The following is a 52309-nucleotide window of genomic DNA, read 5'->3' on the forward strand; positions in this document are numbered from 1 at the left end:
CATCTGCTCGATCAGCACCTTCATGTCCACGCCGATGCGCGTGAGCTCCAGGGCCGCCGACTTGGAGCCCAGGGTGTTGGCCTCGCGGTGCAGTTCCTGGATCAGGAAGTCCAGGCGCTTGCCGATCTCGCCGCCCTTCTTGAGCAGCCGCTCGATCTCGTCCAGGTGCGAATTCAGCCGGGTGAGCTCTTCGGCCACGTCGATGCGGATTGCGAAGGCGGTGGCTTCGGTCAGCGCGCGGTCCTGGGCGGCTTCGGGCAGCGTGCCGCCCGTGCCGGCGGTCAGGCCCATGGCCTCCTGCCAGCGCTCCAGGAAGCGGTTGCGCTGCTGTTCGACCAGCTGGGGCACCAGCGGCCCGGCCTGCTGCACCAGGATGCGCAGCTGGGCCAGGTGCGCCTCGAGCATCTTGGCGAGCCGGGCGCCTTCGCGCTGGCGGGCCGACATCAGCGCCTCGAGCGCCTTGCCACTCACCTCGATGAGGTCGGGGCCCCAGTCGCCGCGGGTGGCGCCGTCGCCGCCGGCCAGGCGGATCACGTCCGCCACGCTCAGTTCGCGCGCCCCGGGCAGCCAGGCCTTGATGCCGTCCTGCACCCCGTTGAGCCGCTGAAGCAGCTTCACGGAAGGCTCGACGACGCCCGCCTGGGCGGTGTTCTCGATGGCCGCGCGCACCTCGACCTTGCCGCGCTTGAGCTTGCCCGTGAGCAGCTCGCGCAGCGCCGTCTCATGCTGGCGCAGCTCCTCGGGCAACTTGAAGGTGAGGTCGAGGAAACGGCTGTTGACCGAGCGGATTTCTACCCCGAGCCGGCCTGCGGCGGAAGGCCGTGCTTCGGCTTCGGAGTGGCTGCCTGCGGACCCGTTTTGGCCGCTGGCGTAGCCGGTCATGCTGTAAACTGGCATTGCGCCTCACTGTGGTTTTGCTTGCATGCACCGAGGCGTCGGTACAGCGTTCGCTTGCCGCACCATCGCCTTCGGGCGAAACTCCCGGATTATGTCAAAGGTCAAGCCTTCGCCCCTGTTGCCCGATACGGTCATTGGCGGTTACCGCGTTGTTCGCCGGCTTTCGGCGGGTGGTTTTGGCGTTGTCTATCTCGCCATCGACCCCAGCGGACAGCAGGTGGCCATCAAGGAATACCTGCCTTCCTCGCTGGCCACCCGCGGGCCCGGCGAGCTGCATCCGCAGGTGCCGCCCGAAAAACTCTCCCTCTACCGGCTGGGGCTCAAGAGCTTCTTCGAAGAGGGCCGCTCCCTCGCGCAGATATCGCACGCCTCGGTGGTGAGCGTGCTCAATTTCTTTCGCGAGAACGAGACCGTCTACATGGTCATGAACTACCTGGAGGGCGCGACCCTGCAGGACTTCGTGGTCACCGCGCGCGACTTGAAGCGCCAGAAGGTCTTTCGCGAATCGACCATCCGCTCGCTCTTCGACGAGATCCTGCGCGGCCTTCGCATCGTGCACCAGTACAAGATGCTGCACCTGGACATCAAGCCGGCCAACATCTTCGTCACCGACGACGACCGCGCCGTGCTGATCGACTTCGGCGCCGCGCGCGAAGTGCTCAGCAAAGAGGGCATCTTCATCCGCCCCATGTACACCCCGGGCTTTGCCGCCCCCGAGATGTACCGCCGCGATTCGTCGATGGGCCCCTGGACCGACATCTACGCCATCGGCGCCTGCATCTACGCCTGCATGCAGGGCTATCCGCCCAACGACGCGCCGCGGCGCATCGAAAAAGACCGCCTGAGCCTGTCGCTCTCGCGCCTTCGCGGCGTGTATTCCGACAACCTCATCGAGGTGGTCGAGTGGTGCATGTCGCTCGATCCGCTCTCGCGCCCCCAGTCGGTCTTCGCGCTGCAGAAAGAACTCAGCCGCGAAGGCGAGCGCCGCTACACCAAGCTCACCGTCGGCGAGAAGGTGCGGCTGTCGATCGACAACATCCGCTCCTTCGACAAGAAGAGTCTGCCCCGGGCTGCGGCCCCCACCACGCGCCCCGCATGACATGAAATTCTCTGTCTTCCAGGTCAGCCGCAAAGGCGGACGTCTCAAGAACGAAGACCGCATGGGCTATTGCTACACGCGGGAATCGGGCCTCTTCGTGCTGGCCGACGGCATGGGCGGCCACCCCGAAGGCGAGGTCGCGGCCCAGCTGGCCCTGCAGACCATCGCCGCGCTCTACCAGCGCGAGGCGCGCCCCACGGTGAAGGACGTCAAGGGCTTCCTGGCCGAATCGGCCATGGCCGCGCACCAGCAGATCATGCGGTACGCAAGCCACAAGGCGATGCTCGACACGCCCCGCACCACCGTCGTCGCGGCACTGCTGCAGGGCACGACCGCCACCTGGATGCACTGCGGCGATTCGCGCCTGTACGTCGTGCGCGACGGCCGCCTGCTGACCCGCACGCGCGACCATTCGCACGCCGAGCGCCCCAAACCCCACGGCTCGGACATGCCGGTCAACCGCAACCTGCTCTTGACCTGCCTCGGCTCGCCGACCACGCCGCTGTTCGACATCGCGCCCCCGCTGCAACTGCAGCGCGGCGACCGCATCATGCTGTGCTCGGACGGCGTGTGGGGCGTGCTGGACGATGCGCTCATCGTGCACACGCTCTCCTCCGGCAAGCCCGTGTCCGACGCGGCCCCCGACCTCGCCGAGATGGCGCTGCGCAAGGGCGGCGCCCACAGCGACAACGTGACGCTCATCGCGCTGGAGTGGGAGATGTCCGAGACCCCGGGCGAAGACCGCGGCATTTCCACCGAGACCATCGACGACGGCGTGTTCGCCTCGACCATCCAGGCCGGCATGCCCTCGGACAGCGAGATCGACGACATGGACGAAGACGCCATCGAGCGCTCGATCGCCGAGATCAACGAAGCCATCCGCCGTTCAGCCGCCCGTAAAAGCTAGATGACCCCCAGTCTTCGCGCACTTCGTGTCGCTGCGCCAACCCCCTTCCAGGGGGCAGCACCTGCGGCCCGGCAAAGCCGGTTCCGCGGTGTTCCCCGAACATGCCGCTGAAGAGCGGCTGGCTTTTTTTCCTTTTCGAGTTTCCACAATGACTGCTTTCACCCGAAGCGGCGGCCGTGCCGCCGACCAGCTGCGCCCCGTTCGCATGACCCGCGGCTTCACCATCCATGCCGAGGGCTCGGTGCTCATCGAGTTCGGCCAGACCCGCGTGCTCTGCACCGCCTCGGTCGAAGAGCGCGTGCCGCCGCACAAGAAGGGCAGCGGCGAAGGCTGGGTCACGGCCGAATACGGCATGCTGCCGCGCGCCACCCACACCCGCAGCAGCCGCGAGGCGGCCAAGGGCAAGCAGACCGGCCGCACGCAGGAAATCCAGCGCCTCATCGGCCGCTCGATGCGCGCGGTGTTCGACCTGGCCGTGCTCGGCGAACGCACCATCCACCTGGACTGCGACGTGCTGCAGGCCGACGGCGGCACGCGCACCGCGGCCATCACCGGCGCCTTCGTCGCTGCGCAAGATGCCGTCAACAAGCTCCTGGCCGCCGGCACGCTGAAGGCCTCGCCGATCAAGGGCCACGTGGCCGCCATCTCGGTGGGCATCGTCGGCGGCACGCCGCTGCTGGACCTCGAATACACCGAGGACTCCAGCTGCGACACCGACATGAACGTCGTCATGACCGGCGCCGGCCACTTCGTCGAAGTGCAGGGCACGGCCGAAGGCGTGGCGTTCACGCGCGAAGAAATGAACTTGCTGCTCGGCCTGGCCGAGAAGGGCATCGGCGAGCTCGTGACGCTGCAACAGCAAGCGCTTCTCTCGAACTGAAATTCCACAGCTACTGACGCTCGCCAGCCCCGCCGGGCGTCACAGCCACTTTGATCGATCCATGAAACTGGTCCTGGCCTCCAACAACCAAGGCAAGCTCGCCGAACTCCAGCAACTGTTCGCGGCGCTGTCCGTCACCCTGGTGCCGCAATCGGCACTGGGCGTGGGCGAGGCTGAAGAACCCTTCCGCACCTTCGTCGAAAACGCGCTCACCAAGGCGCGCCACGCGAGCGCCGCCACGGGCCTCGCGGCCATCGCCGACGACGCGGGCCTGTGCGTCGATGCCTTCGGCGGCCTGCCGGGCGTCGACACCGCCTACTACGCCACGCAATTCGGCTACGCCAAGGGCGATGCCAACAACGTGAAGGCGCTGCTCGAACAGCTCGACGGCGTCGTCAACCGCCGTGCCGCGCTCGTCAGCACGCTGGTCGCGCTGCGCAGCCACGACGACCCCGAGCCGCTCATCGCCGTCGGCCGCGTGGTCGGCGAGATCGCGCCCGCGCCCATCGGCGACAACGGCTTCGGCTTCGATCCGGTGATGTACCTGCCCGCCTTCGGCAAGACCTTCGCGCAGCTCACGCCCGAGGTCAAGAACGCCAACAGCCACCGCGGCCGCGCCGCGCAGGCGATGCTCGCGCTGATGCGCGAGCGCTGGCTTTAGGCCGCAGATGGCCACTGTCTTCCCGATCCAGCCGGCGCAGTCCACAGGTGCGCCGCAGGCCAACGACGTGCTGCACTGGATGCGGCCCGGCCCGCTGCAGCTCGCGGCGCTGCCGCCACTGTCGCTCTACATCCACCTGCCGTGGTGCCTGCGCAAGTGCCCGTACTGCGACTTCAATTCGCACGAATGGCGCGCCACGAGCGCGGCCGATGCCGATGGCATCCCAGAGGCCGCGTACATCGATGCGCTCGTGGCCGACCTCGACGCGGCGCTGCCGCTGATCTGGGGCCGCACCGTCCACACCATCTTCATCGGCGGCGGCACGCCCAGCCTGTTCTCGCCGCAGGCCATCGACCGCCTGCTCGGCGACGTGCGCGCGCGCCTGAAGCTCGCGCCTGATTGCGAGATCACGCTCGAAGCCAACCCCGGCACCTTCGAGCGCAACCGCTTTCGCGCGTACCGCGCGGCGGGCGTCACGCGCCTGTCGGTGGGCGTGCAGAGCTTCAACGACGAGCACCTCACCGCGCTCGGCCGCGTGCACGACCGCGCCCAGGCCATCGCCGCGGTGGAGGAGGCCGCGAGCGCCTTCGATACCTTCAACCTCGACCTGATGTACGCGCTCCCCGGCCAGACGCTGGAGCACCTGGAGGCTGACCTCTCGCAGGCGCTGGCGCTCGCGCCGCCGCACCTCTCGGTCTATCACCTCACCATCGAGCCCAACACCTGGTTCGCGAAGTTTCCGCCGACGCTGCCCGAAGACGACATCGCCTACGCCATGCTCGACCGCATCACCGAGCGGACCGGCGAGCTCGGCATGTCGCGCTACGAGGTGTCGGCCTATGCGCGCGAGGGGCACCAGTGCGCGCACAACCTCAACTACTGGCAGTTCGGCGACTACCTGGGCATCGGCGCCGGCGCGCACAGCAAGCTGAGCTTTGCGCACCGCATCGTGCGGCAGGTGCGCTACCGCGAGCCGCGGCTGTACATGGAAAACGCGCGCGCGGGCGCGGCCGTGTCGCAGAGCGACGAGGTGTCGCTGGCCGACCTGCCGTTCGAGTTCATGCTCAATGCGCTGCGATTGAAGGCGGGCTTCACGCTGCCGCAGTTCAGCGAGCGCACGGGGCTCGCGATGACGTCGATCCAGCGCGGGCTCGAAGAGGCCGAGCGCAAAGGGCTCGTGGCACGCGACCTGTTTCGCGTGTGGCCGACAGAGCGCGGGCTGGATTTTCTGAGCGATCTGCAGACGCTGTTCCTGCCCGATGGCGATTGAGCGGATCGAGGCATCGGCCTCGGCATAAAATCGACGGTTCCGGAGAGTTGGGTGAGTGGTTTAAACCAGCAGTCTTGAAAACTGCCGACGTGAAAGCGTCCGTGAGTTCGAATCTCACACTCTCCGCATTTTGAGCGTTCCGCAATGGCCCGCTGAGTCCCGAAAATCCCCGTTTTCCCTCTGAGAAGCCCGAAACAAGCGTTCCGGGCGGTTCCGTTTCGTCCTGCCCAATGCCGTCATTTATAGTGGCATAGATAGTGGAAAGGACGATATGCCCAAAAAAGCGGCGGAGCTCGGCGCTCTGCAGGTCAGTCGGTTAACCGCGCCAGGCGCCCACGCGGTCGGCGGCGTTGCGGGTCTCAAGCTGAAGGTCAGCGACTCTGGGGCTCGTTCCTGGGTTTTGCGCGCCACGGTGGCCGGCAAGATCCGCGATATGGGGCTCGGAGGCTTCCCCGATGTGACGCTCGCGCAGGCCCGAGAGCGGGCCAGGGCTGCACGCGACAAGATCCACGCAGGGGAAGACCCCATCCAAGCCCGCCAAGCGGCCCGTAGCGCCGTCGCGGCGGCCTCGGCCAAGGCCCGGACCTTCGAGCAATGCGTCGACGCGTACCTGAAGGCCAAATCCGGCGAGTGGAAGAACGCCAAGCACCGCGCGCAGTGGAGCAGCACCCTCGACTTGTACGCCAAGCCAACCATCGGCAGGATGCTTGTGCAGGACATCGAGCTTTCCCATGTGCTCACGGTGCTGGAGAAGATCTGGACCACGAAGACCGAGACCGCCTCCCGGCTGCGCGGCCGCATCGAAACCGTGCTGGACTGGGCGACCGTGCGCGGCTACCGGAAGGGCGAGAACCCGGCCCGCTGGCGCGGCCACCTCGACCAGCTTCTCGGCCGTCCGCGGAAGATCAAGAAGGTGTCGCACCATCCGGCGCTGCAACTCGTTGACGTGGGCGCCTTCATGACGGACTTGCGCGTGGTCGAAGGCATGAGCGCGCGTGCCCTCGAGCTTGCTGTTCTAACCGCCGCCCGATCCGGTGAAGTGCGCGGGGCTCGTTGGGACGAGATCGACATGACCGCGAAGCTGTGGACTGTGCCGGCCGAGCGCATGAAGGCCAAAAAGGAGCACCGCGTGCCACTGTCAAGGCAGGCGCTCAAGCTGCTGGAGGCTGTTCCGCGCATCGAAGGCTCAGACCTTGTATTCCCAGGGCGCAAGCCCTTGCAGCCGCTCTCCGATATGTCTTTGAGTGCCTGCATGCGACGCATGGGCTACAAGGATGCGAAGGGCAGAGTGTGCGTGCCGCATGGGTGTCGCAGCACGTTTCGGGATTGGGCATCAGAGAAGACGACCTTCCCCGGCGAAATGGCAGAGATGGCACTCGCACACACGATTGATTCTGCGGTGGAGGCCGCGTATCGGCGGGGTGACATGCTCGCCAAGCGATTGAAGATGATGCAGTCGTGGGCTGATTTCTGCGATGCTGTTGCGCCAACAAAATAAGAGGAGTCATCGATGGACGAAGAGCGTAGCGGAGAGCCGAGCAAGGACTGGCTCGTACTGATGATGATTTTGGTCATCGCGGCATGGGCTCTAAGTGCAGTACTGATCTGGCCATTTTTCTCGACGGGGGCGGAACGCGGCACCTTCGGAGACATGTTTGGCGCCGTGAACGCCTTGTTCAGCGGGTTCGCGTTCGTGGGATTGATCTACACGATCCTGCTCCAAAAGCGTGAGCTGTCCTTGCAACGCAAGGAACTCGAGCTAACTCGCGGTGAGATGGCAGGTCAGCGAGCTCAAATGGAATCTCAAGCGACTACGCTAAAACTGCAGCAGTTCGAAGCCACATTTTTCCAGCTACTTAGAGTGCACGGAGACATCGTCAACGCAATAGACCTAGTCCGAACAAATGACAATCGAGAAACCAAGGGGCGAGACTGCTTCAAGGTGTTCTGCAAGCGATTCGACAGCCAGATGCTGGGAAATTTCGGTAGCAAAACCGAGGCTGAGCAAATTCGCAATGCCTATGCCGTGTTCTATGAGCACCACGAGGCTGAGGTTGGGCACTACTTCCGCCACCTCTATCACATCATTAAGTTTGTCGATTCCAGTGAGGTTGACGACAAAAGGCGATACACATCATTTGTTCGAGCTCAGATTTCCTCGTATGAGCTACAGCTGCTTTTTTACAACTGCCTTAGCGAACATGGAAATCTCTATTTCAAGCCTCTCATCGAAAAGTACGGTTTGCTGAAGCACCTTTCGACCGCCGTGATCGCCCGTCGAAGGACTTTCTATAGGTCGGAGGCATTTCAGTCGGCAGTGCCTAAAGTCGCTTAGCCCATTTGCCCATTCGCGCCAACCAAATCCCGAGGAGTGCGAACGCGCCAAGTAAGATCCACCCGCTGATGGTTTCAGGAACCAGCATCCTTAGCCACGGGGGAAGTCCCGCCAGGAAGTCCGGCGGAACGATGCCGGCGCGAGCCGAAATTCGTTCGACCTTCGCTCCGATCCGATCAAAACGTAAGCCCAAGACCGCGAGCATCCCAGCGAGGGAGAAAAGCGCTCTGCCGGTCCAATTGAATGCGGTAGGGTGGGAGAGCAGCAGGCCATAGAACCATTCGGGCATCGTGTCACCTCCATGTGGCGCAAAGCATCTCACGTTCTGGTCGGGTACAGGATGGGTCAACTAAGCTTCGATTAGGCTGGGCACATGAAGCCCAAGATTCGCCTTCCCGCATGGGCGGCGCAGCATTTCGACCCGCCTCCAGCCGACCGCACGCTGCGCTTGTGGGTGCGTGAGGGCCGGATCATCCCAGCCCCGCTCAAGATCGGACGCGCGTACTACGTTGAACAAGATGCTCAGCACATTTCGGAAGCGGTCGCATCACTGCGTTTGGTGAGTCGACTCCGGCGGACTTAGCCGGTGCGCCGACTTCGCTCTATTTGATCTTGGACCAATCGGGGCCGCGGCTATATGGCTTAGCGCCCGATTGCTGCGCGGCACCTTCAAGTGTTGAGCGCACTACGATCACTCGCTTGATGTCGTTCAGGTAGTGAGGGATACCCATCTTCGCTTGCCTCTCGCCCAGCGCTTCCCCGGCGGTCCTCCGACTCACCCGTCAGCTGGGCAACCTCGGGCGGAGTCAGAAAGAAATTACTCTTCGGCATGCTGCATCCTAGGCAAGGATCGTTCAACGCGAGGCCATAGGGTTTGTCCGTGTGAATTGGTATTCATTTTCAAGTTGATTTGGAATACTATTTCTCCATGGACTCAAAAAAATCAGTAGGCGGAGCAAGGCCCGGCGCAGGCAGAAAGCCGAAGGTGGCAGGGGCTCCCGCTACCGCACCCGTATCGATAAAGCTCTCGGATGCGCAGAAGGCAAAGCTGCAGCGCCTAGGGGGTGCTCCTTGGGTGCGGGATCGCATCGACAAGGCCAAGGAACCGAATCGTGAATGAGTTAATGACACTGTGCGACATCGCTGAAATGCATCGCTGCTCGCAGCGTCATGCACGAGATGTGCTGGTCAAGATAGCCGGCTTCCCTGATGAAGCGCCGACCTCAACGCCGCGGAATCGGCTTTGGCTGCGCTCTGAAATTTTGGCGTTCATTCACCGCCGATAGCGCGCTGGCCTGCCGCGCAAACTGCAGGCCATAAAAGGCGACGGCTACGGAGGTACGAACTCCGCAGCCGTCTAACCGCAACGTGCAACGCTCTTGGAAGGACACGCACATCATGGCTACCGAAATTATCTCCTACGACACCGAAATCGAAACCACGACCATGAGGGCCACCGGACTGGCGGACCTGGTCTTGTGGATCGAACAGGCCCGCAGCCTCATCGATCGGGTGCGATCGCTGGCAAGGCGAGACAAGGCTTTCGAGGCGATGCTCGGGAAAAGCGGCATCCGCTACTTGTCGCCAGATTGGGACGATGACACGACGAACGGGATGGTCTACCTCGTGCTGGCTCAACGAGAAATGTTGGCGGAAATCCTGGCTTCGCCTGACCGGTGGGACACGGAACTGAGGCACGTGGAAGGAGCCCGCCATGGCTGAGCTGCTTCAAATTGAGACTGTCGCCGCGCCCACTGTTGGCGTGCAACTGGTGCAGGTGAGCGCCTCCACCATTCCCGGCGAAATCGAGGCGGGCGACCTGCTGCGCATCGACTTCGACCAGCACGCGGTATCGAAGGATGGCTTCTACGTGCTGCAGTTGGGCAGCTGGACTGGCGTGCGGCGCTTCGCTGACACCCTGGAAGGCCCGAAGGTACTGGACATCGACGGATGGCGCCCGCTGCCTGGCGGCGTGCAGATCATGGGCTACGTCGACAAGGTCTACACCGCCCGCAACGCCCTTAATCGCGCGGAGGTGACGCATGGCTAAGTCATCCGTCGATCCCCGTCAGGCTTGTAGAGCGGGCATGTCGGAGGTGATTTCGGTTCTCACACTGATTCATGCCGCGTTCGATCTGCACGAAACCGAAGGCTGCCTTGCTGACGTTGATCGTTCGACTTCGGTCGACTCCCGAATCAACGCGCTATTGATCATGGCTAGGGACCGTGCAGCGGCGGCAATCGACACGCTGGACATCTGACACTCCACAATCGAATTGCCGCGCCTAGGGTAGCTCCCGAAACGCCCGTGAACCTGGCGGGCTGACGCGGCACTTTTCACAGGTGCGTGAGGGTACGCATGCGAAGATTTACTCCCAATCTGAACTGGGATGAACACAAAAAAGACCCGGACAACTGGGTAAAGATCCCGGCTTTCCACGTCATGCCGGAGACGGTGAACTACGAGAATTTCTTCGTGCCTATTCTGGGCCCGTCTGCGGATGACTTCCAATGGCGCGTGCCTGTGTATGAGGCTGTCAAGTCGCTGCGAGATGAGGCTCGACGACGGTTCGCAACGCTCGCCGCACTGCGGGCCGATCTGCTCGCCGCGCTCGAACAAACAGACGAACTTTTCCTCGATGAAGCGCCGCTCAGTTGGACGAGCCAACAAGTCTTCGCCTTTCGCTACACCGAGTTCATGTGGGACATTGAAAAGGCTGTCACGCATCACCGTAACAAGAAGGAGGACTGCATCAACGGGCTCGCGCGCGCCCTTTCGCTCCTGAGTGACATTCACAGCGAGAAGCCATTGGACCGACCTTCAGAGGCGATCAAACGGATCATGGCGGGCGCGTCAGCTGGAGGGCGGAAGAGCGCAGAAGTCCGGCAGGCAAACAAGAAGGTCCCAGCGCCTGATGTCCTGCGAGCGGAGCGAGACTCGCTGATTTCTAGTGGGGTAGCCCAACGCGGGGTTGCGGGAGTGCTCGCTAGGCGATATGGGTGCACGCCCACCCATATCCGAAACGAACTTAACCGAAACTGAACGCCCTTCATAAGCGCAACTCAACCTAGTGCGCTTTCGTTTCGATAGACAAAGTCCTCTCTATGCCCAGAGCGCATTCCAGCGCACCGGGAATCAACATAGGAGAAGGCATGCAGCCCACCAAGGTTTCGCGGTCCGTCCGGCCGCCTCAAGCCCGAGCGCTGCTCGGCAACATCGGGAACACCACGCTGTGGCGATGGGTCAAGGAGCGTCCCGACTTCCCGCGGCCGCTCAAGCTCGGACCGCGCGTCACCGTTTTCAAACTTGATGAGCTGATCGCTTGGCGCGATCAACAAGGCGCCGCAGTTGCTGGCAAAGGCCAGCCGTGACCTCTTCATTCCGCGATGCACACGGTGCGCGCCCGCTGCTGAGTGCAGGAGTGCAGAGGAGGGCGCATGCGCACGCTTGACCTCTTCGGCGACACGACGCCGCCCTACCAAGCGCACTCCGAGACGAGCCGCCGTGCGGCCGAGCGGATTGCGCCGCTGGCGCACACCATGCGCGGCCAAGTGCTCTCCTACCTGAAGGCCTGCGGCGCCGACGGCGCCACCGACGAGGAAATGCAGCTGATCATGCCTATGCCGGCGAACACGCAGCGGCCGCGACGCATCGAGCTCGTGGCCGACGGCTTCGTCCGGTCGAGCGGCAAGACCCGAGTGACGCGCTCAGGGGACCACGCTCTCGTGTGGGTAGCCGCGTGACACGAGGCGGGCTCGACCGCACCAAGCGAAGAGGCAACGGCCGAGACGGCGGTCGTTTCATCGCGTTGCCGCACGCGGTCGTGATGTCGCCGGCGTTTCGTGCACTGAGCGTCTATGCCCGATCGCTGCTGCTCGACATCGCGGTCCAGTACACCAGCGACGACAACGGGCGCCTGCTGTGCTCCACCGCCCACATGAAGCCGTTGGGCTGGACTTCGCAGAGCACGCTGCAGAAGGCCAAGGTCGAGTTGATCGCGGCCGGGTTCATCTACGAGACCGTGAAGGGCCGCAAGCCGCACAAGGCGAGCTGGTACGCGCTGACCTGGGCGCCTCTCGATCGGATCAGCGGATATGACGAAGGGGCGATCGATGGGTTTGTGCGCAGCGCCTACCTGTCCGTCGGCGTTCCCGAGATCCCGCAGTCGAAGCCCTCGCGCGAAGAGCTCTATGCCAGACATCGCAAAAACGCAGGGCCTAGTCCGCCACACGGACTAGAGACCCCCTCAATAGGTCCGCCACACGGACTAGAGCGAGCGCCGCCTAGTCCGCCACACGGACCTATTAAGGCCCAAAACGGCACTTCGTCTAGTCCGCCACGCGGAAACCCTCTAGAGAAGCCATCTCCCGTACACGAGCTAATGCATTGAAAGAGTGAAAAGACCATGAACGAACAATCAACGAAGAGCGCGGCCTCGGTGGCTGCCTTGCCTCAACTCGCCGAGCCGGCGTTCGAGATCATCGAGGGCCACGCTATGGCCTGCCTGATTGGGGGCTCGCCTGTTCGGATCGCAGACGTGTACCTGGTCGAGCCTTCTGCCAAGCATCCGGGCTTCTTCTTTCTGAGCCACCTGAGCGACGGCTGCTCTCGGGTCGACTACCTGACTCGCCCGATCTGCTCGAACTTCGTCACCCGCTGGCTGAAGGCGGAAGGGCTCCAGAACCCCGCGGGAGCCGAGTGGCGGCTCCACCCCTGCGCCGGTGTCAAAAAGGCCGGCCAAAGCCTGCATCCGGCCCTGGAGGCAGCATGAAGAAGTGGATCGCTGACCGACACATCAATCGGATTGCTCAACGCTCGTTGGCAACTTTCGAGGTTCGCAACCCGCACATCTTCGGCCTGTCCCGAAAGGCCTTCGACTCGTGGACGGACGCGCACGAGTGGCTGCTCGAATGCAGACGCCTTTCCGTGACCAAGCTTCGCCGCGACCTGAAGAACGCCGAGCGTCAGCTCGTTGCCGCACTCGCGATGAAGCCGAAGGAGGTCGCATGACGAAGGAAACCACCACCGGCTGGGCCGAGAACGTTCCGGCACTGAGCATGCAACTGCTCGAGAACGGGTGCATCAGGCTGGAGGACACGAGCTACAGCGAGAGCGCCATCGTCGACGTGCATCCGATTCACCTGCGCCTGATGGCCGAGAAGTTGGGGCTCGTGGGCGCCTTGTCGGACAGCGAGGCCCAGGCCTTGTGCATGGTGGACAAGCTGGCCCGCCGGCTGGCCTACCTGCAGGCGCGCATCCTCCATCTGGATAAATGGCTGTGGGAGCACCCCGACACGGAATGCGCCGACATCAGCGTCGAGATCTGGTACAGCGCCGGGACGCTGGATCTCGCGAACGAGTTCATGACCGAGATCGAGGAGTCGCGCGCGGTGGTCACACCAAAGGGGGGTATTGGTGAAGGGTCGAGGGGGGATAAAACCCCCCCTTCGGTAAAACCGAATCGGTTTCCCGGAGCTAACTCAGCGGAAACCCAGTCGGTTTCTGGAAAGGCATGTGCCAACCCTTCCGGGAAGGCTTCGGCCAAGGCTTTGGTAAAGGCACCCGAAAACGGGACTCTTCAAACAGGCCCGAAAACGGGTGCGTTAGAAGGCACCCAAAAACGGGACTCTTCCGCGCCTCTGTTCCCGGAAGAGGGAGGCGTCGCACCATGAGCCGGCAGTTCAACTTCATGCCGCGCTATGTCACGCCATGTCACGCGGACACGTCACGCAGCGAGCGTGACATCGCTGTGACGCAAGGCGGACAGGATGCGGACAAAACCGGGACAGACGGTGCTGTCCCGCGGGACGACCTCGGGACATCCGCCGGACAGGTGCGGGACACCACCGGGACGATTGACGCGCGGCCCTTGCCGCCACCGACGCCGCGCACCCCTGAAGAGCGGCGCGAAGACGAGCTTCGATTCGTTGGCTACCCCACCGCGCGCGAGCAGGCGCGGCTCGATGGCCGGCATGGCCGAACCTGGTGGGACGTGATCGCCTACGGGAGCATGCGCCACCGAACCGATGGAGAGGTCGCGGCGATCCGTGCCGCCTTTGATGAAGGCGTTGACCTTCGCCAGCGCAACGTGCGGTGCTTCTGCAACCTCTGCCTCATGCCGCCGGAGATCGTCGCGAGAGAGATCAAGCGATGGGACTACGCGCGCCGCAGGCTCAGCGAATTGACCGGGGAGGGGTACTGCCCCGCCGAGGTCGAAAAACGAATCCGGGACGAACTTGATAGGGGGATGGCACTTTGAGCACCGAAACCACAACTGTCGACGAGCGCTTGGCGCGGGCCGCAAATACCTCCGATCTCAGCGTGACACCCGACAGGCTAGGCGATGGCCTCACACTGATCGCCGCGGCAAAGACGCCGCGCGTCGTTGGTCGGCACTTGATCGCGCTTCACGGTGAATGGGACGGCTGTTCGAAGCCGCGACGCATGCTCGAGCACGACATCGTTGCCATTCGCAAGACCTTGCCGGCCACGCCGCCGCCGCTGGTCCTCTCGGCCAAGGCTTTGGAGGGATGGCCCGACGCCGAGCTGAAGCGAAGAAGTCGCCAAGCGAAAGAGATTGCGTCGGGCTGGTACGAGCAGGAGAGGGCGCGATCGCTCAGTCGATTGAAGAGCTTGGAGCGCGTGAAGACCGGGCTCCTGGACATCCTCGGCATGAAGCTCGAGAACCCAGAGCGGAAGGTGTTGGCGGTGCTCGCCTGGTGGCTGGATAGCACCTGCCCCAAGTGCAGCGGCACGGGCCAATTGGCGATCGCGGGCAACGGACGACAGGCGAGCAGGGCATGTCCACCAGTCGCGAGAGGCGGATGCAGCGCCTCAGGTCATCGTCCGCTGCCGCACGGCGCCGACGGCCGAATCATTGAGGCCGCAATCAACGAGTGCCTGAGTCGAGCGAGGCAGCACATCGGAGCGTACCGACGACTGTTGCACGAAAACATGCGATAGCGTATGCTCTGCGCCCAGGACGCAGGCCAGAACGCCCCGTCCTCTACAACGGTCCATCGACCGCACAAAGTGCTCCGGGGTTCACGTCCCGACCAGCTGCCCTCGATGGACAACAGTCGCCAGACATTCGAGCCACCTTTGAGGTGGCTTTTTTGATTTAGATCTTGGTCGTCTGTCAATCCCATGGTCATGGCCGGCACAGGCGCCGAAAAAGGCGCCAGTTGAAGGTGAGACGAGCTACATTCCTCGCAAAACGAGGAGTGAGCGAAATGAATGTCTTTTATCGGGCGGTCGCAGTCGCTCTTTGCGCGGCTTTGTCTGGATGCATAACAATCCATGAAGAGCGCCCAGGGCCGTATTGGTGCAACGACCCACTCTTGGCTGCCGATGTCAAGCAATTTTCAGATCTCGAATTGAAAGCGGCCTCGCAGGGGTACATGTACGTTTCTGCCGCAGCATTCGTACTGCAAAAAACTGAGGAGGAAGACAAGAACCACTGGATGGAACTGCCTAGGCGATTAGTGCAGTTTGGTCCGACACACCTCGGTCAGCGCGGCTTTGAGGCGCGCACATTCAAGTTGTCTCCGCTTGCTGGCAGTGCCGAACCGGAGATCGTCGTAATCGCCTTTGCAGGCTCGAATGGCATGAATGATTGGATACTGACCAATCTTCTCTTTGACAAAGTCCAGTACGCGCAAGCGCGAGAGTATGTGAAGAGTATTGCAAGTCGGTTTCCTCCTAGAACCAAGATCGTTGTAACTGGGTTCTCTCTGGGCGGCGGCCTAGCAGTGCACGTTACGAAGCATCCCGAAACAACTGACCTCGTAAGCGAAACTTGGACGTTCAATCCAAGCGGAAAGACATGGGCGCCCAGCGTTGAAGACGACCGAATTTGGTTGATTGCAAACTCACAAGAGGGTGCGCGCTACACAAGGTCAGAATTTCTGCAGTGGGTGCCTGGAGTCAACTACATAGGGGCTCCGGAGGCACAGTTCCAGAATGATTTCGAACTGTACAGATCGAACTTCATTTTTGCGCACTATCGATACGTCTTACTTCGCAACGTCCTTTTTGCTGCAGAGCAATTACAGCGAATCAAGGCGCCCAACCAAAGTAATGAGCCGGCGGAGATCCTGAAAGTCATGTCCTTTAAGTCGTGCAAGGCCCTTGAGGCCCAGGCGCCGCGCAGTTGACCAGTGATAGTCATCTGGCCGGGAGACAAGAATGGGCTTGCTGATCGCGGGTATGAACTGGATAACAAAGACATTCTTCGTACTGCCGCTGTTGTTCATCGCAATAGTCAGTCTATGGACTTTGCTCTTTGGCGAGAGCTCGGGAACGAAGCACTCGATCACCGGAGATTGCTCGGTTCCCGGCATCGCAGCAGGCCATCTTTTTGAGATGCGATCTCGGGACAAGGATGGGAGGGAGTCGCTGGCGGCCGGCTGCCATTTGCAATTCCTGCCAGGCAACTTCACTAGGAACCAAAAAGATTGCTCTGCCTTGACGGGCGAAAAGGGTTCGCTGAGTGAAATTCGAAAGCCTGGTGAGATTGGTCTGAACGTCCCGAAGATCACGATCTGCACCGTTGTGCGATTCAGCCGCTCAAATTGAAGCGGTTTCGACGGTGCAGCTCGAACAAGGCGTTCGTCCCGACGGCAAAATGCCTCGGGGTTCGCGCCCTGTAAGGATCTTTCGCCCGAAAGAAAGTCCGCTCAGCGTAGGCCGGCGGGTCTTGTTTTTCGTTTCTCGGGGAATGTGGACCGTGGATTCGTCCAGACAGGCGGCGCGATTGTCCGGCTAACGGACTCAGGCTTCGCTGAGAATTTTGGACACGAGGGCCTGGGAAATTCCCAAGCGCGTCGCGATGTCCGCTTGCGTAAGGCCCCTGGCCCGCAGTGCGATGACGTTTTGATCACGACTGGCCTTATCAGATGGCGTATGCAGCGTCGTCGCCTGAAGGCCCGGGCCCAAAAGTTCAGTCGTCAGAGATTGACCGTTCTTGTGGCTGGCGGAGACCTTGGCCACGCCGGTCATCTTGTTGACAGACACCGTGTACTTGCTGATTTGGGGATCGTTAGAGAGTCGGCCGGTCAGATCAACAATTTGCTTTTCCAGCGATGGGTCGGGGCGCACTACAAGCTGATTCTTGCGTGGACCCTTGGGGGCAGGGAGAGTCGCCATTGGTCTTCCAGTTCGAGTGATTAAATTGATAATGCGTTATCAATACTAGCACCGTAATGCCGGGCTGCGCTTTTTTGCAAACCTTTCTTCCGCCACCCGGTTCATCCGGCAACTTGAGCCGGCGCGCTCCGGGTAAAGAGCGCGGTTCCTCTTCGACTGCACCACCGTGATCGAGGCAGGTGCGAACGGCAGCCACCAGCACCGCAGGGCTTCGGCCTCGCGCTGTAGCCCGATGGTCGGCAGAACACAAGGACCGCCATGAACAAGCCCTACGTCTACGGCATGCTGCCCGGCACCTCCGCTCCCGATCCTGAGCAGCCCGCCCAAGCGCCGACTGCCGAGATCCGTTTCACCGGCGACATGCAGCGCGTGAATGCCCAGTCCACCGATGTGTACGTGCTGCACTGCGAGCAGGCCCTCGACAAGAAGACGGCCGAGCGTCTGGGTTCGATGGCCACCAGTGCATTGAACGGCGCCAAGGTGATCGTGCTGGGCAAGGTCATGAAGCTCGAACTGGTGCCGCAGCCTGCATCAGCGAACGTAGTAGCTGGCTGACGCGTTTCGCGTGGAACAGCAAGCATGACTCTCGCCACGCTCAAGCCCAGGCTCGCAGTAAGCAGTCTGACCCGCACTCCCGTGCTGCAGACCAAGGCCAGCACTGTCGAGCGTGAGCGCGGCCGGGCATGGATGGCAACGCGAGAGCGGGTGGCCAAGCGCCAGGACTATCGCTGCGCCCGGTGCGGCGCGGTCTGGGTGTCCAGCCGTGACCACATCGACCACATCGTCGAGTTGGCCGACGGCGGCACCAACGACGACGACAACCTGCAGCCCCTGTGCGATGTGCCGTGCCACAAGGCCAAGACGGAAGCGCAGGCGAAGGCAAGGGCGCGAGGCTTCTGAGGTCGTGATCGTGCAGCCACGGGGCTCCTATCGCGTCGGCGGGCCATCCCGAAAAGGGTAGGGGGGTCGAAAGTCCCGCCCCCCGAAGTGCCGGAAACCACCAGGTTCCTCACGCGGAGAAAAAACCGGGCTGTATGAATCCCGCAAGGGGCCGAAATCAATAGTTTTTATCAAAGGAATCAAATATGCCGAGGGGCGGAGCCCGACCAGGAGCAGGGCGAAAGCCCTCGAAACCGAAGGCTGAAAAGGCCCCGAAGGTCGACAAAGACGGCTTCAAAACGGATGAATTGTGGCCATTTGGGCAGGTTCGGCCGCCAGAGCCGCCGCCTCCGGCTGACCTGTCGGCGCTGACCCCTCTCGAGTATCTGCTGGAGGTAATGCGGGACGACAGCGAAGAGCGGACCCGCCGCATGCAGGCCGCGTCGCTCGCGGCGCCGTACTGTCATGCCAAGAAAGGCGAGGGCGGGAAGAAAGAAGAGAAGGAAGCAGCCGCGAAGCGAGTGGCAGGTCGCTTCGCCCCGGCCGCACCGCCGAAACTGGTTGCGGCCGGCGGCAGGAAGGTCTGACGATGGAATGGTCGACAGCATGCCCGGACTGGGAACGCCGGCTGATCGCCGGCGAGTCGATCATCCCGCCGCCGATCTTCCCCGACCAGGCCGAGCAGGCGCTGCGGATCTTCAAGCAGCTGCAGGTGGTCGACCTGGCCAAGGTTTACGACCCGGTGACCGAGGCCTACCGGTATCCAACCTTCGGCGAGTGCAGCGAACAGTGGGTCTTCGACTTCGTGGCCGCCATCTTTGGCGCCTACGATGCCGAGTCCGGCAATCAGTTGATCCGCGAGTTCTTCCTGCTCATCAGTAAGAAGAACACGAAGTCCACGATCGCCGCCGGCATCATGCTGACCGCGGTCATCCTGTGTTGGCGCAACGAAGAAGAGCACCTGATCCTGGCGCCGACGAAGGAAGTCGCCGACAACAGCTTCAAGCCGGCGGCGGGCATGGTCCGGGCCGACGAAGAGCTCGCAGCCCTGTTCCACGTTCAGGACCACATCCGCACGATCACGCACCGCGTGACGCGCGCATCGCTGAAAGTGGTGGCCGCTGACACCGACACGGTTTCGGGCAAGAAGTCCGGCCGCGTGCTGGTGGACGAGCACTGGCTGTTCGGCAAGAAGCCCAACGCGGTTGGGATGTTCATGGAGGCCACGGGCGGCCAGGCGTCGCGCGATGAAGGGTGGGTGATCTACCTTTCGACGCAGAGCGAAGAGCCGCCGGCCGGCGTGTTCAAGGAGAAGCTGGGCTACTACCGCGACGTGCGCGACGGCAAGATCGTCGACCGCAAATCGCTTGGCGTCCTTTACGAGTTCCCCGCCTCGATCATTGAGGCGAAGAGCTACACCGACCCGAAGAACTTCTACGTTACGAACCCGAACCTCGGGCGCTCGGTCAATGCCGAGTGGCTGGAGAGCGAGCTGCGCAAGTACGCGGCGAAGACGGATGGCTCTTTCCAGAAGTTTCTGGCGAAGCATCTGAACATCGAAATCGGCATGAACCTGCGGTCCGACCGCTGGGCCGGTGCCGATTTCTGGAAGGCAGCGAAGGCTGCGCAACCCGTCACGCTCGACTACCTGCTCGAGTGGTCCGAAGTGCTGGATGTCGGTATCGATGGCGGAGGCTTGGACGACTTGCTCGGGCTGTGCGTCATTGGGCGCCACAAGATCACGCGCAAGTGGTTGATCTGGACGCATGCATGGGCTCATCCGTCGGTGCTGGAGCGCCGCAAAGAAATTGCACCGCGTCTGCAGGACTTCGCCGAGCAGGGCGATCTCACGCTGGTGCGTGACATGGGCGATGACGTGATCGAAGTGGCCGACATCGTGGCCCGCTGCGAGGCGTCTGGCCTGCTGGACAAGGTGGGCTGCGATCCGGCGGGGCTCGGCGCCATCCTGGATGCACTGATCGAGGCGGAAGTACCGCAGGAAAAGATCATCGGCATCAGCCAGGGGTGGAAGCTCAATGGCGCCATCAAGACAACCGAGCGAAAGCTGGCCGAAGGCGCTCTGCTGCACGGCGACCAAGACCTGATGGCCTGGTGTGTGAGCAATGCGCGTGTGGAGCTCCGCAGCAACGCAATCGTGATCACGAAGCAGGCGTCCGGCACCGCAAAGATCGACCCGCTCATGGCGGTTTTCAACGCAGTGACCCTGATGTCGCTGAACCCCGAGGGGATGGGCTCTATGGATGATTGGTTGAGCAGCCCCGTGAAGGGCGGTCGCGCATGAAGAAGCCCGGCGCATTGACGCGCGTGCGCGCTGCGATCGATGGTTTTGTGCGCTCTTTCTCGCTCCGCGACAAGGATCTGTACATCGACCGTTCGATGGCGACCGAGGCGGGCGTGGAAGTGACGCCCAAGTCCGTGATGCAGCTGGATGCAGCCTGGAGTTGCGTGCGGCTGATCTCTGAGACGATCGCCACCCTGCCGCTGTCGATGTTCGAGCGAACGACCAAGGGCAAGCGCCTGGCGCCGCAGCATGGATTGCATTTCGTGATCCACGATCAACCGAACGCCGATTCCACGGCGTCGATCTTCTGGGAAGCGATGGTCGCGGCGATGTTGCTGCGCGGCGCCGGCCGGGCCGAAAAGCTGTACGTGGGCCAGCAACTGGTCGGCCTGTCATTCCTGGACCCGAACAAGCTGATCTGCAACCGCGACCAGAACGGTCGCAAGCGCTGGCAGTACCCGCGGGCAAACGGCGAGATGCGCGAGATCCCCGAGGCTCGCATCTGGACGATCCCCGGCTTCACGCTCGACGGCGTCAATGGCGTGTCTGTCATCAGCTACGGCGCCAAGGTGTTCGGATCGGCCATCGCGGCGGACAAGGCGGCTGCGCAGACCTTCAAGAACGGCTTGCTGCAGACCATCTATTACAAGATGGCGAACTTCCTCAAGCCCGACCAGCGGGTGGAGTTCAAGAAGAATTTGGCCGGCTCCATCGAGCGTGGCGAAGCGCCTCTGCTTGAAGGTGGCATGGACGCTGGAACGCTCGGCATCAAGCCATCGGATGCGCAGCTGCTGGAGTCGCGCGGCTTCTCGGTGGAGTCGATCTGCCGCTGGTTCCGCGTGCCGCCCTGGATGGTCGGTCACACCGAAAAGTCGAGCAGCTGGGGAACCGGCATTGAGCAGCAAATGATCGGCTTCCTGACGTTCACGCTGGGGCCGTGGCTGCGCCGCATCGAACAGGCCATCAGCAAGGACCTGCTGACGCCTGCCGAGCGCGCGCGGTTCTATCCGAAGTTCGCCGTGGAAGGCCTGCTGCGCGCGGACAGTGCCGGCCGCGCCTCGTTCTACGGCGCCATGGTGAACAACGGCATTCTGACCCGCGACGAAGTGCGCGAACTCGAAGACCGCGAACCGATGGGCGGCAATGCCGCGGTGCTGACTGTGCAGTCGGCCATGACCACCCTGGATTCCTTGGGGCAAACCACCAATGACGCGCAACAAGCGCGCGCATCAATTCGGGCCTTCCTCGGCCTGGCAAACGAGCCCGAGAAAGGCTAAATCATGAGCTTGCGAAATCTTCCGGGCATCCCATCGGGGCGCCCGAGTAGCGGCGTCCGCAGCGAAATCTTGCCGCGCGCGATGGAGCGATGGAATCCCAGCCTACGGGCCTCCGACGCTGAGCAAGCGGACGAGCGCTCGATCAGCATCTATGAGCCCATCGGCTACGACCCTTGGACTGGAGAAGGCGTCACTGCTCGTCGGGTGGCGGGCGCACTCCGAAGCATGGGGCCGGGCGATGTGACCGTGAATCTGAACAGCCCGGGCGGTGACATGTTCGAAGGGCTGGCGATCTACAACCTGCTGCGCGAGCACAAGGGCGAGGTCATCGTAAAAGTGCTCGGCCTAGCCGCTTCCGCCGGGTCGATTGTGGCAATGGCCGGCGACAAGGTGCAGATCGCGCGCTCAGCTTTCTTCATGGTCCACAACTCGTGGGTGGTGGCCGCCGGAAACAGGCTCGATTTCCGAGAAATCGCCGACTGGCTGGAGCCGTTCGATATGGCGATGGCCGACATCTATAGCGCTCGCACGGGCATGGAAACGAAGGCGGTCACCAAGCTGCTCGATGCAGAGTCCTGGATCGGCGGCACCGCCTCCGTCGAGCAAGGCTTTGCCGACGAATTGCTTGCGTCCGACCAGGTCGGAAAGGGCGATGCGAAGGCAAGCGCGTCTGCCGTGCGCCGCGTCGAAGCGGCACTGCGCGCAGCCGGCCTCCCCAAATCCGAGGCCGTGCGCCTCATCAGCGAATTCAAGTCCAGCGTGGGTGATCCCGTTGGCGGCGGTGAGGGCGATCCCACCGGACGAGTCGAGCTCAAGCCCGATTCCTTCAGCAACGCGGCCGCCCTGGCCGCATCCCTCCTGTCCGCAAATTGATCTCACCCGAAAGGTAAATCATGTCCATCGAAAAAGATGTCGAAACCATCAACAACAGCCTGAAGCAGGTCAGCGACCAGATCAAGGCACAAGCCGAGGCGTTCGTGAAGAACGCGAAGCAGAGCGACGAAGTCGTGGCCAAGGTCGACGGCATGCTCATGAAGCACGGCGAACTGCAGAACAGCCTGACGGCCACGCAGCAAGCCCTCGCCAAACTCGAAGCCAACGGCGCCGGCGGCGACGTGCAGCACGAGTCCTTCGGCCAGAAGTTCGTTCGCAGCGAGCAGTTCAAGGCCTTCGCCTCGCAGACCACGCCCCGTGGTCGCGTTGACATGCCGATCCACGCTGCGATCACCAGCCTGACGACCGACGCCGACGGCTCGGCTGGCGATCTGGTGCGCCCGACGCGCCTCCCCGGCGTGATCGCTCCTCCCGAGCGCCGCATGACCGTGCGTGACCTCATCACGCCGGGCACGATGGACACCAACGCGCTCGAGTACGTCAAGGAAACGGGCTTCACGAACAACGCGGCGCCCGTGGCCGAAGGCGCGAAAAAGCCCGAGTCCACCCTGAAGTACGACCTGGTGACCACGGGGCCGAAGGTCATCGCCCACTTCGTCAAAGCTTCGCGCCAGATCTTGGACGATGCCTCGCAGTTGGCCAGCATGATCGATGGCCGCCTGCGCTACGGCTTGGCGTTCAAGGAAGAAGGGCAACTGCTGAATGGTGACGGCACCGGTCAGAACCTGCTGGGCATCATCCCGCAGGCGACCGCGTTCTCGGCACCGTTCGATCCGGCTGGCACCGAGACGAACATCGACAACATCCGTCTGGCGATGCTGCAGGCGTTCCTCGCCGAGTACCCCGCCAGCGGCCACGTCATGAACCCGATCGACTGGGCGCGCATCGAGCTGCTGAAGGACACGACTGGCCGCTACATCATCGGCAACCCGCAGGGCAGCATCGGCGCCACCCTGTGGAACCTGCCGGTGGTGGTGACGCAAGCGATCGCGGTGGACAAGTTCCTGACCGGAGCTTTCCGCCTAGGCGCCCAGGTCTTCGACCGCTGGCTCGCCCGCGTGGAAGTCGCCACCGAGAACGAAGACGACTTCGTGAAGAACATGGTGACGATCCTGGCCGAAGAGCGCCTGGCGCTCGCCGTGTACCGCCCCGAGGCGTTCATCTACGGCGACTTCGGCAACGTCGCCTGATCGTCGGCAATCCCGCAATCGAGAAGCCCGGATCGCCGGGCTTCTCTGTTTCAAGGAGAACACCATGCTCATCAAGTTCAAGGCACCCGATCCCCGCGCTGGCACCACCGCGCAGATGGACAGCAGCCGCGGCCAATTTTTCATCGACAACGGCTCCGCCGTGAAGGTGAAGGAAGGCGGCAACCAACCCGAAGCTGTGGCCAGGCCGGCGCTGGCCCGAAGCGACCTCGACGCAGCGCTGGCCGGACTTCCCGGCGAGAACACCGACCCCGAATATGTGGTGGGCGCGATGCGCTCCCACTTCGGAGAACTGTTCACCGACGCTGACGAAGCGAAGGTTCGCGAACTGGTCGTGGCACGCGCCGCGAAGCCGTCCGACAACCTGACGGTGACCGAACTCAAGGCAGCGCTGGAGAGCAAGGGGATTCCCATTCCCGATGGCGCGAAGAAGCCGGCCCTGGCCGCGCTGCTCGACGGCGCGGTCGCCCTGTAACCCGACTCCCGAAAGAAGATCGCCATGGCGCAACCCCTCGAAGCGGACATCAACAGCACGCCCTCGCTCGTGCAGGTAACAGCCGCAGCCGGCGGCGCGGGCCAGGCGCTCGCCGTCGCGCCCAGCTCGAGCATCGATCTCGCACTGGGCAGCTTTGGCGGCCCGGTCGAGTACAAGGTCGGCGCCGGCGCGTGGACCCGGCTGGACCGCAACGAGGGCGTGCGCCTGGTGATCGATCTGGCGGGCACCGCAGTGTTGCTGCGCAAGGCCAGCACGAACGCCGCCTCCATCCCGGTCCAAGTGACGGTAAACACTGTCGGGCAGATCAAGCCATCTGGCGGCGGCCCTCTGTCGGCCGCACCGATCCAAGTTGCGACTTCTCGCGCACTCACCGCCGCAGACAACGGCAAGACGCTGGAATGCACCGCGACGCTCACCCTGACCGTGCCCGAAGCGTTGCCGGCCGGCTTCAGTTGCTCGGTGCTCGCGAGCGGCACGACCAGCATCGCCCGTTCCGGCGCGGCGCTGATCAATGGCGCCGGAACCACGCTGACGCGCGCGGCGGCCACCAACCCGCTGATCTGGATCGTCGGTCGTGGCTCGGCGGCAAATAGCTACGTGGTGACTGGCACCTGATAGCCAATTGGAGCAAGACGTGCTGATCGACCTCCCAACCGCAAAAGCGCATCTGCGTGTAGGTGCTGCTTACCCCGATGAACAGGTCTCGCCGTATCTCAATGCGGCGGAGGGTGCGGCCGCCCAATTTCTCAATCGCCGCGTCTTTGCCGATCAGAGCGCGATGGAAGCAGCGATCACTGCAGTGCCTGCCGCGCTTGTCGCCGCCGGCACTGCCTACCAAGCCGCACTGACAGCTGCCGGCGAGATCGAAGACAGCGTCGTCCGCTGCGCCGCCGAAGGCCATGCACTGCGCGTCTATCGTGACGCACAGACCGCAGCGACCGAAACCTACTGCGGCATCGTGCTCAATCCGCAGATCGAGGCAGCCATCCTGCTGACCATGGGTCATCTGTTCGAAAGCCGCGAAGATGTGGTCGTCGGAGTGACCGTCAACGCGCTCCCATTCGGCTCGCAGCAGCTGCTGTTTCCTTTTCGTGTGGGGCTCGGCGTCTGATGCGCGCGGGCACGCTCAAGGACTGGATCAGCATCCAGCAGGCCGGCACGGTGAAGGACGAGCTCGGGCAGTTGGTCCCGGGCTGGCCGGTGCTGGATTCCGTGTGGGCCGACATCCGCTTTCTGTCGGGGCTCGAAATGGCTCGGGCCGATACCACCATGAGCGTGCTCAAGGCCAGCATTCGCATCCGCCGCCGCACCGATGTGTTCGCGAACATGCGCGTGGTCGACGACGAAGGCCGCATCTACGACATCAAGGCCGTGGTGCCCAACAAGCAGAGCCGCCAGTTCATCGACCTGGTCTGCGAGACGGGCGCCAACAATGGCTAACGGCCGCGGCAACCCGGACGGCAGCGCCTTCGCCATCGGCTTCGACACTGTGGCCGCCGATGCATGGCTGGACGGCATCCTGCAGGCGACGGAAGAGTCCGTTCGGCCGGCGGCCCAGGCCGGCGCCGAAGAGCTCTATTTCGAGGCGCGCATCCGCGTGCCGCAGTCCGCCGAGCCGCATTACTTCTACGGCAAGAACAGCAAGTCTTCGGGCGTTCGCTACTACTTCGAGCCCGGCGCACTTCGCGACGCGATCTACCAGGTCTATTCGAAGGATCACAGCGGCAAGTCGCGGGCCACGTACCACATCGCATGGAACCACCAGAAGGTGCCCTACGGCTTCATGGTGGAGTTCGGCACCAGCCGCGCACCTGCGCATCCATTCATCCGGCCGGCCTACGCCGCGCGCGTGGAGTTCGCCCTCGAAGTCGCCCGCGCTCACCTTGTCGAGCAGGTTGGAAAAGCTCTATGACCATTGAAGCTGATCTGCACGCGCTGCTTTCGCCGCTCGCTGCCGGCGGGACTTTCCCCGATGTAGCGGACGACGGCGCAGCGACGCCGTACATCGTCTATCAGCAGGTGGGCGGCACCTCGACCCAGTTCGTCGAACGCGCCTTGCCTTCGAAGAAGAACGGCCGCTTTCAGGTCGCCGTGTGGGCCGAGACGCGCAAGGAAGCGGCCGCCATCGGCCTGCAGATCGAAAACGCCATGTTGCTCACGCCTGCATTCCAAGTCCAGTTGGTCGGGGGCCCCATCGCTGACCGCGACAGCGTGACCAAGTTGCGGGGCTCGCGCCAGGACTTCAGCGTCTGGTCCGACCGATAGACCCCGCGCAACCAGTTTCCTCCCGGCCCGCCTTGAGCGGGCTTTTTTCTGCCCGCTCCGGGCTCTGCAACCTCCCGCGAAGGCGGGCTTCTCCTGAAAGGCCAGCACCATGTCTGCATCCCTCCCCAATGGCACGATCTTCTCGCTTGCCACGACCTACGGGCCTGCCATTCCGTACACCGCACTGACGAACGCAGCGCCTCCGGTGGCGACGGCTGCAGCGCACGGCCTGCTGAACGGCGACGTGCTCGAAAACACCAGCGCCTGGCCGGGCATCAACGATCGCCCCACGCGCGTGATCGGTCAGACCTCGGGCACCTACAACATGGAAGGCTTCGACACCACGGACGTTGCCCGCTATCCGGTGGGCGCTGGCCTGGGTTCGGTGCGCAAGGTGCTGACCTGGACGGCGATTTCGCAGGTGATGGGCAACGCCTCGACCGGCGGCGAGCAGCAATCGGTCGAGTGGACGTACCTCGAAGACGGCATCGAGCGCAGCAAGAACACCTTCAAGAAGGCCAAGGTGCTCACGCTCACGCTCGCGGATGACGTGGCGCAGCCCTGGAACGCTGTGCTGCTCGCGGCGGACCAGGACGGCAAGAACCGCATCCTTCGCGCGGCTCTGCCTGCCGGCGGCTTCATCTACTACAACGTGAATGTGGGCTTCGACCCCGAGCCGAAGCTGGACGCGAACCAGATCATGACGGTGACCGCGACCTTCCGCAGCCAAGGCCGCTTCATCCGCTACGCCGCCTGAACATGGCACGTCTCACACTCAACCCGAACCCGACGTTCAAAGCGTTCGTCGAGATCTGCCGGCCCGGCCTCGATCCCGAAAAGATCGAGATCGTGTTCAAGCATCGCACCCGCGATGAAATGGACGAGTTCATCAAGCAGATGGCCGACATGTCGATCGAGGACCAGGTGCTGGCCGTGGCCACCGGCTGGGATCTGGTCGATCTGTTCAACGCCGAGAACGTGAAGCTGCTCGCGCAGAACTACATCACGGCGCCTATGGCGATCCGCGACAAGTACATCGCCGAACTCATCAAGGCCAAAGAAAAAAACTGATCGAGCTGGCCCGGGCCATCTACACGCCAGACGCGACGCCGCATGAAGCGGCCGAGCTGGGCCTGACGGTAGAGGAAGCCAGCTTCGCGGTGGACTGCTGGCCCGAGCACCAGGTGGCCGTCGCAGTGTTCTCCAAGTTGACCACCCAGTGGCGTGTCGGGTTCTCCGGCGCCATCGGTCTCGACTACGGGACGCTGCCGACGGTCTTCCGGCTGGCCGGTGTCCCTCGGGCGGACTGGCCCGATCTCTTCGACGACATCCGCGTGATGGAACGCGGTGCTCTTCACCTCATGCGCGCGCAAAGCTCGCAGTAGCCACCTACGGGTGGCTTTTCATTTCTGGGACATCCATGGCCGATCTAACCGCACAGATGGCGTTCACCGCCGACACGTCGGGCGTGGAAGCCGGCGTAGGCCGGACCAAGCGATCGCTCGCGGATCTCGGCGTCACCGCGGTGGCCGAAGGCAAGAAGGCGGCCGCGGGGATCGAAGGCATCGGCAAGGGCAGCGACCAGGCCGCGACGAAGGTTGAGGCGAACGCCAAGAACCTGATCAACTCGATCCAGCGAGCCACCGCGGCGGCCGAGGCCGGCAAGAAGTCGGGCTCGGAGTTCTATGCAGCCCTTGCCAACCAGCGCGGCGTGAGCACCGAGGTGCTGAAGCCGTACCTGGCACAACTGGATGCCGCCCTCGCCAAGCAGAAGGCCACCGAAGCAGCGCTGAACGCGATTACGCCCCCGCTCGACCGCGTCGGCATGTCGGCGAAGGCAACCGCGAATGCGCTGCGCGGTGTTCCTGCCCAGTTCACCGACATCATCACCAGCCTGCAGGGCGGCCAGGCGCCTCTGACTGTGTTCCTGCAACAGGGCGGCCAGCTGAAGGACATGTTCGGCGGCATTGGACCTGCAGCCCGTGCGCTCGGCGGCTATGTGCTGGGGCTCGTGAATCCGTTCACGCTCGCTGCCGCCGCGACCGGGGTCTTCGCGCTCGCGTTCTACAAGGGCGAACAGCAGACCGCCGCCTTCAACAAGGCGTTGATCCTGACGGGCAACTATGCGGGCACCACCGCCTCGCAGTTGCAGGATCAGGCCACGCAGGTCACCAAGATGGGGGGGACGTATGCGGTGGCCGCAGAGGGGCTCGCCAAGCTTGCTGGCAGTGGGAAGATTTCGGCAGAGGCGATGGTCGAAGTGGGGGCGGCTGTCTCCGGCATGAATCGCATCGTCGGCACGTCGGTGGATGAGGCTGTTTCGACGTTTACCAAGCTGGCGGACGAACCGACGAAGGCATCGGAAAAGCTCAACGAGACGATGCATCACCTGACGGCGACGACGCTCGAGCGCATTCGCACGTTGGAGGACCAGGGGCGGAAGGAGGAGGCGGCCGCGCTCGCGGTGTCCAGTGCCGCCGCTATCACGAATCAGCGCTTGGCCCAAGTGCAGGACCAAGCCGGAGTGCTCGCGCGCGCGTGGCGAATGATGGGCGACGACGCGAAAAAGGCGTGGGATCTGATGATGGGGCTTGGTCGTCCGAAGACGGCCAGCGAAGCGCTTTCCGACGCCCGCTCGACCCTCGCAGAACTGCAAGCTCGTGGCCCCATCGGTGGGCCCGTTACGGGCGCTTCGGATTTCGCCGTGCAGATGCGGAATGCATCGACCAACGTCGCTCTCGCCTCAGTCAAGGAGCTACAAGAGCGGCTTCGCGGCTTCTCTCAGGGCGTCGTCACCCGGGATGAAAACGCTGCTGTCAACGCTTCGGGGGAAATCGCGCGGTGGCAGGACAAAGCAAAGGGCGTCGACGCCGTTAACCGCGAACTGAAGAAGTACCGCGACAACCTGGAAGACCTGCGCAAGCGCAACCCGAACGATGTACTGCTGTCCCCCGCGAATGTTGCCGCGGGCGAAGCCGCGATCCGCAAGGAATTCGCGGGCGCGAAGGGAGCAAAACCTAAGGCAGTGCAGGACGATGCGGCCGTCAAGATGCTGGAGACGTTGCGGCAGACCGAGGCGTCGCTGCAATCCCAATTGGACGGCGAACTGAAGATCACCGACGTTCAGAAGAAGCAGGTCGAGTTCCAGCAGCTGATCGCCGACTTGAAGGGAAAGAAGATCCTGACGGCCGAGCAGCAGAGCTTGCTGAACGGACGGGACGACATCGAGGCGCAACTCGAAAAGAACGTCGCTCTTTCCAACGCGCTCGAGTTCGAAAAGAAGATTGCCGACATCACGAAGAAATCGGCAGACGATGCGCGTCAATTCCGCCAGATGATGGACGGGATCACGGCTTCCATGGTTTCGAACCAGCAGAGTCGGGACGAGCAGTCAGGCCGAAGCTTGGCCGCGTTCGGGCTCGGCGACCGGGCCCGGCAAGAGGTGGAAGCGCAGCGCTCGATTCGCGCCGAGTTTCAGAGATATAGCGATGTCGCAAACCGGGATGCCAGCAAGGCCGGCATGCTCGATTCCGCCGACTACAAGAAGAAGGCTGCCGAGATTCGCAAGGCGCTGGAGGACGCACTGGGGGCGCAATCAGACTACTTCGAAGCACTGAAGTCCAAGCAAGCTGATTGGCAGGCCGGCGCTACGACGGCGCTCGCGAACTACACGGACGCGATCGCCAACGTCTCGGCCACGACGGAGAGGGCCTTCACGGAAGGCTTCAAGGGTGCGGAAGATGCCTTGGTCAACTTCGTCACCACGGGCAAGCTGAATGTCAGCAGCCTGGCCAATTCGATTGTTGCGGATCTGGCGCGCATCGCCATCCAGCAATCCATCACCGGCCCGTTGGCGAAGGGTTTGCTGGGAGCGCTCGGCGGCGGCGGAGACGCAATCGGCGACTTGCTGAAGAAGAACGACAACTTCGGAACCAGCCTGACCGACGCGACCGGCGGCACTGGTGGATTGGGAGGGTTCCTCGGGTCGATCGGGAAGTGGTTCGGCGGCTTCTTCGCAGACGGTGGCAATCCGCCCGTGGGCGTGCCGAGCATCGTGGGCGAGCGTGGGGCGGAAGTGTTCATCCCCAGCGTGCCCGGCACCATCATTCCGAACCACGCACTCGGTGGCGGGTCAGGCGGCGGCGTCACGAACAATTACTTCACCGTCGGCGATGTCGCGACCGTGGGCATGCTCAAGCAGGCCCTCGCAGCGACGCAGGCTCAGACCGCCAGCCGAATCAACAGCAGCCGGACCCGTGGGGGTGCTCTCGCATGAGCCTCCTCACGCTCCCGAGCAGCTTCCGGCCCGAGTCGTTCACGCCGCGGCTGCAGACGAATCAGCGTGCAGCGAGCTCGCCGGGCGGGGGCAGCGAGCAGGTCGTCGACATGCTGAACGATCGTTGGCTGTTCTCGCTCACGCTGCCACGCGGCCCGCAGCACATCGCAGCCCGCAACGAAGCGTTCGTGAATGGGCTGCGCGGGCAGACCAATACCGTGCTGCTGTGGCACTTCGTCCGGCCGCAGCCACTCGGCACCTATCGCGGTGCGCTCACGGTCTTTCTTGCCACCGGACCAGGCGCCGATGCGGTCTACCTGCAAGGCGGGGCGGCCGGTCAGACCCTGCTGGCTGGCGACATGATCGGCGTGAACGGCATGCTGCTGCAGGTGCTCACCGATTGCGTGGCTGACGGGCTGGGACAAATCGGCGTGCCCATCGTGAATCGCCTCCGACGGGCTACGGTCGTCGGGCAGTCCGTGGTGTGGGATCGGCCTACGGTGCCCTTCCGTAAGGTGTCGCAGCCCGGTTTCCAGTACTTCACTGGCTACGCGGAAGGTGTCCCGCTGGACTTCGTGGAGGCCATCTGATGCGGTCTCTATCTCCCACCGTGCTCGCCGCTCTGAACGGCCCCGAGCTTCACGTCGCGCAGCTGATCTACCTGGCCTTCCCGGGTGTGCCCATCGCGCTGTGTTCCGCGAATTGGGACATCGTGTTCGAGGGCGTGACCTACCGCGGTGCGGCTGGGCTCGGAGCCATCAACGCGATCAACGATTCGCCCGGCGAGGTCAAGGGCTTGAACTTCGAATTGTCGGGTGCATCGCCAGAGGCAATCGCGCTTGCACTCGACGACGCCGACATCGTGCAGGGCACGCCGGCAATCATCCGCACGGCCATCTTCGACGCCGACTTCGCACTGCTCGACGCGCCCATCGATTGGACCGGGCGCCTCGATCTGATGAGCATTCAGGAAGACGGCGAGACCTGCACGATCCCGGTGTCAGCCGAGAGCAGCGAGCTTGACCTGCTGCGCGGCACGCCGCTGACCTACAGCAGCGCTGATCAGAAGTCCCTGTTCCCGGGCGATCTCGCCTTCGACTTCCAAGAGTTCCAGCTGAACAAGCCGCTCGTCTGGGCCGGCAAGCAGTGGCTCATTGCGCTCAACGGACGATGAGACTTCCCGACTGGCAACTTCGGTTCTCGGCTTTTGCCCAGGGCCGCGCAAGCACGCCTTTTCGCTGGGGCTCGAACGACTGCTGCGTCTTCGCGGCCGCCGCGGTTGCTGCCTTGACCGGCACGAACCCGATGGCGTCCTTCGAGCCCTACAGCACCGACGCGGGACCGCGCCGTAGGGCGTTGCGTCGGACGCTGCGCCGCCTCGACAAGGCCGGCGGGCTGAAGGCCATAGCTTCGATATACCTCGGCGAGCCGGTATCTCCGCTGATGGCCGGTGTTGGCGATGTGGTGCTGGTGATGAACGCCGGCCGCGAAATGCTCGGCATCTGCAACGGCGTGAACGTGCTCGCGCCCGGCAAAGGCGGGATCGTGACCCTCGGCATGATTTCCGCAATTGCGGCTTGGAAAATCTAATGCCTCAAGCAGTTCTAGCAGTCATCGGTGGCGCCGGTGGGGCCGCTGCCGTGGGCACGGCCGTTACGGTTGCGGTGTACGCCGGCTTCGCCGTGGCCACCATCGCGCTTTCAGCGAGCCAGAAGCGAAAAGCCGAGAACAAGTCCCGGCAGCAGTTCGAGGCCTCGGTGGTCGATCGTTTCGAGAACGGCCGCAGCACCATTGGTCCGCGCGAGCTCGTGCTCGGCCGTGTTCGCAAGGGCGGCTCTGTATTCTTCGATTCCACCGATACGCCGAACAAGGCAGTGCTTCTGCGCTGCATAGCGTTGGCCGGTCACGAGATCGACGCCGTCGAGCGGATCTATTTCGACGACACACCCATCGACCTAGATGTCGACGGTAACGTCGTCACGGCGCCATGGGGGCGGATCTACACGCGCAGCGTGATGGACACCAGCGCACAGCCTACCCGGACGCTGGATCACACGCCCGTGGCCGGTTCGATCTTCGTCACGCCGGCGACGAACCTCCCTTGGCCGAACATCACACCCGGCCAGGAGTCACTGCCGTACACGATCGCCGGGAACATCCTGACGATCACCAACGCCGACGGGCAGCAGGAATACACGCTCACGTATCAGTGGGTTGAATTCGTCTCCACCGCACGGGTGTTCGTGCATCTGGGCTCGCCCAACCAGGCCGCCGACACGCGCCTGCAGCAGTACCTGCCGGGAACCTGGACTGCTGCACATCGGGCGCGCAACGTGGCGTGGCTGCTGTGCGAGTTCGTCTACGAGAACAGTTCCTTCCCGAATGGGGCCGTCGCGGTCACGGCGCTGATGCGCGGCGCGAAGCTGTACGACCCACGCCATGGCGTGACTCAGTTCAGCGAGAACCCGGCGCTGATGATGCGGCACGTCATGCTGCATCCGCAGTTCGGCAAGCGCACCTCGCTGACGACTGCGGAAGAGGCCCGGATCGTCGCTGCGGCCAATGTTTGCGATACGGCGATGAGCTACTGGACCGGGGCGCCCATCGTGCCGATGTTCCGAGCCAACGGCGTGTTCCTGTTCGGCGCCGATCCCCGCAGCGTGCTCGACGACCTGGTGCAGGCCATGGGCGGCGAGTGGGCCTATGCAGCTGGTGAATACAGCGTGCGCGCTGGGGCGTACCAGGCGCCGGTGATGGCACTCACGGAGGACGATCTCGCAGTCGTGCAGCGCGGCCCCGACGGCTCTGTCTCGCAAACTGCGGTCTCCATCAACCCGCATAAGCCGCGGAACGAGAAAATCAATGTCGTAGCCGCCCGGATCTGGGATGAGGCGGCCGGCTATGTCGAAGTCGTGCTGCCGCCGTTCCGCGCCGAGGCCTACATCGCTCGCGACGGAATGGAACTGAGCCAGGAAGTAAAGCTGGCGACGGTCTTCAACGCCGGCCAGGCCACCCACATCGCCGGCATCATGTTGCGCGACGGCCGTGATTCGATGGCGGTGACGCTGCCCTTCAAAATGAAGGCCTATCCGCTCGAGCTCTTCGACGGCGTCACGCTGACGATCCCGCGGTACGGGTGGTTCGCAAAGGAATTTCGGATTCTCGGGCGCACGTTCAATCCGGCGCCCAACGGCTGCACAGTTGAGCTCACGCTGAAGGAAACCACGGCTGCGATCTTCCAGTACGGCGCCGCGTATCTGCCCGGCGGCTATGCCAGCAACAGCGGGTTGCCCAAGCCGTGGGAAATCTTCCCGCCGGTCATCACGGACGTGCAGAGTGGCGAAAGCGAACTGATCGTTCAGCAGAACGGCACGATCGTGAACAGCGTCCGGGTGACTTGGGCGCCACTGTCGGATGCATCGATCGTGAATGGTGGCTTTGTCGATCTGCAATACCTCGTGCTGCCGTTCGGCGATTGGGTGACCATCACCGAGCAAGGCAGCGCCACGCAGGCGCGCATTTTGGGGCTCGATGACCTCGCGCAGATCCTGATCCGTGTGCGCAGTCGCAACAGCTTGGCCAGCAGTGACTGGAGCGCGCAGCGAGTCCACCGCGTGGTGGGCAAGACCGAGCCGCCGCCGGACATCGAGAACCTGACGATCTCCGGCGCTGTGCTCTCGTGGAACCTGCCGCGGCGCGTGCCGGACCTGGCGGGCTTCGTCTTCCGATTCCACTACGGCAACAACGCCGATTGGAACAGCGCAGCGCCGCTGCACAACGAAGGTGTGATTACTGCCAGCCCATGGGAGCCCGAGACGCGCCCCGGGGGCGTCGTGACGATCATGGGCAAGGCGCGTGACACCACCGGCAACGAGTCGTTGAATGCTGCAGTCATCGTGATGAACCTGGGCGACGCGCCCATCGCGAACGTGCTCGAACAGTGGATCTTCCCGGATCTGGGCTGGCCCTATGACGCGTCCGAATCGTCCGGCTGGACGCTGGTGGGCGGCGAGCCGGCGGCGAACGCGCTGGACTCGTTCTTTGGCGATGACGACCAGAGCTTCTACGCGGGAGAGACAGAGTCGTTCTACGAGACCGGCACGTATGGGCAAATGATCTACGTCACTGAGCAGATCTCGGTTAATTCGGCGCTTGCCGGTTCGAAGATGACGCTGGGCATTAACGCGGAAGGTGTCGACCTGCGAGTCGAATACCGCCTCGCCGGGCCTGGTTCGTTCTACGGCCAGGACACCGATTCCTTCTACGACGCCGACGTGTCGGAGTTCGATCCGGGCGTTGGGGCCATCGTCGTGACTTCCTTGCCCTTCTATGGTGGTCCTGGCGAATGGCAGCCATGGCCCGGCCAGATCATCGCGGCGAACGACGCCTACCAGTTCCGCGTGACCATAGGCGGCGGCACGACTCGGGGAATCCTGCATTACTTGAGCGTGATCGTCGATGCGCCCGACATGGTCGAGACCTTGGGCGATGTGCCGATCGACATCGCTGGCACGCTGATCCCGTACATCAAGCCGTTTACCAAGATCCTCGCGATTCAGGCCACTCTGCAGGCCAACACGTCCGGCGGCATCAATGTCCAAACCGAGAGGTCGGACAACCTCAATCCCTACATCGGCGCTGTCGATGCGGCCGGCGCCCTTGTCGGCGGCTGCAGTGCGGACATCACGCTGACCGGCTACTAATTCCTCAACGTTTCCCCTCAAAGGCTCGCTTCGGCGGGCCTTTTTCATTCCTGAAAGGCTCGCAATGCCAACGATTCCAGCAAAGGCGGAGATCTCTGCGCCGTACCCCAACCCCTCGAACGCCGTCGCGCGCGGCGGCTTCGGCAAGCTGTGGGACGCCTTGTTCGGCGTCGGCGGCTTCCTCGGCACCACCGGCACCATTGCCGATGCGCGCACCGCGCTGGGCGTGCCTTCCGCCAACGATGCAGCGCTGACGGGCAACCCGACTGCGACCACGCAGGCGAGCACCGACAACAGCACGCGGATCGTCACCACTGCGTGGGCGAAGCTGGGTTTCGCTGCCAACCTGAGCGCAAGCGGCTACATCAAGTTTCCCAACTGGCTGGGCGGCTGGATTGCGCAATGGGGCGGCGCGAGCACCGGCGCGAGCGGCGTGGCGGTCACCTTCCCCTTGGCTTGGCCGACCGCCGCCAAAGGTGTCTGGCTCACGCCGCAGGTTGCCGGGCCGCGTTACGCGACCTACCAAAGTCTGGGCGGAACCTCCTTCTTCATGCAGTGCTGGGACATCAGCGGCACGCAGCAAAACAACTTCGTTTCTTGGTTCTCGGTGGGGTCCTGATCATGAAAATCTTCTACAGCGCTGCTACTGGCGGCTTCTACTTCGACGAGATCCACGGCGAGGACAAGCCGCAGGACTGCAAGGAGATCGACAACGACCTCTATCAGTCGCTCACCGGCCGCGACGTGGTCGCCGGGCCTGACGGCATGCCGATGCTTCGTCCGGTGTACGTCCCCACGACCAGCGACAAGCGCGCAGCACTCAAGGCCGCGGCGACCGCGAAGCGCTACGACATCGAAACGGGCGGCATCGACTTGCCCAGCGGCGTCCGCCTCGACACCACGCGCGAGGATCAGAACTCGGTAGCAAATGCGATCGCGCTCGCCGACATCGCGGGCGTCACCGAGGTGGACTTCAAGGCTGCCAACGGCTGGCAGACGATCACCATCCCGCAGCTGAAGCAGATCGGCGCGGCCATCGGACTGCACAAACAGGCGTGCTACAGCGCCGAGCGCGCGCACCACGAGGCCATCGATGCGCTGCCCGATGCGGGGCTCGCTGCCTATGACCTCGATGTGGGCTGGCCTACCGGCGCCGACTTGGCCATCCTCTTCACGCCGGCGGCTGCATGAGTCAGCAGCCCATCGCCGACATCGTAGGTGTGGCCGTCTTCATCGCGGCGCTGCTGTTCTCGAGCGAGGTTGCCGCGGTGGTCGGCCCGTACATGGTGATCGTGGTGGCCGCCACGCTCGGCGCCAGCTTCAAGGTTGCCCGCCGCGAGAAGACGACCCGCACCAGCGCGGTCCTGTTCTTCCTGCGCGTGGTTGGCATGGCGGTGCTGTTCACCTCTGCCGTTGCGGCTGCGCTCAATGCGTACCGGCCCGAACTCTCGCCGCGCGTGACGGTGGCTCCAATCGCTTTGCTGATCGGCTTCGTGGATTGGCCATGGGCGCTCGGAAAGATCGTGAACTGGATCTTCTCGGGGCTCGATGCCTTCCGTGGCAAAGGAGGTGCGCCGTGAAAGAGCTCTACCTGTACGCGATGGCGAACCTGGCGGTGTGCGGCGCCGTCGCGTTCATTGCGCTCTGCCGCCTGAATGCCATGCGCGCCGGCGTGCTGCTTCGCGTGCGTCTCGAGTATGCCGGCTACATCGGCGGTGCTACGGCTGCTGCCTTTCAGCCGCTGTGGGGGGAGTGGCCGCAACTCGGCTCACTGGCCATCGCTGCGGCGCTGCTCGTCGGACTCCTCTGCAGCGGCCGTGCGTGGGCTGGTGACGTGCCGCCTGACGTGGCCACGGACCGAGCACCGCTTTCTGACATACCGGAGATTCCACAATGACTCTCGACGAAATCAGCCGCACGGCCATTGAGCCTGCGCTTCACTGGCTCCCGGAGAAGATGAAGAGCAACGAGGCGCGCGTCATGCTCCTGGCTATCGGCCTCCAGGAGTCTCGCTTCGAGCATCGTTACCAGGTGCTGCACGATCCGACGAAGAAGGGGCCGGCGCGTTCGTTCTGGCAGGGCGAACAAACGGGCGGCATGGTCGCCGGCGTGATGGGCCACCCCGCCACGAAGCAATTGGCGCAGGCCGCCTGCACCTCGCACGGCGTGCCGTTCATGACGCGCGCAGTGTGGGAGGCAATCGAGACCAACGACGTGCTGGCGGCGATCCTGGCGCGACTGCTGTTGTGGACGGAGCCGAGCGCATTGCCGCGGGTGATTGACGCGGCCGGCGGATGGGCGCTGTACCTGCGCGCCTGGCGGCCGGGCGCCTACGACCGGGGCTCGCCTGACGAGCGCGCGGCTCTGCGGATGAAATGGGAGCGCTGCCACCGCGCAGCCCGTGCGTTCCTGGGCTTCCCATGACCAGCGTCTGCTGCCTGTGCGGCTCCTCCGGCCATGAGTCGGGGCAGTGCAAGTGGAGGCTGGCATGGCGATCCTCTTGAACCCGAAGTTTTGGGCTGCGGTGGTCGTCGCCCTCGTACTGGGGCTCGCCGGCGCCTTCATCTACCGCGCGGGGAAGGCCATTGTCCGCAACGACTTCGACGCCTACAAGCTCACCCAGCAGGAGTTGCGCATCCTCGCCGACCGCGCCCGCACCCAACGCGCCGAAGCCCGACAAACTGCCGTAGACAAGGAGGCCCGAGATGGCCAGCAACAAATCGCGAGTCTTGAAGCCGAGCGTGATGCTGCTCGCGCTGATGGTGACAGCCTGCGCAGTGCCATCCGTGCCGCCACCAGCCGAGCCGGAACGACTACCCGAGTTGCCGGCGCAGGGCCGCGTCAGCCTGGTGCCGATCCCATTGGAGTGTTCGCCGACTTGCTTGAAAGGGCTGACAGCCGAGCGGAGGCTGTCGCGGGCTATGCTGACCGGCTCAGGATCTCCGGCACCGTCTGCGAACGCTCCTACGACGCGCTGACGAAGTAGCTGCCGCGCGCACTTTGGCGTGTCTGAATCAGGGCCGCCACCAGCCGGTTTATCAGGCCGCGATGATCAGGCCCGGCAAGGGCGGAAAGTCACGTCTACCTGAGCATCGCTGACTCTGATGGGCAGGGTCCACCGTGGCGGAGGCCATTGCTGCTCTGTCGCCGTGTAGACAACATCCGAAGCTGACGAGCTGATCCCAAGAGGTTTCAGTAGTTCGGCAACTGTGTGCATTCGTTGAAACGACAATTGCACCTGGGCAGGGTTCGTACCGTCACGACCATCCGCACTGGCAGATAAAGAAGCGCATGTCTTTGCCGCTGCCGTGTTCCGTTTGAATTTATCTGCTGCCTCAAGCAGGCGAATCCGCTCCTGCTTGCGAATGCCGGTGGCAAGCACTTCAAAATGAACATCGACGGTGCTGGATGGGAAAAGAATACTGGCGCACACGGTGCCACCAACGACGAGAAGCGAAGTAGCCAAGCAGAGGCGAGCGAGGGCGGCAATGGGCATGTCGTGAGTATCCGTGCGCCAATCTGGACAAAGAGAGTTCGCTGCCGTCGGTCGCGATCGTCAGCCCGGCGTATTCTCGTCGCCATCGACGGGCACGCCCATGTGCTCGTTCACGTTGACGCTGGTGCCGCCGATGTCCTTGCGACGGGACTCGACGTAGGCCTGGTGCTGAGCAGGCCTGAGGATGAATTTCGGATGGTAGGCGCTTCCGCTCGCCTTCCAGTGGTCGATGACGCCTTCGGTCATCGAGAGAAAGAGGGTTGCCATTGCGGAGTGCTCAAGCGCCGGGCAGCGCCGCCGGAAGAGGTTGAATTGGGCTGATTGTTGCACTCGGCCCAAGATAGACTTTTTCAACAAACTCTCGCAGATCCCTTAGCCGTGCATCTCCAAGAGGGATGTCACTCAATAGCTTGGCGACAAACTTTGGGCCATGCGATCCGACTTCGCGGCAGAAATTTTCGATTTCGCCTTCAGGAATGAGATAAATACCGATCTTCTCTAAGTATTCACGCAGTTTTTGGTAATCGATTTGCGCTTTCCCTGGCGGAATACCGCGTTCACCGAAATGCTTGACCTGGTTCCAAGAAGCACTCTGCTTCATGGCTTCTATCACGGCGCTCTTAGGCATTTTACCATTTTCGGATGAATTAAGAATGTCAACAATTTCCTTCTTAATTTCTTCCGTTGTTTTCGGTTTAATGCCCTCGCGAACAGCCGCGTCAACGCGCTTCCAAAACGGTCCGATGACATCCCAGTCGCCTCCAAATGCCTCAATAGTGGTTTGAACGAGGATTTGCTCAGACAGGAAATCTATATCAAAGACCGCTTTAACCGGAACGCCAATTTTTCGAAGCACAGATGCAACTTTAGGAACGCCGTGTTTTCCACCGGTTGGAACATAGGCCGTGTCCGGCCAACGCGTACCAGAAAGGCCGCCGAGATAGTCCCCGACAGAATTGAACACTCGACAGTCGCTGTCGTCTTCGCAAATTATGGTTTGTTCGTGAAATATTCCATCCAAGGCGTTTGAATATCGGAGCTCGGGCTTCTCCCACAACTCGCGAATGGTTTCTGTGGATGTTTCGGTGATGGAATTTGCATCGCCATCGCGCGTGATCCGAAGAACTCTGACCGATCCCTTTGTGCCTTCGAGGAAGCCCTTCATGATGTCGCTGCTGTGTGTAGCGACGAAAAGCTGCCCCGCAACTTCCGATGCGAGCGTTTCGCCTAAGCGACGCATCTGCGGGGGATGCAAGAAGGCCTCAGGTTCGTCGATTAGCGTCACTGCAACTTCAGAGGCAATGGCCTCAAACAAGATCCCCACGTATCCCTTAATGCCGTCGCCCTGCTCATCCAGCAGCGGGTTCTTATTAACTAGTTCCACATATTGGTCACTTGCTCGATCAGTCAACCCTGGCACTTGCGGAATCTCACCTACGTGAATAGGAAGCTTGCTTCCGCCTCGAAAGTTGAACATCAAATCTTTGCCGAATGCGTTTCGGAAAAGACCGCTAATTTTCGACATGAGCGCATCGTCGTCATAGAGTACATGCTGAGGACTGACTCTTGCATCGCCCGGCGCGATGCTCGGTTGCTGGACGCAGATTTTCAGGCGCTCTTCCGCCGTAATATTGCGAATGAAGCCACTCCCCAAGCCATTAACAAGGAAATCGTTATTCCAAAAAGACAACCGGTTCTCTGGCATATCCCAATTTCGATAACGATACCGATACCCCTTAGAGACGGCGTGTGCCTCCAAAAAATTTTTTAAATCCGTGAGTGTGCCTGTCTTTGACAGCTCCAGTTTCTTAACAACCTGACTGCGTATCTTGAGTCCACTATGACAAATGTTAAGAATGTCTCGAAGCGCCTGAGATTTTCCGCTGTTGTTGGGGCCGACCAATATGACTTTTTCTTGAGGGCCAAAAGTTACGATGGATCCACCAGAGAAAGTAATCGAAGTGATGGATACCGCTGGCAGCGCGACATCGGGATTGGCATTCATCGCAAGTACTGAGGTCGTTTGTAAATTGCTCATTGCCTTATTTTTTCATGGAGTTTGCGAAAAATTAATCAACACAGCAAAGCCTCCTGGGCATCGGAACAGTGCATCCGACGCGTCGGCGAATGAGCGGTCAAGTCCGCGGCCTCCGTGAGCAGCTTTGCAAACGCTTCGTTTAGTGTGGGCTGGGCCCGGTCCCAAGGGAGGGCTGAGGAGCGACCCGAGTCGGGCTCGCGGACCACGCTCGCTGAGTATCGGCGCGAGAATCAGTTTGTGGCCGATCGTGGTGCTGATCTGTCACTTTTTTCGATCCCCACGATCACGCGATTGGTCGCTCGCGTCGAATCTCAACTGGACCAATGCCGTTGTAAACGATTTCATTAGTTTTCAGTGAAGTGACGGTCCACCGCTTTCCCGGCGTGACCTTGTAGTCACCTGGGGTGAGCGGCAGCGCGCGCTCTTCATGCACATCGTGGCCCAGCCAGGATGGCGCGCGGAGGATCGTGACTTGGTCTTGGAAAAAATCGGGTTGGCTCATGCGGGGATTCTCGTAGGGACGCACCACCAAGCCTGCCGGCACTGTGGCCCGAGCACTGGTCGCTCGAAGCCCGAGAGCATCACACCTCCTTGAATGCGAACGAGGCTGATGTTTCTGATCTCGAACAAGGGATCGATGTACCTTCCAGTCGTCGGCGGCGGCTCCGAGTAGAAGCGCGCATGCCATTCCGGCCACCCGGCGTTGCGCCGCACCTCGAGCCATCCCGGCACGCCTTGGGCGCGGACGGATTCCCTGGGGAGCTTGCTGCCGCCTTCGCGAAGCCGGTAGACCGTACTGAACATCGTGCGAAGCGCATCAGAAGGGGACCGGCCCGTAGCTGGCCCGGATCTGGTCGCCAGCGCTGCCCTCACGGGGATCACGGAAACGGTCCCCGACCGAGGCGCACAGCACGGCCACGCCATACGCGAAATCCAGCTGCGCCTTCGACAGGGGTGTGCCCGCCGGAACCAGGTCGACCTCAACGGCGAGCGACTGGTATTTCTCCTCTGCGCGCTCGAGGTTCGAATCTGCGCCGGTGCATCCGTTGTAGTGCTGGCGCGCGATCTCTTCGGGCGGGCGGTGGCCGACAACATAGTGCAGCGTGCTGCCGTCCAGCATCGCGTATTCAAGATCGACGCGGCCATTCGCGAGCAACTGCCATTCGGCGACGTAGCGGTTTATCCAGTCGTTCTTGGCGGCCCGTCGCGACGCCTCCGAAAAGGAGACTTCGGGCTCCACAGCAGCGGCGCGGACCGTGGGAAGGGGATGAACGTTGGTTTCCATGGCGAACTCCAAATTACTGTATGGATATACAGTATCCGCGCGACGTTTTTGGCCGTCAACAGGCAGAATGAAGCCATGTGTACTCGTTACATTTCCCCGGAGGATCGCGAGATAGAGGCCGCCTGGTACATCGGCGCCCGCACCGCCGAGCGCTGGCTGCGCAGCATGCGGCCGTTGTCCAAGGGGCCGTTCATGCGTCGCGCCGCGGACGTGACCGAATACGAGCGTGAGCTGGTGGTGGGGCAGTGGTCGCTGATTCCAGCGTTCTCGCCAAGCCATATTCCCCAGACCAAGCCGCGCAAGGGCGAGACGAAAGGAAAAGTGCTCGCGACGCACAATGCGCGCTTCGCCGGCATCGAGAAGAAGCCAACTTTCAAGGACTCGTGGGCGAATGGGCGGCGCTGCATCATCCCCGCGCTGAGCTTCGATGAGCCAAATTGGGAATCTGGCAAGAACGAGTGGTGGCGCTTTGCGCGCGCCGACGGCCGACCGTGGGGCTTGGCGGGCCTGTCGAGCCACTGGCTCGACTACGAGACCGAGATCCTGTGGGAGAGCTTCACGATGCTCACGATCAATGCGAACCTGCACCCGATCATGTCGCGCATGCACAAGCCCGAGATCGACAAAGCGACGAAGAAGCCCCTCGAGGTGCAGGACAAGCGCTCTGTCGTCGCGATCGAGGAGCACGACTTCGACCGCTGGCTGACGTGCACACCTGAAGAAGCCCGGGAGATGGTCCAACTCATCCCGGCAGATCGGATGATCGCGGGGCCGGCGCCGGTTGAGGCGAAGCCTGCGGGCAATAAGCCAAAGAGCGACGAAGAAGAGGAACTGCCCTTCTGACGCGTCAGCCCTGTTCGGAGCCAGGCAGCTCGAAAGCCAGGACCAGCATGGCCAGTTCCGCGACCTCACGCGGTTCGCGCTCCCCGCAGAAGGGGTAGAGATGCACCGCGAGCGCGGCAAGCCATTCGTGATCGACCGCGCCGCGGCTCACCTCGACGTACTCGGACTTGAACTCGTGCCACCAAGCCTCCTGGTCGCTCAGCGTGCGACCGAAGTCGACGATGGGCTTGTCGGGCTTCCACATGAGATTCAGCTTACCTCAGGGGTATGCCCACAGGGCTGGCGTCTTCGTCGTCGCCGCCTGCGCGCGGACCGATCCGCTCGTCTGGCGCGTAGCCCTCCAAGGCACGCACCCCGGCCTGCAGCGCGTCGAGCCACATGTCGTTGGGCTCATCGGCCGTCTCGAGTTCAACCCATTGGCTGGCGTCGTCGCCTTCCTCCATGAGCACCCAGTAAAAGTGTCCAGGATCAGGCTCGTCGACGTGGATCGCGATTCGTCGGATGTGGCTCACCAGCGGTTGACGGCGAGGTTCGGACATCGGTGTCTCGGTTCGCGCGGAAAGCCCGTCGCAAAGTCTAGATGACAGGACCACTGACGCCAGGCCATGCCGGTTTTTCGACATTTCCTGAAAGGAGTCTCCTACGCGCGCCGACACCATGAGCAATCGCAGCATGGTCGCGCGTTACCCCTTTGCCTTTGCAGTAGCTGCCGCCGCTTGTACAGCGGATGGAAACTCTGAAAGACAACCTTCGAGCACCTGATATGGGAGAGAGAAGGCGAAGTCAGCTGCTCCAGCACGAAACACAAATTCCACCAACCCAGGTCGCCCCATCTTCAGGCACATGCCAGTTGCTGGCACCGCAATCGTCGCGAGCGGCTCTCCCAGAGGCGGATGCTTCGGTGTTTGCAATACGGAGCCTGCTGCAATCCCTGCCTGTCCGAGTGCGTAAACAATGTTCGGGATCTTGTCGACCGGTATTTCGATGGTCACCGTGCCGTCTGTTGTCTCAATATCCGTTTTGAAGGCTTGACCATCAGGTCTGAGTTCCATATTCGACAGCTTCGTGAATGTTTTCAAGTGGGACCCTTTCAAGAGCATGCGTGGCTAGTACGCGTATTGTCCTTGTGAGTAAGCCGACTTTCTCTACTCCATTGCCCTTAGCGGCCGCTATCTGCCGATGCGGTGAATGCCTCTCCAAGGGTGGTTTTGCGACGGCCCCGCTTCTATTGGATCTGGCCTCACCAAGCCCCCGATTGGCTCACTCGGTACTTCCTCCATGAACGGTAACTCCAAGTCGCCTTTCACAATCGCTGCATAGGCTACCTGGACCCGCACGACGTTCACCGCGACGGTCAGGACTTCGCAGAGCATGCGTGTTTTATCGGGGTCGGGCTTGTCAGCCTCCCGAACCTCCGTCACCACGTCGAACACCAAGTTGCGAAGATCGGCCATGCTTCTCACGGTCATACAGAATTTTCCTAAGGTCGCCCAGAAGGCGGATGGTTTCCTGCAGTGCAGGTGGATATGACCGGTACTCGGTCATGCGAAGGGCAGCCTCGGCGTCAGTGATGAGCTCGAGGTTTTCAAATGCACAGTTGCTGCGATCGCCGTCCCTGAAAACGACGCGGGTTCCCTTTGGCGGAAGTGAGCCGGCATGCTCTTTCCAAACGAGGTGGTGCTTGCGTGCCCAGGTCTCTGTGCCGCGGTCGTCGGCGACCTTTACCATCACGTAGGAGTTCTCGCCCTGGCGGCGGACTTCAGATCCTGCAGGGCACGGCGTACCGCGCCAGTGGTACAGGCCGCTTAGGCCTAGAACGATGGCCATGTGTTTGACAGCTTGCCGACTGCGGCCTGTGCGCGCGGCGATGTCATCGATGCTCCCAAGCGGATAGAGCTCACGAACAAGGCTCAGCTGTTCGTCGGTCCATCGGGGTTTTGGGCTGCTCATGGACAGCGAGTATTTCGATGTCGAGCGGCCGCGTGCAGGCTGAGTTTTCCGGATTGGCGCTGCAGCCCGCGGGAGGCATTCGCGCCTGCACGCGCGCCCGCAGATTACTTGGCAGTGACGTGTAAGTACAGATGACAGAAATGGGCACTCATAGTGCTGAATGTGTCACTTTGCAGCGCCGGCCAACCACGAGAGCAATCTCTGGCGCTCTATCCGCGAGAGCTCGTAGCTCATTGCAAGAAATGCAGCCTCCGCGGCCTCGCGTGGGGGGCGATCGCTATTCGACGGGTAGAGCCTGGCTGCTAAGCCTTCAATCCATTCCACGCTCTCGGCCTCGCCCTCGCACTGCTCATTGAACTCGCTGACGAACTCCTGAAACCACGCTTCGTCGTCGGTCAGCGTTGTGCCGTCGATCACGATGGGCTGGTCGGGTTTCCACATGCGCGGATGATCGGCGGCAGGCGTGCGCCGCGCCACTATCAAAAAGAATAGGGGCAGAGCGGGCTCCGGGGCCACCTCAATCAGCGCGCCGTGAGGGCCAGCGCTGCACAGCCTTGGCGATCATTTCTCCGTGACGTAGGGCTTCGACGCGGGCAGCCTTTGCGTCGGCCGCTGGAGGTCGAAGGACCGGCCGGCAGAACCACCGCTGAGGGTAGACATCGGCTTTGATGTTTTTCACGCCTCGGCCCCGCGGGTTGATCTCAGAGCCTTCAATGACGATACCGCCTCGAACCTCAAGCATGCAAGCGCGGTTGAGAATCGGGATCAGGTAAGTATCGCGGTCGTCTGCAAGCAACATCGCGATCATCAAGCTGCGACCTGGGCGTTCGTCGTAACGACGTGCCATGTAGACCAGTTCTCCAACTCTGCGAGTGTGCTTCACCGCCTCCTTCGTGGGGAGTTCCTGGCCCTCAAACCGGTATCGAAAGACTTCGCAATACACTGTATAAATATACAGTAATATTTGGCCATCGAATACGGGTTGTGGCGCGATGACGGCTGCGGGCGATGCTTCCTGGTGCCGCGGGAGGATGGCGGCGGCCGCTCGATGAGACAGACACCGGCTTGTTAACGCCATTAATTACCGTGCCGTGCCGTGCCGTGCCGTGCCAGCGCCGAGTCGAGTCGAGTCGAGTCGAGTCGAGTCGAGTGAGAAGCGGAAATGAATGCAGCCTCAAGGGGCTGGAGAGCCCCTTGGCATGAGACCTTTGATTGGCAAGGCTGTTCAAATGAACAGCTCCCTCGTCTCAACAAAACGTTAATATCGCACCTATCAAAATGATAGGAACCAAGCGTTGCCGGCTCCCTCAAATCACCAGATCGAGCGGTTCATCCGCGAGTGTGCCGAAGACAGTTTCCGAATAGCCATTACTTCTCACGCGCGAAAGCAGATGAGAGATCGATACATCACATCGGTGATGGTGTTTGAGGCTCTGAGAATGGGTCGTCTGAGCAAAGAGCCCGAGCCGGATATGAAGTTTCCGGGCTTGTGTTGTCGGATGGAGCGCTTGGTGGCAGGGGTGAGGGTTGCAGCGGTGGTGTACATCGAGTACCCAGACCCCGATCTGACTGTTGTTACTGTTATCAACCTAGGAAAATGAAGATGTACCACTATACGGACGGAGGTCTCCGAAACGTATGGCTGGCCAATGGCTACGAGGAGCGCGATACGCCCCATGGAAAGGCGGTCGCGATCCGCGACATTGACGGCCTCACTGCGGCCATTTGCTTGGCCTTTACAAACAAGCCAAAGGGACTCACTGGCACTGAGTTTCGCTATATCCGTTCGGCTGGCTTGCTCCTATCTCAGGCGGCGCTCGGCAAGGCGATAGGAGCTGACGCGCAGAGCGTCGCAAGGTGGGAAAAGACGAGCCGCCCCCCGAAGTGGGCCGATAAGCTGCTGCGGTTGGTCTATCTTGCCCATTCAAATGGAAACGTCCGACTGAGAAGCGCTCTTGAAACGCTAAAGGCCGTGGAGCGCGTCATGGGTGAGCAGGAGACCAAGGTCATCATCGAAGCCGCCGAGGGTCACTGGCAGCCGCGATTGGAGCGCGTGCCCGAAGAAGAACTTGAATGCGCTTAATCGCTAGCCCTCTCCAGAGGGCTTTTTCATGCCTGCCGTCGCCTTTTTATCCGCCAACCACCTTGCCTAGCGCGCACCTGCGTTCGATGCATCCATGGCGTGGAGTCGGAGCGGGTGGCGTCAGGGGGAATTGGGAGACTTCATGATGGATGCCGACGCACTCAGGCTTCTCGCCGAGATAGAGGATGTCATTCGCTCTATGCCGGATCGCAGCGTGTTATTCGAGGACACGCCGGAAAGCCAGGCATGGATGGGCAGAGCTGCTGCTGCCATATCAACATGGAACCCGGCTCAAAGCGCACTTCGTTTCGACGGTTGGGTCTCGGATCTACACGCGTATGACGCACTCAAGCAGACGAAGGCGTGTCGAGAAATCGTGACGATGCTGCATCGAGCACAAAGCGATCTCAGAATGCAAAGCCTTGGGCCTCTTACAAGTGCGATCGGCCAAGGTGGCGTCTTCGATTACTTCGATGAACTGAGGAAAGTCATCGAGCTCGCGAAAGTTGACGTTCTGTTTGTAGATCCGTACTTGGATGCGGAGTTCGTATCTCGATACCTGCCTTACGTGAAAACATCCACCGTGGTGCGCTTGCTGGGAGGACAAATGAAGACGCTTCTTCCGGCGGTTGAACTGCTGAGAAAGCAGGAGGGCATCGCCATCGAAGTCAGAACATCTCCGGGGCTACACGACCGCTACATATTTGTAGATGGTGTCGCGTGCTATCAATCCGGAGCTTCGTTTAAAGACGGAGCGAAGAAAGCGGCAACCGTTTTGACTCAGATCGTCGACGCATTTCCGGCCGTGAAGTCCACCTACGAGCAACTTTGGAGCGCGGGAATGCGACAGCCCTGACATGCTTGCTTGGCGAATAGGAGAGAGGTCGATGAGTTGATGGCAAGGATGAGGGGAGCGAGAGAAAACACTCCCGCAACCCGCATGGATGCTCAATAGTTTGCGGACACACTCTCCGCCAGCAGGCCGCCTATCCGCGCGGCAATGCGCACAGGGCAAGGCGTTGCCCCTTTGTTGAATTCCCTCGGTATCTGACCCGGTCCACCTCGACCTTTGTGGGGCACAGGCTCGCGGTCAGTTGAATTGCCTTGGTTCGGACAGACCGAAGATCGAATCGCCCCGGCGCCCTCGCCGCCAATCAGTCCGGTCCCCCCAATTCAGCGCACCAAATCCTGAAACCGGTAATAAGCCCCCACGATCGGAAGAAACCATGGCTTGCCGAAATGCCCCGGAATCGCGGGCCAGTCGAAATCGCGCCAGGGGTTCAGGTCGGCGCGGCCGTCCATCACCTCGGCCATGATCGCGCCCATGTAAGTCGACATGTGGGTTCCGTGACCGCTGTAGCCCATGGAATAGAAAAGGCCGTTGCGCTCGCCGGCGCGCGGCAATCGGTCGCGTGTCATATCGACCATGCCGCCCCAGCAGTAGTCGATGCGCGTGTCTCCGAGCTCCGGGAAAACCTCTACCAGGGAGCGTTGCAGGATGGCGCCGCTCTTCATGTCCGACGCCGGGTTGGATGCCGCGAAGCGCGCGCGGCCGCCGAACAGCAAGCGGTTGTCGGGCGTGACGCGAAAGTAGTTGACGAAGTTCTTCGTGTCCGTCGTCATTCGGCGCCGCGGCGTGAGGCGGTCGAGGACTTCGACGGGCAGCGGTTCGGTCACGATGATGAATGCGCCCACGGGCACGATGCGGCGGCGAAACCAGGCCAGCGGCCCTACGGCCGACGTGCCGGTCGCGAGTAGCACCTGCCTGGCGCGGACGCTGCCGTCGGGCGTTTCGACCTGATGCACCGAACCGCTCTGGCGCTGCAGGCCGACGACCGGCGCGTTCTCGTAGATGCGCACCCCGCGCCGGGCCGCCGCCACGGCAAGGCCGTGACCATAGCGGCCCACGTGCATGCCGGCGCTCTTGCCGAAGACCATGCCGCCGAAATACCGGTCGGACCCGATCTCGCTGCGCAGGTCTGCCCGCGTGACCATGTGGGTGTCCGGATCGCATTCCTTCGCCATCAGCGCCTGCGAGCGGGCCAGCTTGTCGTAGTGCTCCGGCTTGGCGGCGAGCTTGAGCTTGCCGACCCGTTTGAAGTCGCAGTCGATGCCTTCTTCGGCGATCAGCGACTCCACCTTGCACACGCCTGCGTCGAAGGCGCGATAGAGCATGTTGGCGCGCTCCCGGCCGAGCCTGCCCGACAACGCGGTGTAGTCCTGCGCGAAACCGTTGTTGCACATGCCGCCGTTGCGGCCGGAGGCGGCACTGCCGATGGCGCCCGCATCGAACACCGCCACGCTCGCGCCTTTTTTGGCCAGCGCGATCGCTGCGGACAAGCCGGTAAAGCCTGCGCCGACCACCGCCACATCGACATCGCCGCTCGGCGCTTCGGTCTGCGCGGCGGTGAATTTGGGGGCGGTATCGAGCCAGTAGGGCATCAATTTCATGGCGTGGAGTCCATCGTCTCTGCGACGTGTGGGTGGGGAGGGCCGGGCGTCAGCCGAACGACTGGTTGGAAAGGGCGAACAGGCGCGCGTCCGCATCCGGATCGATCGACCGAGCCTGTGGGTTGCGCACCATGGGCACCGCGTGGCCGACGCAGGGCAGCCCCATTTCCGTGAGCCAGGCCGAAAGACCGCTGTCCCCGGTCACGTCGATGCGAAGGAACCGGCCGCGGGCTCGGGCGGCGAGTGCGGCGACGAGGTCCATCGCATCGGCGGCACCGCGCGCGCCCGATGCGATCACCGGGCCGATCACCACGCCGTGCCCGAACTCTCTCGCGCAGGCGTAGGCCGACACACCGTCGCCGCGCTCGACGACCATCGCCGTTCCGGTCGCGAACAACGCATCCAGCAAGGCGGTCCGGTCCATGCCGGTGGCGGCCAGGTCCAGCCGGCGCACGCGCGCGTCGTCTGCTGCGCGCAGCGGCCGCACGCTCGCGGGCGTCGCGGCAAGACGGGTTTCCGCGGGCAGCACGGCCTGGTGCTGGAACACCTGTCCGCGTGCGACGAACCCGAGCTGCGCATAGAGCGCAAGCCCTTCCTCGGTGGCGTTCAGGAACACCGTGCGATCGCGCGCCTCTTCAAGCAGCTTCCCCATCAAGGCGCGTCCCAGGCCCCGCCCCTGCATGCCCGGCTCGACGATGACCATGCCCACCGAGGCATGGGTGTCGCCATAGGGCCACCACATCGCCGTGCCCACCAGGCGGCCCGCGACTTCCGCCGCGAAGCCGCTGCCCAGACCGAAGGCGAAGCGCCAGTCGGCCTCGCGGTAGGGCCAGCCGAGCGCGGCGGATTGCCCGACCGCGTCCGGCAGGTGATGGGCGCGCAGCGCGGTCAACTGCGGCGCCGTCTTCTGCGTCGAAGCGCTCGGGCCGCGCGGAGGTGCGAACGTCATGGCAACGCCTGGGCCTAGAAGTCCGACACCTTGCCCCACGCCGACGACAGGAACCTGTCCGGGTGGTAGGGGCGGGGGTCCACGAGCGGTTCGGCGCCGCTCACGATGTCGGCGATCAGGTGGCCGGCCCCGGGGCCGATGCCGAAGCCATGGCCGCTGAAACCTGCCGCCAGCACGAGCCCGGGCAGGTTCGTGATCTCGCCGATGCCCGGAACGCCGTCGGGCGTGCTGTCCACGTAGCCGGCCCAGGTCGCGGTGACTGTGCTGTCCGCCAGCGCCGGCATCAGTTCGACGGCGCGCTTGTACGTGAGGCGGACGGCCGATGCGTCCACCTTCGGATCGAGAACGCGCATGCGCTCCATCGGCGTGGGCTGGTCGAGCCGCCAGCGCGCGCGGCCTTCATGACCCGAGCGAACGCCTTCCAGGCCGCCGGGTGCGAGGTTGCGCCATCGCCGCTGGAACATCGGCAGGAACTGCGGCGCAAAACGCAGAAGCTGCGGCGTCGGGTCCACGCGGCCGCGGCCGCTGATGGCCAGCGCGTACCGGCCGTCCTGGCGCCGCGTCATGGAGACGCCGGTCGTGTGCAGCGCAGGCGGAAGCTCCTTGCTGGCGGTGGTGACCGACAGCATCGTCTGCCGGATCGCCGCCTGGGGAAACCGGATGCCGTACTGGCGGCAGAACGAGGATGCCCACGCGCCGCCGGCGAGCACCGCGACCTTGGTGCGGATGGTGCCGCGCTCGGTGACCACGGCCGAGAGCCGTCCGCCCTCGGTCTCCAGGCCGCGCGCCGCGCAGCCCTGGTGAATCGTGCCGCCCAGCTTCATCAAGGCGCGCGCCACGGCAGGGGCCGCGAGCGAGGGGTCCGCGGTGCCGTCGGTCGGCGAAAAGACACCGCCCTTCCACGGCTTGCCGGTCGCCCGGCCGTGGCGAGCGGCCTCCTGGGCGGTCAGCATCTGGGTCTTCACGTCGACGGTGCGCGCGAATTCTCCCCAGCGGGCCCAGCCGGCCAGTTCCTTTTCGCTGTTGCTCAGGTAGAGCAGGCCGCATCGGCGGAACCCGGTCATCTCGCCGGTTTCGGCGGTGAACTGTTCCCACAGGTCCAGGCTCCTGGTGGCCATCGGCAATTCGCGCGCATCGCGGTTCTGTTGGCGGCACCAGCCCCAGTTGCGGCTCGACTGCTCGGCGCCGACGCGCCCCTTTTCGACCAGCGCCACCTTCAGTCCGCGCCTTGCCATGTAGTACGCGGCAAAGACGCCGATGATGCCGCCGCCGATCACGACGACGTCGGCGTGCGTGGGCAGCTCGGGGCTCGATTCGACGGGAACTAGAGGTACAGGCATGGAGATATCCGTAAGGGCTTCAGTGAAAGGCTGCAAGACAGCGGGGGGTCGCGCGTCCATCGTTCCCGGAGGCAAGCTCAGTCACCGAGGACCGCCTTGGTCTCCAGATATTCCTCGAGCCCGTGCACGCCGTATTCGCGGCCGTTGCCCGAGCGCTTGTAGCCGCCGAACGGCGCGTGGCTGTTCCATGCCGGGTAGTTGATGTGCACCTGGCCGGCGCGCAGTTGCGACGCCACGCGCCGGGCCCGCTCGCGGTCGCCCGACTGCACATGGGCGCTGAGCCCATAGACCGTGTCGTTCGCCATCGCGATGCCCTCGTGCTCGTCCCGGTAGGGCATGAGCACCAGCACGGGGCCGAAGATCTCTTCGCGCGCCAC

At 62.9% G+C, this 52309-nt stretch carries 70 protein-coding genes and 1 tRNA gene (2 of these 71 running past the window's edge); 53 read left to right on the forward strand and 18 right to left on the reverse strand.

Annotation, left to right across the window (positions count from 1 at the left end; genetic code table 11):
* Nucleotides 1-897, reverse strand: the 5' portion of a protein-coding gene (locus tag ACZYRS_RS07065) for a YicC/YloC family endoribonuclease (RefSeq protein ID WP_463418652.1). Its footprint begins 27 nt before the window's first position; the window shows 897 of its 924 coding nt (coding positions 1-897); it begins with the start codon at nucleotides 895-897; the stop codon falls past the left edge of the window.
* Between the two features lie 91 nt (nucleotides 898-988).
* Between ACZYRS_RS07065 and ACZYRS_RS07070 the strand changes: the two genes are divergently transcribed.
* The 8 genes from ACZYRS_RS07070 to ACZYRS_RS07105 all read left to right on the forward strand — a co-directional run bounded on the left by ACZYRS_RS07070 (nucleotide 989) and on the right by ACZYRS_RS07105 (nucleotide 8049).
* A complete protein-coding gene (locus ACZYRS_RS07070; RefSeq protein WP_042582331.1) occupies nucleotides 989-1996 on the forward strand; it encodes a serine/threonine protein kinase in 1008 nt (335 codons plus the stop codon).
* A gap of 1 nt (nucleotide 1997) precedes the next feature.
* Nucleotides 1998-2903: a PP2C family protein-serine/threonine phosphatase gene (locus ACZYRS_RS07075; protein ID WP_198784998.1), complete on the forward strand. Its 906-nt coding sequence runs from the start codon at nucleotides 1998-2000 to the stop codon at nucleotides 2901-2903.
* Nucleotides 2904-3051: 148 nt separating this feature from the next.
* Complete coding sequence (rph, locus tag ACZYRS_RS07080; protein ID WP_463418653.1) at nucleotides 3052-3783, forward strand: ribonuclease PH; 732 nt, start codon at nucleotides 3052-3054, stop codon at nucleotides 3781-3783.
* A gap of 61 nt (nucleotides 3784-3844) precedes the next feature.
* The gene (locus ACZYRS_RS07085; protein ID WP_463418654.1) at nucleotides 3845-4444 is read left to right on the forward strand and encodes a non-canonical purine NTP pyrophosphatase; all 600 of its coding nucleotides are present in this window, start codon (nucleotides 3845-3847) and stop codon (nucleotides 4442-4444) included.
* Nucleotides 4445-4451: 7 nt separating this feature from the next.
* Nucleotides 4452-5714, forward strand: a complete 1263-nt coding sequence (gene hemW / locus ACZYRS_RS07090; protein ID WP_198785001.1) for a radical SAM family heme chaperone HemW — start codon at nucleotides 4452-4454, stop codon at nucleotides 5712-5714.
* A gap of 41 nt (nucleotides 5715-5755) precedes the next feature.
* Nucleotides 5756-5840 (forward strand) — tRNA-Ser (locus tag ACZYRS_RS07095).
* A gap of 145 nt (nucleotides 5841-5985) precedes the next feature.
* Nucleotides 5986-7212 (forward strand): tyrosine-type recombinase/integrase, encoded by a 1227-nt coding sequence (locus ACZYRS_RS07100; RefSeq protein WP_463418655.1) that lies wholly within the window; start codon nucleotides 5986-5988, stop codon nucleotides 7210-7212.
* 12 nt (nucleotides 7213-7224) lie between these two features.
* On the forward strand, nucleotides 7225-8049 hold the full coding sequence (locus ACZYRS_RS07105) for a putative phage abortive infection protein (RefSeq protein ID WP_463418656.1): 825 nt from the start codon (nucleotides 7225-7227) through the stop codon (nucleotides 8047-8049).
* Here the strand turns inward: ACZYRS_RS07105 and ACZYRS_RS07110 are convergent.
* Nucleotides 8036-8338 carry a hypothetical protein gene (locus ACZYRS_RS07110; RefSeq protein ID WP_463418657.1) on the reverse strand — a complete coding sequence of 101 codons (303 nt, stop codon included), beginning with the start codon at nucleotides 8336-8338 and terminating at the stop codon, nucleotides 8036-8038. The two genes, ACZYRS_RS07105 and ACZYRS_RS07110, sit on opposite strands and share 14 nt — an antisense overlap.
* 84 nt (nucleotides 8339-8422) lie before the next feature.
* On the opposite strand from ACZYRS_RS07110, the gene ACZYRS_RS07115 reads away from it, so the two are divergent.
* The 14 genes from ACZYRS_RS07115 to ACZYRS_RS07180 all read left to right on the forward strand — a co-directional run bounded on the left by ACZYRS_RS07115 (nucleotide 8423) and on the right by ACZYRS_RS07180 (nucleotide 16627).
* On the forward strand, nucleotides 8423-8632 hold the full coding sequence (locus ACZYRS_RS07115; RefSeq protein ID WP_463418658.1) for an excisionase: 210 nt from the start codon (nucleotides 8423-8425) through the stop codon (nucleotides 8630-8632).
* A gap of 815 nt (nucleotides 8633-9447) precedes the next feature.
* Entirely contained in the window at nucleotides 9448-9771 is a 324-nt protein-coding gene (locus tag ACZYRS_RS07120) for a hypothetical protein (RefSeq protein WP_463418659.1), read from the forward strand.
* Nucleotides 9764-10099, forward strand: coding sequence for a hypothetical protein (locus ACZYRS_RS07125; RefSeq protein WP_463418660.1), 336 nt, complete (start codon nucleotides 9764-9766; stop codon nucleotides 10097-10099). The genes ACZYRS_RS07120 and ACZYRS_RS07125 overlap by 8 nt, the downstream gene beginning before the upstream one ends.
* Nucleotides 10092-10310 (forward strand): hypothetical protein, encoded by a 219-nt coding sequence (locus tag ACZYRS_RS07130; RefSeq protein ID WP_463418661.1) that lies wholly within the window; start codon nucleotides 10092-10094, stop codon nucleotides 10308-10310. Before ACZYRS_RS07125 ends, ACZYRS_RS07130 begins: the two co-directional genes overlap by 8 nt.
* A gap of 98 nt (nucleotides 10311-10408) precedes the next feature.
* On the forward strand, nucleotides 10409-11092 hold the full coding sequence (locus ACZYRS_RS07135; protein WP_463418662.1) for a hypothetical protein: 684 nt from the start codon (nucleotides 10409-10411) through the stop codon (nucleotides 11090-11092).
* Between the two features lie 110 nt (nucleotides 11093-11202).
* Nucleotides 11203-11421: a helix-turn-helix transcriptional regulator gene (locus tag ACZYRS_RS07140; protein ID WP_463418663.1), complete on the forward strand. Its 219-nt coding sequence runs from the start codon at nucleotides 11203-11205 to the stop codon at nucleotides 11419-11421.
* A gap of 66 nt (nucleotides 11422-11487) precedes the next feature.
* On the forward strand, nucleotides 11488-11793 hold the full coding sequence (locus ACZYRS_RS07145; RefSeq protein WP_463418664.1) for a hypothetical protein: 306 nt from the start codon (nucleotides 11488-11490) through the stop codon (nucleotides 11791-11793).
* 662 nt (nucleotides 11794-12455) lie between these two features.
* The gene (locus ACZYRS_RS07150) at nucleotides 12456-12821 is read left to right on the forward strand and encodes a hypothetical protein (protein WP_463418665.1); all 366 of its coding nucleotides are present in this window, start codon (nucleotides 12456-12458) and stop codon (nucleotides 12819-12821) included.
* Entirely contained in the window at nucleotides 12818-13060 is a 243-nt protein-coding gene (locus ACZYRS_RS07155) for a hypothetical protein (protein WP_463418666.1), read from the forward strand. The genes ACZYRS_RS07150 and ACZYRS_RS07155 overlap by 4 nt, the downstream gene beginning before the upstream one ends.
* Nucleotides 13057-13722 carry a hypothetical protein gene (locus tag ACZYRS_RS07160; RefSeq protein ID WP_463418667.1) on the forward strand — a complete coding sequence of 222 codons (666 nt, stop codon included), beginning with the start codon at nucleotides 13057-13059 and terminating at the stop codon, nucleotides 13720-13722. Before ACZYRS_RS07155 ends, ACZYRS_RS07160 begins: the two co-directional genes overlap by 4 nt.
* Complete coding sequence (locus ACZYRS_RS07165; protein WP_463418668.1) at nucleotides 13719-14309, forward strand: hypothetical protein; 591 nt, start codon at nucleotides 13719-13721, stop codon at nucleotides 14307-14309. The genes ACZYRS_RS07160 and ACZYRS_RS07165 overlap by 4 nt, the downstream gene beginning before the upstream one ends.
* Nucleotides 14306-15013: a hypothetical protein gene (locus ACZYRS_RS07170; protein WP_463418669.1), complete on the forward strand. Its 708-nt coding sequence runs from the start codon at nucleotides 14306-14308 to the stop codon at nucleotides 15011-15013. Before ACZYRS_RS07165 ends, ACZYRS_RS07170 begins: the two co-directional genes overlap by 4 nt.
* A gap of 377 nt (nucleotides 15014-15390) precedes the next feature.
* Complete coding sequence (locus ACZYRS_RS07175) at nucleotides 15391-16206, forward strand: hypothetical protein (RefSeq protein WP_463418670.1); 816 nt, start codon at nucleotides 15391-15393, stop codon at nucleotides 16204-16206.
* Nucleotides 16207-16237: 31 nt separating this feature from the next.
* Nucleotides 16238-16627: a hypothetical protein gene (locus ACZYRS_RS07180; RefSeq protein WP_463418671.1), complete on the forward strand. Its 390-nt coding sequence runs from the start codon at nucleotides 16238-16240 to the stop codon at nucleotides 16625-16627.
* A gap of 195 nt (nucleotides 16628-16822) precedes the next feature.
* Here ACZYRS_RS07180 and ACZYRS_RS07185 read toward each other — a convergent pair whose 3' ends face one another.
* Complete coding sequence (locus ACZYRS_RS07185; protein WP_463418672.1) at nucleotides 16823-17197, reverse strand: hypothetical protein; 375 nt, start codon at nucleotides 17195-17197, stop codon at nucleotides 16823-16825.
* A gap of 258 nt (nucleotides 17198-17455) precedes the next feature.
* Here ACZYRS_RS07185 and ACZYRS_RS07190 point away from each other — a divergent pair, with 258 nt between their 5' ends.
* From ACZYRS_RS07190 to ACZYRS_RS07320, 27 genes are all read left to right on the forward strand, one after another.
* Nucleotides 17456-17752 (forward strand): hypothetical protein, encoded by a 297-nt coding sequence (locus ACZYRS_RS07190; RefSeq protein ID WP_463418673.1) that lies wholly within the window; start codon nucleotides 17456-17458, stop codon nucleotides 17750-17752.
* Between the two features lie 24 nt (nucleotides 17753-17776).
* Complete coding sequence (locus ACZYRS_RS07195; protein WP_463418674.1) at nucleotides 17777-18097, forward strand: HNH endonuclease; 321 nt, start codon at nucleotides 17777-17779, stop codon at nucleotides 18095-18097.
* 377 nt (nucleotides 18098-18474) lie between these two features.
* Nucleotides 18475-18663, forward strand: a complete 189-nt coding sequence (locus ACZYRS_RS07200) for a hypothetical protein (RefSeq protein ID WP_463418675.1) — start codon at nucleotides 18475-18477, stop codon at nucleotides 18661-18663.
* 2 nt (nucleotides 18664-18665) lie between these two features.
* Nucleotides 18666-20378, forward strand: a complete 1713-nt coding sequence (locus ACZYRS_RS07205; RefSeq protein WP_463418676.1) for a terminase large subunit — start codon at nucleotides 18666-18668, stop codon at nucleotides 20376-20378.
* Nucleotides 20375-21655, forward strand: a complete 1281-nt coding sequence (locus ACZYRS_RS07210) for a phage portal protein (protein ID WP_463418677.1) — start codon at nucleotides 20375-20377, stop codon at nucleotides 21653-21655. Before ACZYRS_RS07205 ends, ACZYRS_RS07210 begins: the two co-directional genes overlap by 4 nt.
* Before the next feature lie 3 nt (nucleotides 21656-21658).
* A complete protein-coding gene (locus ACZYRS_RS07215) occupies nucleotides 21659-22528 on the forward strand; it encodes a head maturation protease, ClpP-related (protein ID WP_463418678.1) in 870 nt (289 codons plus the stop codon).
* A gap of 20 nt (nucleotides 22529-22548) precedes the next feature.
* Complete coding sequence (locus tag ACZYRS_RS07220) at nucleotides 22549-23739, forward strand: phage major capsid protein (protein WP_463418679.1); 1191 nt, start codon at nucleotides 22549-22551, stop codon at nucleotides 23737-23739.
* A gap of 64 nt (nucleotides 23740-23803) precedes the next feature.
* Nucleotides 23804-24232: a HeH/LEM domain-containing protein gene (locus ACZYRS_RS07225; protein WP_463418680.1), complete on the forward strand. Its 429-nt coding sequence runs from the start codon at nucleotides 23804-23806 to the stop codon at nucleotides 24230-24232.
* 24 nt (nucleotides 24233-24256) lie between these two features.
* Nucleotides 24257-24868, forward strand: coding sequence for a hypothetical protein (locus ACZYRS_RS07230; RefSeq protein WP_463418681.1), 612 nt, complete (start codon nucleotides 24257-24259; stop codon nucleotides 24866-24868).
* A 19-nt stretch (nucleotides 24869-24887) separates the two neighbouring features.
* Entirely contained in the window at nucleotides 24888-25364 is a 477-nt protein-coding gene (locus tag ACZYRS_RS07235) for a head-tail connector protein (RefSeq protein ID WP_463418682.1), read from the forward strand.
* A complete protein-coding gene (locus ACZYRS_RS07240; protein WP_463418683.1) occupies nucleotides 25364-25693 on the forward strand; it encodes a phage head closure protein in 330 nt (109 codons plus the stop codon). The genes ACZYRS_RS07235 and ACZYRS_RS07240 overlap by 1 nt, the downstream gene beginning before the upstream one ends.
* Nucleotides 25686-26165, forward strand: coding sequence for an HK97-gp10 family putative phage morphogenesis protein (locus ACZYRS_RS07245; protein WP_463418684.1), 480 nt, complete (start codon nucleotides 25686-25688; stop codon nucleotides 26163-26165). Before ACZYRS_RS07240 ends, ACZYRS_RS07245 begins: the two co-directional genes overlap by 8 nt.
* On the forward strand, nucleotides 26162-26518 hold the full coding sequence (gene gp17 / locus ACZYRS_RS07250) for a tail completion protein gp17 (RefSeq protein WP_463418685.1): 357 nt from the start codon (nucleotides 26162-26164) through the stop codon (nucleotides 26516-26518). The genes ACZYRS_RS07245 and gp17 overlap by 4 nt, the downstream gene beginning before the upstream one ends.
* Nucleotides 26519-26627: 109 nt before the next feature.
* Nucleotides 26628-27275 carry a phage tail protein gene (locus tag ACZYRS_RS07255; RefSeq protein ID WP_463418686.1) on the forward strand — a complete coding sequence of 216 codons (648 nt, stop codon included), beginning with the start codon at nucleotides 26628-26630 and terminating at the stop codon, nucleotides 27273-27275.
* Nucleotides 27276-27277: 2 nt separating this feature from the next.
* Entirely contained in the window at nucleotides 27278-27589 is a 312-nt protein-coding gene (locus ACZYRS_RS07260) for a phage tail assembly chaperone (RefSeq protein WP_463418687.1), read from the forward strand.
* Between the two features lie 89 nt (nucleotides 27590-27678).
* A complete protein-coding gene (locus ACZYRS_RS07265) occupies nucleotides 27679-27903 on the forward strand; it encodes a DUF1799 domain-containing protein (protein ID WP_463418688.1) in 225 nt (74 codons plus the stop codon).
* A gap of 35 nt (nucleotides 27904-27938) precedes the next feature.
* Nucleotides 27939-30794: a phage tail tape measure protein gene (locus tag ACZYRS_RS07270; protein ID WP_463418689.1), complete on the forward strand. Its 2856-nt coding sequence runs from the start codon at nucleotides 27939-27941 to the stop codon at nucleotides 30792-30794.
* Entirely contained in the window at nucleotides 30791-31384 is a 594-nt protein-coding gene (locus ACZYRS_RS07275; protein ID WP_463418690.1) for a hypothetical protein, read from the forward strand. Before ACZYRS_RS07270 ends, ACZYRS_RS07275 begins: the two co-directional genes overlap by 4 nt.
* A gap of 20 nt (nucleotides 31385-31404) precedes the next feature.
* Nucleotides 31405-31968 (forward strand): hypothetical protein, encoded by a 564-nt coding sequence (locus ACZYRS_RS07280; RefSeq protein ID WP_463418691.1) that lies wholly within the window; start codon nucleotides 31405-31407, stop codon nucleotides 31966-31968.
* Nucleotides 31965-32384 (forward strand): DUF6950 family protein, encoded by a 420-nt coding sequence (locus ACZYRS_RS07285; RefSeq protein ID WP_463418692.1) that lies wholly within the window; start codon nucleotides 31965-31967, stop codon nucleotides 32382-32384. Before ACZYRS_RS07280 ends, ACZYRS_RS07285 begins: the two co-directional genes overlap by 4 nt.
* A complete protein-coding gene (locus ACZYRS_RS07290) occupies nucleotides 32384-35497 on the forward strand; it encodes a phage tail protein (protein WP_463418693.1) in 3114 nt (1037 codons plus the stop codon). The genes ACZYRS_RS07285 and ACZYRS_RS07290 overlap by 1 nt, the downstream gene beginning before the upstream one ends.
* A 64-nt stretch (nucleotides 35498-35561) precedes the next feature.
* Nucleotides 35562-36116, forward strand: a complete 555-nt coding sequence (locus ACZYRS_RS07295) for a gp53-like domain-containing protein (RefSeq protein ID WP_463418694.1) — start codon at nucleotides 35562-35564, stop codon at nucleotides 36114-36116.
* Between the two features lie 2 nt (nucleotides 36117-36118).
* Nucleotides 36119-36688, forward strand: a complete 570-nt coding sequence (locus tag ACZYRS_RS07300) for a DUF4376 domain-containing protein (RefSeq protein WP_463418695.1) — start codon at nucleotides 36119-36121, stop codon at nucleotides 36686-36688.
* Entirely contained in the window at nucleotides 36685-37077 is a 393-nt protein-coding gene (locus tag ACZYRS_RS07305; protein ID WP_463418696.1) for a hypothetical protein, read from the forward strand. Before ACZYRS_RS07300 ends, ACZYRS_RS07305 begins: the two co-directional genes overlap by 4 nt.
* Nucleotides 37074-37394 carry a hypothetical protein gene (locus ACZYRS_RS07310; protein ID WP_463418697.1) on the forward strand — a complete coding sequence of 107 codons (321 nt, stop codon included), beginning with the start codon at nucleotides 37074-37076 and terminating at the stop codon, nucleotides 37392-37394. The genes ACZYRS_RS07305 and ACZYRS_RS07310 overlap by 4 nt, the downstream gene beginning before the upstream one ends.
* Complete coding sequence (locus ACZYRS_RS07315; RefSeq protein ID WP_463418698.1) at nucleotides 37391-37921, forward strand: hypothetical protein; 531 nt, start codon at nucleotides 37391-37393, stop codon at nucleotides 37919-37921. Before ACZYRS_RS07310 ends, ACZYRS_RS07315 begins: the two co-directional genes overlap by 4 nt.
* A 64-nt stretch (nucleotides 37922-37985) precedes the next feature.
* Entirely contained in the window at nucleotides 37986-38483 is a 498-nt protein-coding gene (locus tag ACZYRS_RS07320) for a DUF2514 family protein (protein ID WP_463418699.1), read from the forward strand.
* A 66-nt stretch (nucleotides 38484-38549) separates the two neighbouring features.
* Here ACZYRS_RS07320 and ACZYRS_RS07325 read toward each other — a convergent pair whose 3' ends face one another.
* The 5 genes from ACZYRS_RS07325 to ACZYRS_RS07345 form a co-directional block, all read right to left on the reverse strand.
* Nucleotides 38550-38993 carry a hypothetical protein gene (locus ACZYRS_RS07325; protein ID WP_463418700.1) on the reverse strand — a complete coding sequence of 148 codons (444 nt, stop codon included), beginning with the start codon at nucleotides 38991-38993 and terminating at the stop codon, nucleotides 38550-38552.
* A 60-nt stretch (nucleotides 38994-39053) separates the two neighbouring features.
* Nucleotides 39054-39260: a hypothetical protein gene (locus ACZYRS_RS07330; RefSeq protein ID WP_463418701.1), complete on the reverse strand. Its 207-nt coding sequence runs from the start codon at nucleotides 39258-39260 to the stop codon at nucleotides 39054-39056.
* 10 nt (nucleotides 39261-39270) lie between these two features.
* On the reverse strand, nucleotides 39271-41031 hold the full coding sequence (locus tag ACZYRS_RS07335) for an ATP-dependent nuclease (RefSeq protein WP_463418702.1): 1761 nt from the start codon (nucleotides 41029-41031) through the stop codon (nucleotides 39271-39273).
* A 283-nt stretch (nucleotides 41032-41314) separates the two neighbouring features.
* The gene (locus ACZYRS_RS07340) at nucleotides 41315-41533 is read right to left on the reverse strand and encodes a hypothetical protein (RefSeq protein WP_463418703.1); all 219 of its coding nucleotides are present in this window, start codon (nucleotides 41531-41533) and stop codon (nucleotides 41315-41317) included.
* 315 nt (nucleotides 41534-41848) lie between these two features.
* A complete protein-coding gene (locus ACZYRS_RS07345) occupies nucleotides 41849-42316 on the reverse strand; it encodes a hypothetical protein (protein WP_463418704.1) in 468 nt (155 codons plus the stop codon).
* A 75-nt stretch (nucleotides 42317-42391) separates the two neighbouring features.
* Between ACZYRS_RS07345 and ACZYRS_RS07350 the strand changes: the two genes are divergently transcribed.
* The gene (locus tag ACZYRS_RS07350) at nucleotides 42392-43159 is read left to right on the forward strand and encodes an SOS response-associated peptidase (RefSeq protein ID WP_463418705.1); all 768 of its coding nucleotides are present in this window, start codon (nucleotides 42392-42394) and stop codon (nucleotides 43157-43159) included.
* Between the two features lie 4 nt (nucleotides 43160-43163).
* Here the strand turns inward: ACZYRS_RS07350 and ACZYRS_RS07355 are convergent, their stop codons facing one another.
* From ACZYRS_RS07355 to ACZYRS_RS07380, 6 genes are all read right to left on the reverse strand, one after another.
* Nucleotides 43164-43403: a hypothetical protein gene (locus tag ACZYRS_RS07355; RefSeq protein WP_463418706.1), complete on the reverse strand. Its 240-nt coding sequence runs from the start codon at nucleotides 43401-43403 to the stop codon at nucleotides 43164-43166.
* A gap of 10 nt (nucleotides 43404-43413) precedes the next feature.
* On the reverse strand, nucleotides 43414-43698 hold the full coding sequence (locus ACZYRS_RS07360) for a hypothetical protein (RefSeq protein ID WP_463418707.1): 285 nt from the start codon (nucleotides 43696-43698) through the stop codon (nucleotides 43414-43416).
* 144 nt (nucleotides 43699-43842) lie between these two features.
* Nucleotides 43843-44238: a hypothetical protein gene (locus ACZYRS_RS07365; protein ID WP_463418708.1), complete on the reverse strand. Its 396-nt coding sequence runs from the start codon at nucleotides 44236-44238 to the stop codon at nucleotides 43843-43845.
* A gap of 319 nt (nucleotides 44239-44557) precedes the next feature.
* Nucleotides 44558-45109, reverse strand: a complete 552-nt coding sequence (locus tag ACZYRS_RS07370) for an HNH endonuclease signature motif containing protein (protein ID WP_463418709.1) — start codon at nucleotides 45107-45109, stop codon at nucleotides 44558-44560.
* Nucleotides 45110-45274: 165 nt separating this feature from the next.
* Nucleotides 45275-45550 carry a hypothetical protein gene (locus ACZYRS_RS07375; RefSeq protein ID WP_463418710.1) on the reverse strand — a complete coding sequence of 92 codons (276 nt, stop codon included), beginning with the start codon at nucleotides 45548-45550 and terminating at the stop codon, nucleotides 45275-45277.
* Nucleotides 45551-45626: 76 nt separating this feature from the next.
* Nucleotides 45627-45956, reverse strand: coding sequence for a hypothetical protein (locus tag ACZYRS_RS07380; protein ID WP_463418711.1), 330 nt, complete (start codon nucleotides 45954-45956; stop codon nucleotides 45627-45629).
* Nucleotides 45957-46404: 448 nt separating this feature from the next.
* On the opposite strand from ACZYRS_RS07380, the gene ACZYRS_RS07385 reads away from it, so the two are divergent.
* The 3 genes from ACZYRS_RS07385 (at nucleotide 46405) to ACZYRS_RS07395 (ending at nucleotide 48048) form a co-directional block, all read left to right on the forward strand.
* Nucleotides 46405-46710, forward strand: a complete 306-nt coding sequence (locus ACZYRS_RS07385; RefSeq protein WP_463418712.1) for a DUF4258 domain-containing protein — start codon at nucleotides 46405-46407, stop codon at nucleotides 46708-46710.
* A gap of 2 nt (nucleotides 46711-46712) precedes the next feature.
* A complete protein-coding gene (locus ACZYRS_RS07390; protein WP_463418713.1) occupies nucleotides 46713-47192 on the forward strand; it encodes a helix-turn-helix domain-containing protein in 480 nt (159 codons plus the stop codon).
* A gap of 142 nt (nucleotides 47193-47334) precedes the next feature.
* Nucleotides 47335-48048, forward strand: a complete 714-nt coding sequence (locus ACZYRS_RS07395; protein ID WP_463418714.1) for a hypothetical protein — start codon at nucleotides 47335-47337, stop codon at nucleotides 48046-48048.
* A gap of 317 nt (nucleotides 48049-48365) precedes the next feature.
* Here ACZYRS_RS07395 and ACZYRS_RS07400 read toward each other — a convergent pair whose 3' ends face one another.
* From ACZYRS_RS07400 to ACZYRS_RS07415, 4 genes are all read right to left on the reverse strand, one after another.
* Nucleotides 48366-49643, reverse strand: coding sequence for an NAD(P)/FAD-dependent oxidoreductase (locus tag ACZYRS_RS07400; protein WP_463422461.1), 1278 nt, complete (start codon nucleotides 49641-49643; stop codon nucleotides 48366-48368).
* Nucleotides 49644-49692: 49 nt separating this feature from the next.
* Complete coding sequence (locus tag ACZYRS_RS07405; RefSeq protein ID WP_463418715.1) at nucleotides 49693-50592, reverse strand: GNAT family N-acetyltransferase; 900 nt, start codon at nucleotides 50590-50592, stop codon at nucleotides 49693-49695.
* Nucleotides 50593-50606: 14 nt separating this feature from the next.
* The gene (locus ACZYRS_RS07410; RefSeq protein WP_463418716.1) at nucleotides 50607-51932 is read right to left on the reverse strand and encodes an NAD(P)/FAD-dependent oxidoreductase; all 1326 of its coding nucleotides are present in this window, start codon (nucleotides 51930-51932) and stop codon (nucleotides 50607-50609) included.
* Between the two features lie 77 nt (nucleotides 51933-52009).
* A protein-coding gene (locus tag ACZYRS_RS07415) for an aldehyde dehydrogenase family protein (RefSeq protein WP_463418717.1) crosses the window boundary here: on the reverse strand, nucleotides 52010-52309 show its end. 1140 nt of this gene lie beyond the right edge of the window; only the last 300 of its 1440 coding nucleotides appear in the window; its start codon lies off the right edge, out of view — the gene reads right to left on this strand; its stop codon occupies nucleotides 52010-52012.

It is taken from the genome of Variovorax sp. AC194 (assembly GCF_979257995.1).

Bases quoted from the DNA above. Each gene is read 5' to 3' on its own strand.
- ACZYRS_RS07070 (WP_042582331.1), top strand. From the start codon at position 989: ATGTCAAAGGTCAAGCCTTCGCCCCTGTTGCCCGATACGGTCATTGGC.
- ACZYRS_RS07075 (WP_198784998.1), top strand. From the start codon at position 1,998: ATGAAATTCTCTGTCTTCCAGGTCAGCCGCAAAGGCGGACGTCTCAAG.
- rph (WP_463418653.1), top strand. From the start codon at position 3,052: ATGACTGCTTTCACCCGAAGCGGCGGCCGTGCCGCCGACCAGCTGCGC.
- ACZYRS_RS07085 (WP_463418654.1), top strand. From the start codon at position 3,845: ATGAAACTGGTCCTGGCCTCCAACAACCAAGGCAAGCTCGCCGAACTC.
- hemW (WP_198785001.1), top strand. From the start codon at position 4,452: ATGGCCACTGTCTTCCCGATCCAGCCGGCGCAGTCCACAGGTGCGCCG.
- ACZYRS_RS07100 (WP_463418655.1), top strand. From the start codon at position 5,986: ATGCCCAAAAAAGCGGCGGAGCTCGGCGCTCTGCAGGTCAGTCGGTTA.
- ACZYRS_RS07105 (WP_463418656.1), top strand. From the start codon at position 7,225: ATGGACGAAGAGCGTAGCGGAGAGCCGAGCAAGGACTGGCTCGTACTG.
- ACZYRS_RS07110 (WP_463418657.1), bottom strand. From the start codon at position 8,338: ATGCCCGAATGGTTCTATGGCCTGCTGCTCTCCCACCCTACCGCATTC.
- ACZYRS_RS07115 (WP_463418658.1), top strand. From the start codon at position 8,423: ATGAAGCCCAAGATTCGCCTTCCCGCATGGGCGGCGCAGCATTTCGAC.
- ACZYRS_RS07120 (WP_463418659.1), top strand. From the start codon at position 9,448: ATGGCTACCGAAATTATCTCCTACGACACCGAAATCGAAACCACGACC.
- ACZYRS_RS07125 (WP_463418660.1), top strand. From the start codon at position 9,764: ATGGCTGAGCTGCTTCAAATTGAGACTGTCGCCGCGCCCACTGTTGGC.
- ACZYRS_RS07130 (WP_463418661.1), top strand. From the start codon at position 10,092: ATGGCTAAGTCATCCGTCGATCCCCGTCAGGCTTGTAGAGCGGGCATG.
- ACZYRS_RS07135 (WP_463418662.1), top strand. From the start codon at position 10,409: ATGCGAAGATTTACTCCCAATCTGAACTGGGATGAACACAAAAAAGAC.
- ACZYRS_RS07140 (WP_463418663.1), top strand. From the start codon at position 11,203: ATGCAGCCCACCAAGGTTTCGCGGTCCGTCCGGCCGCCTCAAGCCCGA.
- ACZYRS_RS07145 (WP_463418664.1), top strand. From the start codon at position 11,488: ATGCGCACGCTTGACCTCTTCGGCGACACGACGCCGCCCTACCAAGCG.
- ACZYRS_RS07150 (WP_463418665.1), top strand. From the start codon at position 12,456: ATGAACGAACAATCAACGAAGAGCGCGGCCTCGGTGGCTGCCTTGCCT.
- ACZYRS_RS07155 (WP_463418666.1), top strand. From the start codon at position 12,818: ATGAAGAAGTGGATCGCTGACCGACACATCAATCGGATTGCTCAACGC.
- ACZYRS_RS07160 (WP_463418667.1), top strand. From the start codon at position 13,057: ATGACGAAGGAAACCACCACCGGCTGGGCCGAGAACGTTCCGGCACTG.
- ACZYRS_RS07165 (WP_463418668.1), top strand. From the start codon at position 13,719: ATGAGCCGGCAGTTCAACTTCATGCCGCGCTATGTCACGCCATGTCAC.
- ACZYRS_RS07180 (WP_463418671.1), top strand. From the start codon at position 16,238: ATGGGCTTGCTGATCGCGGGTATGAACTGGATAACAAAGACATTCTTC.
- ACZYRS_RS07185 (WP_463418672.1), bottom strand. From the start codon at position 17,197: ATGGCGACTCTCCCTGCCCCCAAGGGTCCACGCAAGAATCAGCTTGTA.
- ACZYRS_RS07190 (WP_463418673.1), top strand. From the start codon at position 17,456: ATGAACAAGCCCTACGTCTACGGCATGCTGCCCGGCACCTCCGCTCCC.
- ACZYRS_RS07195 (WP_463418674.1), top strand. From the start codon at position 17,777: ATGACTCTCGCCACGCTCAAGCCCAGGCTCGCAGTAAGCAGTCTGACC.
- ACZYRS_RS07200 (WP_463418675.1), top strand. From the start codon at position 18,475: ATGCGGGACGACAGCGAAGAGCGGACCCGCCGCATGCAGGCCGCGTCG.
- ACZYRS_RS07205 (WP_463418676.1), top strand. From the start codon at position 18,666: ATGGAATGGTCGACAGCATGCCCGGACTGGGAACGCCGGCTGATCGCC.
- ACZYRS_RS07210 (WP_463418677.1), top strand. From the start codon at position 20,375: ATGAAGAAGCCCGGCGCATTGACGCGCGTGCGCGCTGCGATCGATGGT.
- ACZYRS_RS07215 (WP_463418678.1), top strand. From the start codon at position 21,659: ATGAGCTTGCGAAATCTTCCGGGCATCCCATCGGGGCGCCCGAGTAGC.
- ACZYRS_RS07220 (WP_463418679.1), top strand. From the start codon at position 22,549: ATGTCCATCGAAAAAGATGTCGAAACCATCAACAACAGCCTGAAGCAG.
- ACZYRS_RS07225 (WP_463418680.1), top strand. From the start codon at position 23,804: ATGCTCATCAAGTTCAAGGCACCCGATCCCCGCGCTGGCACCACCGCG.
- ACZYRS_RS07230 (WP_463418681.1), top strand. From the start codon at position 24,257: ATGGCGCAACCCCTCGAAGCGGACATCAACAGCACGCCCTCGCTCGTG.
- ACZYRS_RS07240 (WP_463418683.1), top strand. From the start codon at position 25,364: ATGCGCGCGGGCACGCTCAAGGACTGGATCAGCATCCAGCAGGCCGGC.
- ACZYRS_RS07245 (WP_463418684.1), top strand. From the start codon at position 25,686: ATGGCTAACGGCCGCGGCAACCCGGACGGCAGCGCCTTCGCCATCGGC.
- gp17 (WP_463418685.1), top strand. From the start codon at position 26,162: ATGACCATTGAAGCTGATCTGCACGCGCTGCTTTCGCCGCTCGCTGCC.
- ACZYRS_RS07255 (WP_463418686.1), top strand. From the start codon at position 26,628: ATGTCTGCATCCCTCCCCAATGGCACGATCTTCTCGCTTGCCACGACC.
- ACZYRS_RS07260 (WP_463418687.1), top strand. From the start codon at position 27,278: ATGGCACGTCTCACACTCAACCCGAACCCGACGTTCAAAGCGTTCGTC.
- ACZYRS_RS07270 (WP_463418689.1), top strand. From the start codon at position 27,939: ATGGCCGATCTAACCGCACAGATGGCGTTCACCGCCGACACGTCGGGC.
- ACZYRS_RS07275 (WP_463418690.1), top strand. From the start codon at position 30,791: ATGAGCCTCCTCACGCTCCCGAGCAGCTTCCGGCCCGAGTCGTTCACG.
- ACZYRS_RS07285 (WP_463418692.1), top strand. From the start codon at position 31,965: ATGAGACTTCCCGACTGGCAACTTCGGTTCTCGGCTTTTGCCCAGGGC.
- ACZYRS_RS07290 (WP_463418693.1), top strand. From the start codon at position 32,384: ATGCCTCAAGCAGTTCTAGCAGTCATCGGTGGCGCCGGTGGGGCCGCT.
- ACZYRS_RS07295 (WP_463418694.1), top strand. From the start codon at position 35,562: ATGCCAACGATTCCAGCAAAGGCGGAGATCTCTGCGCCGTACCCCAAC.
- ACZYRS_RS07300 (WP_463418695.1), top strand. From the start codon at position 36,119: ATGAAAATCTTCTACAGCGCTGCTACTGGCGGCTTCTACTTCGACGAG.
- ACZYRS_RS07305 (WP_463418696.1), top strand. From the start codon at position 36,685: ATGAGTCAGCAGCCCATCGCCGACATCGTAGGTGTGGCCGTCTTCATC.
- ACZYRS_RS07315 (WP_463418698.1), top strand. From the start codon at position 37,391: ATGACTCTCGACGAAATCAGCCGCACGGCCATTGAGCCTGCGCTTCAC.
- ACZYRS_RS07320 (WP_463418699.1), top strand. From the start codon at position 37,986: ATGGCGATCCTCTTGAACCCGAAGTTTTGGGCTGCGGTGGTCGTCGCC.
- ACZYRS_RS07325 (WP_463418700.1), bottom strand. From the start codon at position 38,993: ATGCCCATTGCCGCCCTCGCTCGCCTCTGCTTGGCTACTTCGCTTCTC.
- ACZYRS_RS07330 (WP_463418701.1), bottom strand. From the start codon at position 39,260: ATGGCAACCCTCTTTCTCTCGATGACCGAAGGCGTCATCGACCACTGG.
- ACZYRS_RS07335 (WP_463418702.1), bottom strand. From the start codon at position 41,031: ATGAGCAATTTACAAACGACCTCAGTACTTGCGATGAATGCCAATCCC.
- ACZYRS_RS07340 (WP_463418703.1), bottom strand. From the start codon at position 41,533: ATGAGCCAACCCGATTTTTTCCAAGACCAAGTCACGATCCTCCGCGCG.
- ACZYRS_RS07345 (WP_463418704.1), bottom strand. From the start codon at position 42,316: ATGGAAACCAACGTTCATCCCCTTCCCACGGTCCGCGCCGCTGCTGTG.
- ACZYRS_RS07350 (WP_463418705.1), top strand. From the start codon at position 42,392: ATGTGTACTCGTTACATTTCCCCGGAGGATCGCGAGATAGAGGCCGCC.
- ACZYRS_RS07355 (WP_463418706.1), bottom strand. From the start codon at position 43,403: ATGTGGAAGCCCGACAAGCCCATCGTCGACTTCGGTCGCACGCTGAGC.
- ACZYRS_RS07360 (WP_463418707.1), bottom strand. From the start codon at position 43,698: ATGTCCGAACCTCGCCGTCAACCGCTGGTGAGCCACATCCGACGAATC.
- ACZYRS_RS07370 (WP_463418709.1), bottom strand. From the start codon at position 45,109: ATGAGCAGCCCAAAACCCCGATGGACCGACGAACAGCTGAGCCTTGTT.
- ACZYRS_RS07375 (WP_463418710.1), bottom strand. From the start codon at position 45,550: ATGTGGAAACCCGACCAGCCCATCGTGATCGACGGCACAACGCTGACC.
- ACZYRS_RS07380 (WP_463418711.1), bottom strand. From the start codon at position 45,956: ATGGCACGTCGTTACGACGAACGCCCAGGTCGCAGCTTGATGATCGCG.
- ACZYRS_RS07390 (WP_463418713.1), top strand. From the start codon at position 46,713: ATGTACCACTATACGGACGGAGGTCTCCGAAACGTATGGCTGGCCAAT.
- ACZYRS_RS07395 (WP_463418714.1), top strand. From the start codon at position 47,335: ATGATGGATGCCGACGCACTCAGGCTTCTCGCCGAGATAGAGGATGTC.
- ACZYRS_RS07400 (WP_463422461.1), bottom strand. From the start codon at position 49,643: ATGAAATTGATGCCCTACTGGCTCGATACCGCCCCCAAATTCACCGCC.
- ACZYRS_RS07405 (WP_463418715.1), bottom strand. From the start codon at position 50,592: ATGACGTTCGCACCTCCGCGCGGCCCGAGCGCTTCGACGCAGAAGACG.
- ACZYRS_RS07410 (WP_463418716.1), bottom strand. From the start codon at position 51,932: ATGCCTGTACCTCTAGTTCCCGTCGAATCGAGCCCCGAGCTGCCCACG.